The following is a 57,671-nucleotide window of genomic DNA, read 5'->3' on the forward strand; positions in this document are numbered from 1 at the left end:
AGCAATGGAAGAGCTCCCTGACTTGCGTGCAGCGGTTGAAAAAACTCTTTCTGACAATGGCATCACTGAAAGCAGTGAGAAAGTCTGGATTGGGGGCATAACAGCAGAACAGCTTGATACGAAGGAAACGACTGACAGTGATGCACGTCTTGTCATTCCAGTAATTGTTGCTATGATTGCCGTCCTTCTGCTTGCCTACTTACGTTCAATCACTGCTACAATTTATTTAATTGCAACAGTGCTGTTGTCTTATTTCAGCGCATTAGGCTTAGGTTGGGTTATTCTTCACTACGGTTTTGGAGTAGAGGCAATCCAAGGACTTATTCCGCTTTACGCCTTTGTCTTTATTGTGGCACTCGGGGAAGATTATAATATTTTCATGATTTCGAGCATTTGGAAGAAAAGTAAAGAAATGCCTCTTAGCCAGGCGATTAAAGAAGGGGTTGCAGAATCCGGCGGAGTCATTACTTCAGCAGGGGTTATCTTAGCCGCAACCTTTATGGTCTTAACAACATTGCCAATTCAAATATTGGTTCATTTCGGAACAATCACAGCTATTGGCGTGCTTCTCGACACGTTTGTAGTTCGTCCATTTTTAGTTCCTAGCATCACTGCACTATGCAAAAAAGCTGCCTTCTGGCCAGCAACGAAACATTTGCACGAAAGCAATGAGCAAGAGTTAGAAAAGCAGAACAAAAATCAAACAGTCTAAGATTAATAATAGAAGAGACCTAGTAGAAGCAATCTACTAGGTCTCTTTTTATCACTCTTTAAGCATGTCTTACTTTTCTATAAACCAGTACTCCAATACCAACCACAAACAGCAGTCCACCGACTAACAGCATCGTATAATTGTTTGTAGCAGTATTCGGAAGTGCATTTCCAGCTGTATTTCCAGACGTTGCTTTATCGTCTGATGTTTTGTCTGGAGTTACATTTTGGTTTTGATTATTGTCAGAACCTGGTGCTGCTCCATTGTCTGCACTGTCATCAGTCTTGCCATCATCTTTTGCTGGAATGTCATCACCATTATCGCTATTGTCGTCTGTAACTGGAGTCTCTGAACCATTATCATCATCTGAATTATCATCACCATCGTTAACTGGTGTTTCTGGTCCATTGTCATCGTCTTGATTACCGTCGTCTTCATCAACCGGTGTTTCTGGTTCCACTGCTTTTCCTAGTGTATCAATGATACGTCCTTCCAATTGAGGATCTACTTCTCCATTTAAGTTATCAACCATATAATCGCGTAGCTGCTCCCAATCGATTGCACCCATATCTTGAACTCGGCCTTCTTGATAGGCTTTAGCAAATACTTCATAACCATCTCCGCCTTTTGCGGTAAAGTTGTTTGTAGTTACTAAGTACGTTTGGTCTGCCTTAATGTCTTCATACTGTTCATTTACTTTTACTTGCATCGAAACTACGCGAGAACCAGCTTCTTTTGTGCTGTCATACGTAAATTTCATTCCAGATACATGGAGGAATCCGCCGCTTTCCGCTGGCGCTAAACGCACACTATATTCTAAAATTTGTTTAATTTCCTCACCTGTCAGCTGGACAAATGCAGGATCGTTCCCAAATGGCAATACGGCAATAACTTCGCCTGTAGTAATAGGTCCTTCATCAATTGCAGCGCGGATTCCGCCCCCATTTTGCATGGCAATGACAACATTTTCATTTTTTTCTTTCGCTTTTGCAAGCATAGCATCTGTTACAAGATTTCCAAGTTCTGTTTCATTTGCCCGCACACTAACTTCACTGTCTGTTAAACGTGGGTTTAATAAAGGTTTTTTGGCAACTGCCCCTGTTTCTTGATTTGTTAAACTATCAATTTCCGCTTTATATGGCGCCAGTACAGCTGCCGCTTCTGCATCTGCTGCTTTTGATGCAACATCAATTAATTGACCAGCTTGACCGACAACTATCCCATTTTCATCAAAGTCTACCTTTAATTCTCCCAGCAATGTAGAATACTGGTATGCTTGTACAATTACAGTTGGATCCTTTGCAGCACCAGCTTCATCCGCTGTAATAACTACAGGCTCATTCAATTGTGTATGAGAATGTCCACCCACAATAACGTCAATTCCATCAACATATTTAGCTAATTGTAAGTCATTGCCCATTTCTGGATTACTGTCATAACCAATATGTGTTACAGCAATAATTTTATTAATTCCCTTACTTTCAAATGCTGCAACTGCTTCTTTTGCTTTCTCTATATAGTTTTGGAATTTCACATTAACAGGACTGGAAATATTCGCTGTGTCCTCTGTTGTTAATCCAAAGATACCAACTTTTTCTCCATTTACTTCTTTAACCATACCGTTATAAACAATTCCATCTTCAGGAGATTCTGTATAAGAATTATTTGTTTTGCTTGCCATATACGCATCACCAGAGAAATCTACGTTAGCACTTAAAAAAGGAAAATTTGCTTTTGAAACAAATTCAGATAAGGACTTATGGCCATTTTCCCCTGAACCTAAGTCAAATTCATGATTTCCAAAAATCATTGCATCAATATCCATTAAATTTAGTAGTGCTAAATCTGCTTGGCCTTTAAACTGATTGAAATATAATGTTCCTGAAAAAACATCTCCTGCGTTAAATAGTAGTGCATTTGGATCTGCAGCTCGAACCTCTTTAATTGCCGTAACCATATTTGGCATAAGGTCTGCGTGTGCATGTGTATCATTCATATGCATAATCGTTAAGGAATAATTATCATTTGATTCAGCAGCATATGTACTTGTTGGTAGAATTATAGATACCAATAATGCTAATGTTGAAAAAATACTTGCCAGTACAGCCATTTGATTCCTATCTTTCATTCTAAAATTTCCTCCTTTTTTTATCGTTAACACGACATTTATCGCATATTTTGTCAACGATTCTCCTATATTGTAGATATACTGTATTAACCTGTTGTTAAAAGTTTGTAAAACTACGTAAATCTACAATATCCTTTCAAATATTCTCTATAATACGACCTTTTTCCTCCCTTATATTCTATTAATTAAATATGTTAATATAAATGAATGACTAAAATTGTTTTGCCAAAATAGCCAATCGTGATAGCTTAGGAGTGTATAAAAATCATGAACAAGAAAGACGTAGGAAACATACGAAAACAATTCAAGATAAACAATGATAAATTGAAAATCTCTGATATTTTTAATGTCTATATCATGAAAGAATCAAGCGAAATTTTTCATTCCCAAAGCCAGCCATTCGCTATGCTTGATCAAGATCAGCAAGAGCTGTTTTTAAATAATTTTAAAAAAATGCTCGCAGGTCAAATGGATGAAAAGCTCTTTGAACTCAAATTTAAGAGAGATGCTGAGAACAGCAGCCAGCTTATTCTCCATCAAGGACTGCTAAGCAGTGAGGTCGATGATTGGAAAGACCAAATGTTAAAGATTGTAGAAAAAATGCTCGCAATCAGACAATATGAAAAAGATATTGTTGTCACTTTCATTCGCGGAGAGTATATAAAGCCGATGAAACGCCGCAGTGAAGAGTCGGAGGAAAATGAACGGGATACTGTTTTCTCTCATTCGTTTATTTTATGCAGCATCAATAACACACAAGATCCTAAAAAAGAGCTGTTGTTCGATTATGTTGATAGAGAATTTAAATACAATATCGTATTAGATCCAATCATTAATCTTCATGCTCCAATGGGCGGCTTCCTTTTCCCATGCTTTACAGACAATGCAGCGGATGTTAACCATATCCTCTATGCAGCTGGCAAGGTTCATGAACCTGACTATGCATTTATTGAAGAGGTTTTAAACGGAGAAGAAATTATGACAGCACAAGATGATAAAATTGTGTTCGAAGAAATCATAAAAGATGTAACTGGTGACCAATTAAATACCTCCACCCTCTCGAACGTTTATGAAGAGATAAACCGCATGATTACAGAAAATGAAGAAGAAGAACCGCCTAAATTGGACTCTAAAGACGTGGAACAAGTCTTGAAGATGAGCGGAGTAGAAGATATAAGCACAGAAAAAGTCGAATTTGCCTTTAAAAAGATTATCGATGATGACAAATACGAGCTCAAAGCAAGCAATATTTTGCCTAAATTCACCTCTAAATCTATTAAAATCAGTACGAAAATTGCTAATATCGCTATCAGCCCGCCAGATTTACGCTATGTTAAACAAGTAGAATTCAGCGGCAAACGCTATTTAATGATTGAAGTAGAAGAAGATACGGTGATTGAAGGATTTACGATGATTCCAGAGGCTTTTGTAGGGAACCCGAAGGATGAATGATTGAAATAATTTAGGTTCTGAATGTGCAAAGCTGCCGTCAGAACCTAAATTTTAAACTATATTATCTTTTAGTAGTCTCGGCTCCTAAAATCGTTAGGAAAACTATTAGTTTTGAAAAATTCATCTGATAATTTCTAACTAACCATTCAAAAAAAATAAAAAAGACGCTTTTTCCAAAGAAAATACGCCTTTCTGAATGAAAACCAACCTGCCTATAGATTGGTTCCTCTCCTATTCATTTGCATTGGCTTCTGCTGCCACCAAATATTTGTCTAACAGTGTATCTAGGTCCTTATCCACCCTGCCATCTTCTGCAAGCTGGCTTGCTTTTGATAAGGCGTCACTCCAGTTGCCGTTATCAATGGCAGATTTAATATCCATTAATCCAGCCACTCTTTTATGTAGATTCTGTGCTGTTTCATCCTTTGGCTTCTGCTCAAGTGCGAGTTCTAGTGACAGCAGAGCTTTTTTTAAGTCCCCGCTCTCAATTGCTGTTTTTGCTGCCTTCATGTCGTTTTCATATGTTTCCGAGCTGCAGCCAGCCAGAAACAGGGCCATTATGCCAATCACAGCCCATTTTCTCATCCGATACCCCTCCACTGCCTGATGTCCTGTCATCAACCAGCAAGGACTAAAGGCAATCTATTTTCCCATATGGCACTTCACCTTTTTTGAGAGTGAAGCATGCCATAATAACGCTTTATTTCTCCCACTATTAATGTTAACAAATAATACATGGTGGTCAATACTTCGGGTACACTACTATATTCCTATCTATATGGTAAAAATAGCGAATAATGAAAACGTTTGTAATTTTAAGGTAGACTAACTTAAGCCGAAGGATACTCTCCTTCGGCTTTTTCCTTATTAATAAGCTTTTGCCCAATAAACAAGTGCATCTGCTTTTTTGCCGCAGCATACACATGTATCACTGATTTTTTCTTGTTCGAAAGGCATGCATCTCGAAGTTGCTCCAGTTTCTTCCTTGATTAAATCCTCGCACGCTCTGTCACCACACCACATCGCTTTTATAAAGCCGGTTTTTGGTTGGTTTGCTTGGTTCTTAAATGCTTCAAAATCAAGAGCTTGATGGGTGTTAGCTTCGCGATGCTCGCTTGCTTTTGCGAGCAGGTTTTTCTGAATATCTGAAAGCAAGTCTTCCAATGTTTTCTCCAAGCCTTCCATTGGCACCGCCAGCTTTTCGCCTGTATCTCTCCTGACAAGCACGACTTGTTTTTGCTCGATATCCTTTGGGCCAACTTCAAGGCGGACAGGAATTCCTTTCATTTCATACTCGTTGAATTTCCAGCCTGGCTTTTTATCACTTGCATCCAAGCCTGTTCGGAAACTGCCTGCTAGCTTATCTTTTAGCTGATAGGTAAAATCAAGCACACCTTCTTTATGCTGAGCAATCGGAATAATCATCACTTGAGTTGGAGCAATCCTTGGAGGCACAACTAACCCTCTGTCATCACCATGCACCATAATCATTGCTCCGATAATTCTCGTTGTAAATCCCCAGGAGGTTTGCTGTACATAGCTTTGAGCACCGTTTCGGTCCGTAAATTGGATTCCGAATGCCTTGGCAAAATGATCGCCTAAATTATGAGATGTGCCTGATTGCAATGCCTTGCCGTCATGCATCAGACTTTCAATTGTATATGTGTATTTTGCTCCAGCAAATTTTTCCTTTTCTGTTTTCTTCCCTTTAACGACTGGAATGGCTAATATCTCCTCACATATCGCTGCATAAACATGAAGCATTTGTACTGTTTCTTTTTCTGCATCTGCTTCTGTTTCATGACAAGTATGTCCTTCCTGCCAGAGGAATTCTAATGTGCGCAAAAATGGTCTCGTTGTTTTTTCCCATCTAACAACATTTGCCCATTGATTATATAGCTTTGGCAAATCACGATAAGAATGGATAATATCTTTATAATGCTCCCCGAACAGCACTTCAGAGGTTGGACGGACACATAATCTTTCTGCAAGCTCTTCTTCTCCTCCATGCGTCACCCAAGCCACTTCAGGAGCAAAGCCTTCAATATGGTCCTTTTCTTTTTGAAGGAGGCTTTCTGGAATAAAAAGTGGCATATATACATTCTCATGGCCTGTTTCCTTAATGCGCAAATCCAATTCATTTTTAATATTTTCCCATATAGCAAAGCCATATGGCCTGATGATCATTGATCCGCGTACGCTCGAATAATCAACCAGCTCTGCTTTTGTTACTACATCGGTATACCATTTCGCAAAATCATCTTCCATATTAGTAATTTTTTCTACAAAATTGCCCTTCATCTTGTCACTCCCTTTTTTTAAAACACAAAAAGCCCTGCTTTATTAGGGACCGAAAATCGGCGGTACCACCCTAATTTAAAGCAAGGCTTTACACTCAAACATGATAACGGTTTAACACCGCTGCAGCTTATGCAGAACGAAAAAGGCAGGTTCAAAGGCCGTGCTATAGGTCCCTTTCAGCATAAAAGACCCTCTCTTCTAATAGCCGCACCGTTTACTAATCCTTTTTATTGTTTCGTTATTTTTTAACATGATAATCAATAGATTCATTATTGTCAATTTTTTAGAAAAATATTACGAATTTATGAATGATTTTTCTTTCTCATATGCATTTAGTGAAGCTTGAATTCCTTCTCCTGCTGAGATTTTTGCTCCATGTCTGATTAAGGCTGCTTCAAGGCTTGCCAATGCAAACAAGACATTTTCTTTTCGGCAGCTGTAGCCCATCGTTCCGATTCTCCAAATTTTCCCGTGCAGAGGACCGAATGAACTTGCAATTTCTACTCCGAAATCATTAAGCATCATGCTTCTGACTGATTCTGCCTCAATGCCTTCAGGAATCTTGATACATGTTACTGTTGGCAGCTTCGAGCCTGCGTCTCCGAACAGTTCTAAGCCCATTCCTTCAATTCCGGCAATTAATGCTTTCTCATGAAGTTTATGGCGCTTGAATCTTTGCTCTAATCCTTCTTCAAGGACAATTCTCAAGCCTTCATGAAGTGCATACAGCATAGATGTAGCCTCTGTATGGTGGTTAAGCCTTCTTGGTCCCCAGTAATCTTGAAGCTGGGCCAAGTCGAAATAATTAGTGCGAATCGCAGAAAATGCCTTTCTTTCTGCTAATTCTTGTTCTGTCGCAATGCCTCGCTCGACCTTTTTACGTTGATTAAGGATGCGTTCCACCCGCTCATTATACGTAATTGGTGCATTTCCTGACGGGACAGATAAGCATTTCTGGTTTCCTCCGATTATAGCATCAATATACCAGTTATCTGTCTGAACATCTGTGCCGCCAATCGTTGCAACTGCATCAACAATAAACAGGACATCCTCTTCCCTGCATGCCTTGCCTATTTCTGCTAACGGCTGCATGCAGCCGGTAGAAGTTTCGCCATGGACCATCGCAACAATCTTCGGTTTCACCTTCTTCATTTCCGCAATTACTTCTTCTGGATCAAAAACCGTGCCCCAGTCCCGATGAAGCAAATGGATTTCAGCACCATATCTTTCTGCGATTTCTGTCAGCAAATGACCAAACCGGCCGTAAATCGGGATAAGCACTTTATCGCCAGGCTCGATCACACTTGCCAGTACTGCCTCAAGTCCAGATCGGGATGTACCGTCAATTGGAAATGCCCATTCATTATTTGTCTTGAAAAGTTGTTGGAGCATTTTCATCACATTGTTCATAATGTCCGTAAAGGCAGGGTCAAATTGTCCTAGAATAGGATTGGACATTGCCCGAAGCACCCTAGGGTCCACTTCGACTGGACCTGGGGTCATGATGGTTCTTAATGGTGTATTGAGTTCGCCAAACATTATCATCTCTCCCTTTCTATTAGTAAGCCAGCTTATGCAGCAACTCTATTAATACGGTAACGCCATTTTTCAAGTCTTGAAGATTGGTAAACTCATCTGGAGAATGGCTGATTCCATTTGTACTCGGCACAAACAGCAAAGCTGTCGGACAGTAGGGTCCAAATACCTGTGCATCATGACCAGCACCGCTTGTCATTGTTTTGTATGGAAGACCGGTGTCCTGCAGCACTTCTTCTGCTTGCAGCTGTAATTCGCTGTTCATGGCTACCGGCTTTACATCCAGCCATTGGTCTATCTCAATCTGAAGCCCTTTTTCATCACATTTTTCATGAAAGAATGCAAATAGACTCTCACAATATTGCTGGATTGCTTCTTCTTCATGATGACGAACATCCAATGTAAACACTACTTCCTTAGGGATAACATTCGGCACATTCGGAGAGGCCGTAATACTTCCGACCGTTGCTACTAAACTGTCAACAGCACTAGCCCTGTCCATTGCATGAAGAATTAGCTGTGACGCAATATGCAGGCTGTCTTTTCTGTACATCATCGGTGTTGTACCTGCATGATTGCTTTCACCTGTAATCTTTATCGTAAAGCGGCGCTGGCCGACAATATGGGATACTACTCCAATTGATTTTTCTTCTTTTTCCAAAACCGCACCTTGTTCAATATGCAATTCTATGAAGCAGCCAATATCCGTTCGTTTGAGACTATCACTTTCCGGGATAAACGGAATTTTATTAAGGGCTTGAGCCATAGAAATATCCGCCGTATCAAAAAGTGTCAAGCTTTCGTCCTTTTGATACCTGCCAGTGATTGACCCTGATCCCCAAAAAGCCAGCGGAAAACGGCTTCCTTCCTCCTCGCATAAAGATACTACTTCTATCGTTTTCAGCGGTTTTCCATATTTCCCAGCAAGATAATTAACGGCCAAGCAACTTGCAATAATTCCATATCCGCCGTCATATTTGCCGCCATTGACGACCGTATCGATATGAGAGCCAGTCAATATCGATTTTGCTGATTCATCTGTGCCTTCAAGCTTGCCGAATAAGTTTCCGACCCCATCAAATTGTGCAGATAAGCCAATTTGCTCCATCCTGATCTTTAAGGCTCCTTGTGCTTTTGCCCAATTCTCATCATAAAGGAGGCGCGTTACTCCACCATCTTCCGTTTGCCCATATTCAGACAGCCATTGAAGCCAGCTGTCTATTTCTTGTTCGTTCACTTGAATGGATGTTTTCATCATTATGCCTCACTTCCTCCTAGCCTTCCTACCAAGTTTTTAACTTTATCGCCTGCAAGTTAGTTTTTATTAATTAATGATAAAGACGATATTTCCTGAATTCATTAGAGACTATGTTAGAATTATCTAAATTTTTTGTGCAAATTAACTAAGTTGCCGTTATAATAAAAAGAAATAAAACGGCATATCAGAAGGAGGCTAATATGAAACTGATTGATCTTCTTAATAAACCTGCATTTCATGACATTGAAATCCTTGCTGGAAAAAACGGTTTAGGTAGGGAAATTAAAAATGTCACCATGATGGATGCGCCAGACATCATCGACTTCCTGTTTGAAAATGATTTTCTCGTCACGACTGCCTACCACTTGAAGGAGGATTCCGCACTGCTGTTGGGGCTCGTTCAATCTATGCATAAACAAAAATGCGCCGGATTGGGTATAAAAACACACCGCTTCTTAGAAAGTATTCCGGAAGAAGTTATCCAATATGCTGATACCCATCAATTTCCCGTCTTACAAATCCCGCTGGAGAAATCGCTTGGAGAAATTGTCAATACTACACTGCAATATATGCTAAATGAACGAACGTCTGATTTACTGACTGCTTTTGAAACGCATAGGAAATTTACACAGCATATTTTAAAAGGCAAAGGCATAAAAAAATTGCTTGACGATTTATCTAATATGATTGGTCAGAGGGTCATTCTGCTTGATCAGCATTTCCAAATCCATGCTTCTTCCCATTCGAAACACCCAATCAGTGAAATGATCATGAATTTATATGCAGAGGATTTCCGCCTGTTTTTAAACAGCACTTCCTGTACATGCTTTTCTTCCAGATATACAGAAGAAGTATTTGCGGCATTTCCAATCCATACACCTATCGGCAAACCAGCATTTTTGATTGCGCTTGGCAGCCTGCCTATTCACGATAAAAATTTACTTTTGACAATTGAACAGGCTACAAATGTCCTCACCTTTGAACTTATGCGGGAAAACACGGAAAGACAATATGCCAGAAGAGCACGCAATGAGTTCTTTTTAAACATGGTAGAAGGACGAATAACTTCAAAAGAAGAAATCACCAGCAGAGCCAAAGAGTTTTCCTTAACAAACGAGCTCCCCTCTCTGATGATTCTTGGCAAGGTTGATCAAAGCAATGTCCATAAAACATTCGCACAGCACCAGCTTGAAACAGATTATCTGTATGAATTCCTCGAGACAGAAATAATAAAGGCACCTTTTCTCACGCAGCTGTTTGTAAAAGGAGATCATTGTATTCTCATCATGGAAGCCGGCGATTCTAATGTAGAATTCCGTTCACAGGCAATCGACTATTTAAAAGATCTTCAAGGTAATATAGAAAAAATCTTCAAAAAAACGATGTCATTTGGGCTCAGCAACATCAGTCACCAGCTCGTTAATATGCAGAATGCTTATAAAGAGGCATTGAGTGCTTATCATACAGGTTTGCTGTCAGCAAAATCACAGTTTATTCAAGTGCACCGTCCGAAGGATGTTTCGGAAATGCTGCGAATTATCCCAGAGAAGGATTTACAGGAGTTTTGTGATCATATCTTTCAAGGGCTGTCGAATAAGCAGCAGGAAGAAGATGCCCAAATTCTGCTTCATACATTGTCTGTTTATTTGGAAACACATTGTCAAATATCAGAAACAGCGAAAAGGCTATTTGTTCATCGCAATACTGTTATTTACCGGTTGGAGAAATGCGAAGAGCTTTTAGGAAGAAGCCTGAAAGACGCAGATACAACCTTCCATTTACGCTTGGCATTTCGAATTAAATCGATTTTGCAGGTACAGCAGCCAACTGCAGGTGTAAAGTAAACTATATTTTCTAAATATTTTGTACATTATAACCAATGACTTATTTTTACCCACTCTTTAATATGTTAATTAATATAACCTAACATGTTAGATTAATTAACATTAAGTATGAGAGAGTGATAATGATGACAAAAACAAAACTGAACAACGGGAAAATTTTTTCCTTAGGTCTTCAGCATGTGCTGGCGATGTATGCAGGAGCTATCCTCGTGCCATTATTAGTCGGGAGAGCCTTAGAGCTGACAGCAGAACAGCTTGCGTACTTAGTCGCAATTGATTTGCTTACATGCGGTATCGCCACACTATTACAAGCATGGAAAAACAAGTATTTAGGGATTGGACTCCCTGTAGTATTAGGGAGCTCCTTCGTTGCCGTCACGCCGATGATTTCTATCGGCACTAACTATGGCATTACTGCCATATATGGAGCCATTATCGTAACAGGTTTGTTCATCATCATTTGCGCACCGCTCTTCAGCAAAATTGCGAAGCTTTTCCCGCCTGTTGTCATCGGAACAGTCGTGACAATCATCGGGTTATCGCTAATACCATCAGGAATAAAAAACATGGGAGGCGGAGCTGCAAGTCCGGACTTCGGTTCTATCGAGAATCTCGCCTTATCCTTTAGTGTATTGCTTTTCATTCTTATTTTAAGCCGTTTTTCAAAAGGCTTTGTTCAGTCACTATCTGTATTAGCAGGTATTATCGTTGGAACAGCCGCAGCTGCCTTCATGGGAAAAGTCGACTTTTCTCCAGTTGCAGAAGCAAGCTGGTTCCGTTTGCCGAGTGTTTTCTATTTCGGGACACCTACATTTGAAATCGGTCCGATTTTAACGATGCTGGTGGTTGGAATTGTTATTGTCATTGAATCCACAGGCGTTTTCTTCGCCCTCAGCAAAATATGTGAAAAGCCGCTGTCTGACAAAGACTTGACTAGAGGGTATCGGGCAGAAGGTGTTGCCATCACACTCGGAGGGATTTTGAATGCCTTCCCATATAATACCTTTGCTCAAAACGTCGGCCTTGTACAGCTGTCCAAGGTAAAGACCAAAAATGTAGTAGTTGCAGCTGGCGGTATCCTAGTATTTCTTGGTTTGATTCCAAAAATAGCGGCATTTGCAACCGTCATTCCGACACCCGTTCTTGGCGGAGCAACAGTCGTGATGTTCGGAATGGTTGTTTCATCAGGTATCAAAATGCTCAGTACTGTTGACTTCAGCAAACAAGCAAATCTGCTAATAATGGCTTGCTCTGTTTCGATCGGTCTTGGCGCCACTGCTGTTCCTGACTTATTTGCCCAACTTCCTTCCTTCTTGCGCATCATCGTCAGTGACGGCATTATTTCCGGAAGTCTTGTTGCCATCCTTTTAAATCTGCTTTTCAGTATGAAACCGAAAAAAGAAAAAGCTCTCCAAGAAGCAAACCCTGTTCTGGAAGGCCAATCTTCCTAAACAAAAAGGCTGCAGCTCATGCTGCAGCCTTTCATTATTAATTGCCGATGCTTGTCAGCTCAGCAGTTCTGTTTAACACTTGCTGAGGATCAACTGTAATTCTTGCTACCTTTGTGTCCATCGCGGCACTAGCTACCGCTGCAGCTACTGCAGGGGCAACACGCGGATCGAATGGACTTGGGATAACATAATCTGGATTTAATTCGGACTCTTCAATCAAATCAGCAATTGCACCAACTGCAGCTCGCTTCATTTCCTCGTTAATATCTGTCGCACGCACATCTAATGCTCCACGGAAAATTCCCGGGAATGCTAGCACATTATTCACCTGGTTCGGGAAGTCAGATCTTCCAGTTCCGACAACGGCAGCTCCTGCAGACTTCGCCTCAGCTGGAGTAATTTCTGGAACCGGGTTTGCCATCGCGAAAATAATAGCATCCTTATTCATTGTTGAAACCATCTCACTTGTTAATGCACCAGCAACTGATACGCCAATGAATACATCTGCGCCTTTTATCACATCACTTAAAGAACCAGATTCTTTGTTTATATTTGTATAAGCAGCAACAGATTCCTTCACTGCATTCATCCCTTCAGGACGACCTGTGTAAATTGCCCCTTTTGTGTCACACATGATCATATTTGTAACCCCGTATGAGTAAAGCAGCTTTGTAATAGCAATCCCTGCAGCTCCTGCTCCATTTAAAACAATCTTAATATCTTTCCATTCCTTCTTAACAATTTTTAAGGCATTCAGCAGTCCGGCAACTGTGACAATTGCTGTTCCATGCTGGTCATCATGAAATACAGGAATGTCCAATTTCTGCTTAAGACGCTCTTCGATTTCGAAGCATTGTGGTGCTGCAATATCCTCCAGGTTGATTCCGCCAAAGCCGGCAGCCATTAACGAGACTGTCTCCACGACCTTATCTGGATCTGTAGTGTCTAGAGCAATCGGGAATGCATCCACTCCTGCAAAACTTTTAAAAAGAATAGCTTTCCCTTCCATTACAGGCAAAGAAGCAGCTGCTCCGATATTGCCCAAACCAAGAACTGCAGTGCCGTTTGTTACAACACCAACCATGTTTCCTTTCATTGTATAATCATAAACCGTCTCAGGCTGCTCATGGATTACCTTGCAAGGTTCTGCCACACCTGGTGAATATGCTAAACTCAAATCCTGTGCATTCTTCACCTCTACCTTTGCGTTCACTTCCAATTTACCTTGTTTTTCTTGATGCATTCTTAAAGCATCTTCTCGTAATGACATAGAATTCTCTCCCTTTCGCTTATCCATCAGAAGCCTTTCCCAAATAAATACGGAAGCACTTCTGACCATTTTTCCTTTTATAAATTATCCATGTAACGATGATATAACTTACAAAATGAAATGGAAACTTTAATAAAGTAAAAAAAACGGAGATATTGTGAGGATTTTATGAACATTCTTAGACAGCAGGAAAAAACCTCTAACAAAGTTAAAGGTTTTGGTTGGAAGCAGACATTTCTTACTTCGTATAATAGATTATTCCAGCTTGTCCAAAAGGATTGCCTGTTTATCCTCGCCGATTGTAATTACATGCTTGACCATATCGACAAACAGGCCGTTTTCAACAACACCTGTTATGTTATTCAATTCTTTTTCCAGCTGTTCCGGGTCTTTTATTTCACCGAATCGGCAATCAATGATATAGTTGCCGTTATCGGTAACATAAGGACTGTCCCCTTGCATTCTTAATGCGGTTTGACAGCCAAAGCTTTGAATATACCCTTCTGTTTTACTAGCTCCAAACGGAACTATTTCAACAGGAAGCGGAAATTCCCCTAAGCTTTGCACCACTTTTTTGGAATCAGCAACCACTACAAACTGTTTGGAAGCCTTTGCAATTATTTTCTCTCTCAGCAAAGCTCCGCCTCCGCCTTTAATCGCGTGAAAATAATGATTTATTTCGTCCGCTCCATCAATCGCTACATCAATCGTTTTTACCTCATCTAAAGACAGAAGCGGTATACCTTGCTCTTTGGCCAGTTTTTCTGTTTGGACAGAAGTCGCCACACCTGTAATCTTCAGCCCTTTTCGGACCATTTCGCCTATTTTTAAGATTGTATAGTAGACTGTTGAACCTGTACCTAAACCAACTACCATGCCATCTTTAACATAATCAACTGCCGCCTTTTCACCTACTGCTGCTTTTTCATTCATTGCTTTCACCCCGTTAATTGGTAAGAATGCTTGTCTCCATCGTAATACAAAAAAAGAGGAATTTCCATTAACTCCTCTTTTTTCATTAGATTATCAAACAAATATCGAATCTTCTGAAACATCCACAAGGGGTTTATCGTATAATCAATGATAAGACAATTTCTAGAAGGAGGTTCATAATGACAGGACTAGTCGCAGTAATCATGGTATTCGCCATTCCTATTATCGCCATTGTTACAGAACACTCAAAGGATAAACTCAAATTAAAACGAAAGATGATCCAAGATGAAATCACCCTTGAGAAGTTGAGGCATGAGAATTTTTTGCTGGAAACAGATAAAATGAAGCTTGAAGTTAAAAAAATGGAAATCGAAAATAAAAAGCTTTTAAAATAAGGTAGCACCTTGCTGCTATGAATCTTAAATAACTAGCAGCAAGCTGACTGCCATAACAGCCATACCCGTAACTAGACCGTAAATCGACAAGTGGCCTTCGTCATATTTCTTTGCGGCAGGCAATAATTCATCCAAAGATATGAAAACCATGATTCCTGCAACTGCTGCAAATATTAAACCAAACATAAGATCATTCAAAAATGGCATCAAAATCAAGAATGCCACGACAGCGCCGACCGGCTCTGCAAGACCAGATAAAAAGGATAATTTGAATGCCTTTTTTCTGTCTCCTGTTGCAAAATAGATTGGTACGGAAACGGCAATTCCCTCAGGAATATTGTGAATGGCTATTGCGATAGCGATGGCAACTCCAAGTGCTGGATCCTGCAAGGCAGCAGTAAATGTAGCAATACCTTCCGGAAAGTTATGAATTGCGATGGCAAGCGCTGTAAATGTCCCCATTTTCAACAGAGCTGCGTCTGTCGTTTTCTTAGGAGATGACAAATCTTCAACCTTCTTCAATTCATGTGGATTCCCCTGTTCTGGTACAAACTTATCAATTAATGCTATCAGTAAAATCCCTGCAAAAAAACCACCGACAGTGAGCCAATTCCCCTGCTGTTCCCCTAAATAACTGACGAGTGAATCCTTCGCTTTTACAAAAATCTCAATCATCGAAACATAAATCATTACACCTGCAGAAAATCCAAGCATCCATGACAGGAATTTAGTATTCGTTCTGGAAGTAAGTAATGCAAGCAAACTTCCGATACCTGTTGCAAGACCAGCTAATAAGGTTAACCCAAAAGCTAGCAGTAAATTATCCGGCATTGTCATTCCCCTTTATTGAAGTTTTTTAAGCATTCAGCTAATTGGCAATTTAACGTTTGTTTACTCCATTTAAAAAAGTTTCCCTTAGGAAAGATTTTAAATGTATATCAACAATACGTCAATTAATATATATGCATTTTTTAGGCAAATGTTCATATATTGCGCAAAAAGGACAGGTTTCTCTAAAAAAAACGCTTTTCCTAAAAGTAAGCCATGCACCTTTAGAAAATAGTACCAGCTAATTAATTTCCTTATTCTGTGGGAATAACCTATATTTTCGTTTATAATGAGACAAAATACCCAATTAATAGTCGTGAGGAAAAAGGATGAGCAAGTTGAAAGTTACATACAGAATCGGTATCGGAGTTTTTATTATTGTCAGCTATATATTAATCTATTATGGTGTTTTGCTGTTTGGAACAGACAGTCACATAACTGTGCTGAGCAGTAATATTTTATCGGCTGCAGGTGCGCTCATTTCCTCTGCTGTGTTGTTCTTTTCTTATCGAAAAAGCAGCACACCTGAAAAAATTCTTTGGTTTTGGCTTGCCAGCGGCACATTTACGTACTTTATCGCAGAGCTGATTTGGTTGTATCAGGAAAGTATTTTGCGTCAAACGGTTCCATTCCCAGATTACAGCGACATCTTCTACATGCTGCAGATTTTCTTTTATTTAACTGGTTTCCTCCGTTACTTCAGCATGCAAAGAACCTTGCTCCGCAGTGTTCAGCTAATTTTTGAATTAATGATTGTAATGATTGTTGCATTCTGTTTAAGCTACTACTTCCTTCTTGAACCTTTGCTGAAAACAGAAGGTTATACAGGAATTTTTCTGGCTACAGCAATCGGATACCCATTAGGTGATCTTGCCTTATTGATTGGAGCCTTATTAATCCTATTTTCCATTAAAGAGCTGCCACTCAGAACAAATTTAACGGTAATTTTAATAGGAATACTCGTGCAAATTGCCGCAGATACGGGCTATATGTATTTGCTGTTTGTCACTAAATACAATACGGGAAGCTATTTTGACCCTTTATTTATTTTATCTTTGCTGATTATCGCATTAGCGAGCATTGCTGCAAAAAGGACTCCAGCAGCAGCTATGACCAAAAGACGGAGATACGATTTTTTACAAATATTTATTCCATATTCTGCCCTCTTATTTTTTATATGTTTTATTATTATCGTCGATCATCATCATCCTGTTTTGGCAATTGGAGGCCTCTTATCCGTTTTCCTTATCATGGCAAGACAGATTATCATTTTGGCAAATTATAAAAGGCTGCTTAAAACTGCGAGCACAGACAATCAAAAATTCATGTCCTTGTTCAAGTTTCATCCAGATGCTGCAATGACACTTGATTTACAAGGCAATATTATTGAAATAAACAACGCTTTTGTCAGGATGGCTTATGAACCTATAGAATCCTTTTTAGGAGCTTCCTTTTTTCATATATTCAAAGAAAAAAGACAGGTTGTTGAGAAAAGCTTTCATATCGCTCTTCAAGGCCTGCATCAAAGCTTTGAAGTGGATTATCGGGATGATTTTGGCAAAAGATATTTTTATTATATAACCTTCATTCCAATGTATATAAACATGGAAGTTGCCGGCGTATTTGTCATCTCAAAAGATATTACAAACGCTATTGCAAGCAATGAACGAATCCAGTTTTTAGCTTATCATGATTCACTGACCGGATTAGCAAACAGAGCTTATTTTGAAGAGTCGCTGCGAAAAGGGATTAAATCAACAAAATCAGGCTTAATGGCTGTTATTTTCATTGATTTCGACCGTTTTAAAGTGATTAATGACTCGTTAGGGCATGATGCTGGTGATGAATTGCTTGTATCAATCTCAACAAGGCTGAACTCTGTCATCCACCCTGGTGACATACTCGCCAGATTGGGCGGTGATGAATTTACGATTTTGTTAAAAAACCGTAGGACAGAGGACGAAATCATAGAGCTGCTTGAACAAATGATGAAAGCATTAACACCCGCTTACTTCATTAAGGAAAATTATGTTGTTACAACTCCAAGCATGGGCATTTCTTTATCAGAAGGAACTGAAAAAAGCGCTGTCACCATGATGAAACAAGCAGATATTGCGATGTATTACTCAAAAAAAAATGGAAAAAATCAATATAATTTCTATAAGCCCGGTATGGAGGGTGTGTCTGAAAATCACTTAAGACTAGAACAGGATTTGCATCACGCTATTCAAAATGATGAGTTCGTCCTTTATTATCAGCCGCAAGTGGATACTCAGGAAGATCTTATATACGGTGCAGAGGCGTTAATCAGATGGGAGCATCCTAAATTAGGATTGCTGACACCATTTCATTTTATTGATCTTGCAGAAGAAACGAACTTAATCATTCCGATTGGAGAATGGATTATAAAAGAAGCGTGCAGACAAGGCAGAGTTTGGCATGACAGCGGGAATTTAATTCAAGTATCGATTAATATTTCACCGAAACAATTTCAATCAAGTGACCTTGTTGATTTCATTGCTGCTTCAGTAGCTGAATCAGGCTTTGATCCAAACTACTTAATTATCGAAATTACAGAAGCGATCGCCATGAACCAAATTGAAAAAACAGTGGCCACCATGCACAGGCTGAAAGAATTGGGTGTCCGAATTTCAATAGATGATTTCGGCACAGGTCATTCCTCCTTGTCCTATTTAACGGAGCTGCCGATTGATGCCCTGAAAATCCCGAGAGAATTTGTTCAAAATCTTGGGACAGAAACGAATAACGCCATCGTCCATACCATTATCACTTTAGCTAATAACCTGAATCTCAACCTTGTAGCAGAAGGTGTCGAACTGAAGGAACAGCTTCATTTGCTGCAAGAAATGGGTTGCTACAGCATTCAAGGTTTCTTATTCTCCAAGCCTGTTAAAGCACAGGAGGTATTAAGGCTAACTGAAAGTCGACAGCTATACTAAAAAAGGAAAATCCATCGAAAATGATGGATTTTCCTTTTTTTTTTAATGAGCTAATTGCTTTGCAGATACTGCAGGATTAACTGCTTTTTCTTTTTGTGCTGCCAGTCTGATAACCGTGATAGCAAATGTCACAATCAGTATAAGCACAAGGTTCACTGCGAATGATGATACTGAATCTCCTGTATAAATCAACTTCGTGAATCCTTGCACCCCATTAGAAGCAGGCAAGAAGGCACCGAAATGCTGGTAAAACGGTGCAAGCATATTTGCTGGAATAATATTGCCTGCTGTCATTAACTGCAATGGAACCATCGCTACATTAAAGAGCGGTCCTGCATTGCCAAATAAGCTGAAACTCATTTGTGTGAAGCTGATGCATGCTGCTGCTGTTAACACATGGAACAGCCATAACTTCCAGTATGGCGCAGCCACATCTTGAAAGCTGACCGCAAGGCTGACAATGATTGTCGGAACAACGAGCGCTACGATGACCAGCAACAGCTGCCTGCTCCAGAAAATTTGCCATTTTGAGTTATGTTTTTTCATGATTTGAGAAACAAGATTAAATTGGATATTCATCGTCATTACAGCTATATAGGTGATAAAGCCAAAAATCATCGGAAGCATAGATGCTGCGAAATTATGAACCTCGTTTGTTTTCACAATATCTGCTTTAACACCGCTATGAACACCTATATTTGCACTGATTTCGGATGCTGCTTTTTCCATCATAGACACAGCTACTTGAGAGTTTGCCTCATTAACATAGAAAGTCAGTTCCCCATTGCCACTGCCCATTTCCTCTGCGAATTTGGCAGGAATAACGATAAGCATTGCATAATTGCCTTTATCAAGCTGCTCCTTCGCTTTTTCAAATCCCGAATTGGTCACAATATGGAAAGGGCTGCTTTTGGCAATTTGTTCTTCTAACGCTTTGCTTGCCGCTCCATCTTCGTTAACAATGCCAACATTAAGCTCATCCAGTCTTTCTGTTGCATGATTATATCCAGTCATCCAGACGATCATAAAGAACACAGGCACAAAAATAGCAAATACTAAACCAATTTTTGTCTGTGGAATTTTCATCATATTTTTAAAACCTTGTAAAATCTTCATTCCTACTCCCCTTTACTACTGTTCACAAAAAAAGTTGCACATGCATGTATATTCTTAAAAAAATTACGAAAGATTATCATACATTTTATTTAATATGTGGATGAAGCTCTCAACTTCCGATTCCTTAAGACCTTTATATGTCTGGTTTTCAAGCTGCTCGAGCTCTGGCCATATTTGCGCATGCAAATCGAGACCCTTTCTTGTGATATTTAACCGGACCGCTCTCCTGTCAGACGGATCTGCAGAACGACTTACAAGCTCTTTTTTTATAAGCTTATCCAGAATCTTACCAACTGTTGTCTGGTCTCTTTCTGTCAGCTCTGCCAGCCGCTTTTGGGAAACTCCCTCCGTCTTGCTTAATTCGCTCAGCACAGAAAACTGTTCTGGTGTCAGTCCAAAGCTGCTCATCTGACGGGTAGCTGCTCTTTTAAAAGCTAAATAAGTCCTCGAAAGTATCAAGCCTAACTCTTTATTATCCATATACTTATCTGACATATCGGTATCCTTTCCACAAAAAATAGTTGCACTACTTATAATTGCACATGCATGTAATTTTAAATTAGAAGATGCTTACATGTCAATTACTTTTTTATGTAAACACAATTTAAACACTATAAAAGAAACAAAACTGGCTGTTCTTTGGTGAGTATATTCTTCCAAGTCTTTATAGTAATTAATCGGATTTATCAATAACCTTTAGGGCTTTTTAGGGCGAGGCATATTAGGCTCTTGAAAACTATCGGTTATCTAAAAAATAATGGTTTGAGTCCCAGAAATTCAGACTTCAAGCCACACTGTTATCTTTTACAAGCAAAGTGCATCCTTCAATAAAAAACAACGAAGGGAGCAAATATTGCTCCCTTCGTTGTTAGATAACTTTAGGTCTATTATTTTTCAGGAATTTCACAGTTATCATCTGTGCAAGCTGCTCCTGCATTTCCTCCTGAAAGGTCTTGCAGTTTAGGTGCGTTTCCTTCTTCTTCCCAAACTTGCTGAAGAGCACGTTTGAATGTTTCAGTCGGCTGTGCGCCTGAGATAGAATACTTTTGATTAATAACAAAAAACGGAACTCCAGTCACTCCCATTTGCTGTGCTAAAGCTTCATCAATTCTGACATCATTTGCATATTTTGTAGAGTCATTTAAAACAGCTAAAGTTTCTGCTTTTTCTATACCTGCAGATTGAGCAATTTCTACTAATACGTCATGGTCGCTTATCAGCTTTGATTCTGTAAAGTAAGAAGCTAACAGCTTTTCTGTCATTTCCTTTTCTTTGCCGACAGTTGCCGCAAACTTCGCCAGGCGATGAGCGTCAAATGTATTTGTTGGCTTCATATCATCAAAGTTAAATTGCAAACCGACACCAGCAGCCTGGCTGCCAATTCCTTCATTTGCTCGTTTTGCTTCCTCAATGCTCATGCCGTATTTTTTTGCCAGCGCTTCATTGATTCCTGTGCCGGAGTAAGGTTTTGCATTTGGGTCTAATTCAAAGCTTTTGAACTCAACCTCTACTTGATCTTTACCAGGAAACTGAGCAATAGCTTCCTCTAAACGGCGCTTGCCTATATAACAAAATGGACATACAAAATCTGACCATACCTCTATTTTCATTGTTTTGACCTCTTTTCATCGAGTACTTTGGAATTCCTTCCTAGTCTTTCTGTTCTATTATAAAATAATCACTTTAAATAAAAAATTAATACGCTCAAAAGAAGTCAAAACTCAATTAAACAGAAGAAGAGCACCATCACGGTGCTCTATCCTTTATTTCGCGTTCGTAAGATTACTTGCCTTCAAAACTTCCTTCTGCATTTTCCCTTTTGCAGTTACATAGTTATTCTTAAACCAAGCAATTGCAGCTGCTATAACTGTAAATGCGTTAGTCAGGTAGTTTGTCCAATCCTCACTTGTCCCAGGAATTTCGTATAAACCAAAGGAAACTAGGACTTGGTTGACCAATGCGATTGCCAACACTAATGTACGAATGAGTGTACCTCTGTCCATTACCATTCACTCCTTGTTATTAATTTTGCCATTCACCTTATAATATGTTAGCTTGTACTATTCTGGTACCGGCATTTGTATTAGGAGAAATGAGGCTTTTCCGCAAAAAAAAGATCCCTGCTATTTACAGGAATCTTTTTTACCTATGTTTATTGTAAAACACAAAATGTTCCCGGAATATTTTTAAACCTATACCTAGTCCAATAATGTTACTCATCTAGTCAATATATTCCGTTAATTGCTTCCCATATTACATATTTTCACAAATAAAATCCTATAAAAAAGAGCATCATTAGCTCATTTTTTTATAGGGTTTATTTTATTTTTAATCGTTCTCTTTTTAACCTGTTTTCTTCATCTTGGAGTGCACTTAAAAGATGAAATTGATCATGCATAAAAGGATTAGTTGCAAATCTTCTCGCTGAAACTTTAACACGGTTATAAGCTAAATTTAAATCAATCTCATCAATTGAATCTTTTCCAGATTTTAATGCAAAAGCTGTCGCTTCTACCAATATCTTTTTAATTAGCCCCCTTTAATTAGGGAATACTAGCAATATTATTTTTATTTGTCCAAAAAACATTTCATTTTTTGGTGGTTTCTAACATAACTTTGCAACAAAAAAACTCGTTTAACCAAACGAGTATTAAATATATTTAAGCAGTTTTTTAGAAATGATATTTAAGAAAAATTAAGATATTAATAATTTAAAAAACTCACTCAAGTTCATCCTTTTATTTTAAATTTCTCTTTGATCATCTGAAGGTACTCGGTTACCCATTCCCTATCTTTTGGACGTTTTTGCAGATACTCCTCACAATCTTCTAATAAGTAACGATAAAATGTCTCATAATCTAATGTAATTTCTATATCTTTTTCTACAGCAGGATAATCGAGGTAATATCTCACTCCCTCTGTCCCGAAATAATCTTCTTCCCAATCTTCATAAATACTAGCAAATACATACCAAGCGTATTCATCTCCATAACCCCACTCTATGGAATAGTGATGTAAAATATTTAAGAACCTACCGTCTCCCATAAGAAAATAATAATACTTAATTAGTTTCTTTTCTTCCATTTCTGTTAGTTCCGACATTTTAACTCTCTCCTTTTCTATTCTCCGTTAGAGTGTCCCCTATGGTTAAGTACTTCTTACATACCTGCAATCGGATAAAAACTCGAAGGATATTCCCTCCGAGTTTATTCTTGTATGTTGTATTTTTCTTTTATCTTTTCAAGGTAGTCATTTACCTCTTTTGAATCATTAGGGTGTCTTCGCATATACAGTTCACAATCTTCTAATAAAAATTGGTAAAACGTTTGGTAATCTAATATTACTTCAGCATCTTCGTCTACAACTGGATTGTCGATGTAATAAGCGATACCTTCTTCTCCGAAATAATCTTCTTCCCACTCTTCATAATAGTTCGCAAAAACAAATCGTGCATATTCATCTCCATATCCTTGACCTTCAGAGTATGCTCTTAGTGTCCTCAGGAATTTAGCATCACCCATATGTATATAAAAAAGGTTAACTAGCTTTCTATATTCTTGAGTATTCATTAGTACACCTTCAACCTTATTTATTGGTGAATAGGACAAGACGTAAAGGGATCTTCTGAATATTTATGAAAAACGTGTATAAATACTCGGAGGAACCCCCTACGAGTCTAGTCTTCGATATTAAATTTTCCTTTAATTTTTTGGAGATATTCCTGTACTTTCTCTCTGTCCTCAGGGCGTTTCTGAAGATAATCTTCGCAGTCATCTTTTAGATACTGATAAAAAGTTTGGTAATCTAGTATTATTTCCGTGTCTTCATCTACAGCTGGAGCATCGATATAGTAGGCTATACCTTCTTCACCGAAATAATCTTCTTCCCAATCTTCGTAATAACTCGCAAAAACATATTGTGCGTATTCGTCTCCGTATCCCCATCCCTTAGAATACTGTTCTAATATGGTCAAAAATCGGCCAATCCCCATATGTGCATAAAAAAATCTGATGAGTTTCCTTTGTTCCTCTTTTGTTAATTCAGTCATAATCAATAACACCTCATTCTTTATTCAATAGATGGGAAAAAGTTCTTAATATTGCCTGTCTCTTTGTCTATGTAACCAACAAACTTGATAGCAAACTAGCTCCCATTCTTTTTTAAAGAATGTCTTTTCTTCCAGACACTTTGGACAATATTTTTTTCTACCTTGCTGTGTAAGCCCCTTTTTTTAAAATAATTTAATATTATCGAAACATCAGTTTGAGTAATACTACCTAAAATTTCTCGATGATATGTTAAATTAAGTAAAATCTCTTCACTGACCCCAGTTAGCCTTGAAAGTATACCAAAACTTAAGTCATTAATCTCTTATTTACATTTCCGATATTTTTATTTTTATTTAAACCAGCATATCCATACAGATAAGATGTTCCATCATAGAGGTTCTTTTCACTCAATCGTGACAGAAAGCTATCAAAACTTTCTCCATTATATGGGTTACAAAAAACTATTAGTTCTTGTGGTTCTTTGTTCATATAATAATCAACCCTTAAAAAAATATAACCGCTTATATAAATTACTAAGCGGTTATACCTCAATATTCTCTATTATTTACTTATTTTATTCCGGTTATTTTTCACGCAATTCCGTTGAAATTTTGGGTTTAACACTTTATACTGCTTGATTGCCTTTCGCCTTTTCATCCTGAATCATCAGAATGCCAAGCTTATGATAATCTCCTTCGTACAATGCCCTCTGAGTAAAACGAACCTCATGGTTTGTATCGAGAACTTCCATTTTGCAATGAGCTGAGTTTTTTTGCAGTGCAGTGTAAAGCTGAATTTCGTCCTGCACTGGAATGCTGTTTACTTTTGTGATAATTTCACCGATTTTAAGACCCATCTTATCTGCTGGAGAGTCAGGAACAACACCTAAAATCATGATGCCATTATTTTTTTTCGTGAAATAAAAGCCTTTATTTTTTTCCTTCGCTTTTTGACCTGCCGTAATCCATTCACGGCCGATAATAGCCACAATAACACTACCTATAGCCGCAAGAGGGAAATAATAAGCAGCTGCCGCACTTATTGCAATAAACAGGCCGAGCCAGAACACCCTTTTGCCGACTGCTCGCACTGCAACTGTAGGATGTACTGCTTGTACAGCTTGTCTGAATCCTAGCAAAAACGGCACAAGGATGATGGAGTATGTTTGATCACCAACAGTAAAGACCGGCCATCCTTCAATAGGAATAGACAGCACTCCTTCCGGGAGAAACAGAAACAATGGCACAAGCCAAGCTCTTTCTGACAAATGGATGCCGATTGCTTGTCCCCTGCTGCTTTTTGTCAGGCGAGGTGATGTTCCTTTGCTGCCATTCTTCTGAATCAGCAAGCCCTCTGCTGCAAGCAGCAAGCCTAACACCGCAACAGCAGTTGGAAAGATATATGTATCTCCGCCAATTACGCTCTCAGAAAAGAGGAAGAAATCCCATCCCATATACAGAGAAGCGATGCTTGCCAATATTCCAAGACCAACAGTATACACGGAAGAAAGCAAACGTGTCTTCCAAATTAAGCTTAGAAGCAGAGTGAAGATGCCTGTATAGATAACCATTTCCATCGGCACTACGAGAACTAATCCAATCGATATTATCGATAGGCACAATCCTATAATGACGCCAACAGGCAGAAGCTGTTTCAGCTCAAAATAAGCATTCAATGCCCTGATGGTGAAATCCTTTCGCTCCTTCGTCACCCTTGAGACACCTAAATAGGCTGCTAACAAAAAGGAAAGATAAAACAAAGGATGAAGAAATAGTTTTCCAAACCCCTTTAATAATTCAATTAGCCAATCTTGCCACATGAAGAGTCCCACCTTTTTTTAAAACTAGTTGAAATTACTATATGCACAAGAACGTGATATTCCTCATAATATAAATCTATTATATTCTACTAGCAAACTAATAGAAAGCCCAGGAGAGATAATTTCATATAAGAATAATCAAAACCAATAAATAAAGCCTGCCAGAAACGGCAGGCTTCTATTGTTATTTCGCAGCTTCTATAGCTGCTTTCATTTTCGCCTTCACATTCTCTACTGTGAAGCCGTATTCTTGGAAAAGCTTATCAGCTGGAGCAGATGCACCGAAATGATCGATTGTAATATGCTCTCCTTTAGCACCGATATACTCTCTCCATCCTAATGAAGCACCTGCTTCGATTGCTACACGAGCTTGAATGCTGTCTGGAAGCACGCTGTCTTTATAGCTTTGAGACTGCTTTTCGAACAAGTCCCAGCTTGGCATGCTGACAACACCTACAGAAATTCCGTCTGCTTCAAGTTCTGCTTGTGCTTGAATGGCTAGAGACACTTCAGATCCGCTCGCAAGCAGCAAACCTTGCGTCTCCCCTTTTGCGGCAGAAACGGTATAAGCTCCTTTACTTACGCCATTAAATGCCTCAGCCTTAGTTAAATCCAATGTAGGCAAGTTTTGGCGAGTCAGCACTAATGCAGTTGGAGTATCCTTGCTTTCCAAGGCAATTTGCCATGCGGCTGCTGTTTCCTTAGCATCAGCAGGACGAATGACAGACAGACCTGGCATTGCACGCAAGGAAGCAAGCTGCTCAACCGGCTCATGCGTTGGTCCGTCTTCACCGACAGCAATACTGTCATGTGTGAAAACATATGTGACAGGAAGCTTCATTAATGCTGCAAGACGGATAGCAGGACGCAGATAGTCAGAGAAAACAAAGAATGTCGCTCCAAACACCTTCACACCGCCATGCAATGCCATACCATTAATAGCTGCACCCATCGCAAATTCACGTACGCCAAACCAAATATTTTTAGCTGCATAGCCATCCAGACCAAAGTTCTTTTCATGACCGATCAGCGTTTTATTAGAGCCTGCCAAGTCAGCTGAACCGCCGATGAATGCTGGAATTGCTTTTGCCGCTGCTTGAATGCTCTTTCCAGAAGAATCTCTTGTTGCCATTGCGCTTCCAGCTTCGAAATCAGGCAAGCTTTCTTGAAGATTCGCTGGCACTTCCCCTTTAATTGCTGTTTCCAGCTGAGTTGCAAGCTCCGGATATTCCGCTTTATAAGCTTCATACATTTTATTCCACTCATTTTCCTTTGTCTGACCTTCAGCAGCTAAACCTGCATAGTGCTCAGCAACCTCAGTAGGCACATGGAATGCTTCTTCATATTCCCAGCTGTAAGCTTGCTTTGCAAGCAATGTTTCGTCAGCTCCAAGCGGTGCACCGTGGGAAGCTGATTTACCGCCTTTATTCGGCGAACCGTAGCCAATAACTGTCTTAACTTCAATCAATGTCGGCACATCTGATTTCTTCGCTTGTGCAATAGCTGCTTGAATTGCCGCGATATCATTGCCATCCTCAACACGAAGAACCTCCCAGCCATATGCTTCAAAACGCTTTTGCACACTTTCTGAGAAGGAAAGATGAAGATCACCGTCAAGAGAAATATCATTGGAATCATATAGAACAACCAATCTTCCAAGCTTTAGATGTGCTGCAAGGGATGCTGCTTCTGCTGAAACCCCCTCCATTAAATCACCGTCGCCGCAGATGCTGTATGTATAATGATCAACAACTTGATAGTCGCCTTTATTGTATGTCTCAGCAAGATGTCTTTCTGCCATTGCCATACCTACTGCCATCGCAATCCCTTGTCCAAGCGGACCTGTTGTTGCTTCCACTCCAGGAGTGTGGCCGAATTCTGGATGTCCAGGTGTTTTGCTTCCCCATTGACGGAAGTTCTTCAAGTCGTCGATGCTCACTCCGTAGTTGAACAGGTGAAGCAGGCTGTATAACAGCATAGAGCCATGTCCTGCAGATAAGACGAAGCGGTCACGGTTAAACCATTCAGGATTGGCAGGGTTATGATTCATTTCCTTTGCCCAAAGCGCATACGCCATCGGTGCTGCACCCATCGGCATTCCTGGGTGGCCAGAGTTGGATTTCTCGATGGCATCAATGGAAAGTGTTCTAATAGTATTGACCGCCATTTGTTCAATATTTGTCTTCGTCAATTCGCTCATCTATACCAGTCCTTTATCAGGTTTTTATTATTTCTTTATAAATGCAATTTCGTCCGTTTGTACAGCCAATTGGCCTGTTTCTTGCTTTTGCTCTAACCAAGAAAGAATCCCGCCTGTCAGTCTGTTAGCTAAAATTCGGTCAGCTGCTGTCGGGTTTGTCCCCATACAAAGTGCCTCATCGATTTCCGTATATTTAAAATCTACTTTCAGATGGTCAACAACTTGTTCTATTGCTGAAGCATGTGCAGCAGCACTATATACAAGGACAGAAGAAGTGTTCCATTCTGTAAAGCTTGCTTCGATGCGTTCCTTTAGTGCGTCCATTTCATCTGCTTCAAATTCAGGAGCAAAGAAATGCCCGTCTCCTGCACTCGAAATGTCCTCCAGCATTTTAATGGAGGGGCTTCCATCTATAGAAAAACCGAATAACCGCGGATTGTCATATTTCAAGGAGTTAATTGTATCCTTCACTCTAAGAATATTATCGACGATGCTGTTCACCGCTGTATCATAACCAAGCGTGGTTTCAGAACCTTCTATATCATTAAAAATTGACACCGGAACAAATAAAGAGCGTACGGAAGAATGGTCAGCCAAATAGCTTGTCCATTTTTCTTTCGCCTCTGCATTTCCAATGACAACAGCAGTATCTACTGCAGAAAAAATTTCTTCCCATTTATCATCTTCAGGATATGCAGACATCATAAGCATTGAATCGCTCAAGTAAGGAGAGTCGCTGTTTATGTTAAGCTCCTTATATCTTGCTGTTCCCGTTCCCTTTTCTATCTCCATTCCAACCAATTCGTGCTTAGGAGTTAAATGAAGCTGCAACTTATACACTATTTGTTTGACCCCTGCAGGCAAACTCCCAAAGACAATTACTCCAACTTTCAAAGCATTTTACCCCCTAATTAATTGCATGCGTTTTTAATTTCATATAATGGTATTATATAGGATTATGAGAGCAATGGAAAAAAACTTGTCTTTTTAGGGGATTTTTTCTGGCAGATTTTTCAGAGTTATCCCTTAAATTATAGCCCTGCCTCCAGTTCACCGATAGCATTGACCCTTTGGGCATGCCTGCCTCCTAAAAACTCAGCATTCAGCCATGTTTCTACTATCGTCAACGCTAATCCTTCACCGGTTACACGCTCGCCAAGACAGAGAACATTGCTGTCATTATGCTCTCTTGTCGCTTTTGCTGTGAATACATCTCCTACTGCAGCAGCACGAATACCTTTGATTTTATTAGCGGCAATGCTCATCCCAATTCCTGTACCGCAACAGAGAATTCCTAAATCAACTTCTTTACAATTAATAGCATCTCCTACTGTTTTCGCATAACCAGGAAAATCAACACTATCTGTGCTCGTGCAGCCAAAATCGAGAACTGTCATACCACTACCCTCCAAGTAGGCCTTAACAGCCTCCTTTAAATGAAAGCCGCCATGGTCGCTTGCGATCGCCAGCTTCATTCACCTATCCCCTTTCCAACTGATTATCTTTTTCTATGGTAAACTTGATGACACGTACATTCTACCATATATTCGTACGTACATGTATAGGTAAATTGATGAATTAACTTAAAAGTTATCCTTACAACCTTGTTGGTACGTACATGATAAGAATAGATGGTGATATTAAATTTAAAGCCTTTTACCACTAGCTAATCAATAAAGGCCTGCTCCCATAGTGGAAGCAGACCTTTTTCGTATTAAAAATCAAAATTATCTGGATCTGGACCTACACGCAGATTTTCGTTCAATTCAGTGATTTTCTCCATTTCTTTATCAGTCAATATGAAGTCAAACACATCAGCATTTTCAATAATTCGATGCTCTTTAATAGATTTAGGGATTGTGATAATCCCATTTTGCAAGTCCCAACGGATGATAACTTGTGCTACAGATTTATTGTACTTTGCCCCAATGCTTTTTAACAGCTCATGATCCAGGAGCTGACCTTGCATTAATGGCGACCATGCTTCCACTTGGATACCGTGACTTTGGCAGAAGGCTCTTACTTCTGTTTGTGTAAGTTTTGGATGCAACTCGACTTGATTGATCATCGGCATTATTTCTGCGTCCTTCATTAAATCTTCAAGATGGTGAACCTGAAAGTTGCTGACACCGATTGCCTTAACTTTTTTATTCTTATAAAGAGTTTCTAGCGCTCTCCATGCTTCCTTGTACTTTCCAGCCTTTGGCCAATGAATTAAATATAAATCCAAGTAATCAAGACCTAACTTCTCTAAGCTAGCCTCAAATGCGGCCAATGTTTTTTCATAACCAAGGTCATCATTCCAGACTTTCGATGTAATGAAGAGATCTTCCCGGCTAATTCCAGCAAGCTCGATTCCCTCCTTGATTCCTTGGCCGACACCTGCTTCATTTTGGTAAATAGCTGCCGTATCAATGCTGCGGTACCCGTTTTTAATCGCGGCACGAACAGATTCTACAACGGTTGCTCCATCCTCAACTTGAAATACTCCTAATCCGAGCCATGGCATTTTTACTCCATTTGCTAATGCGACTGTATCTTGTAAATGTTTCATATTATTTACCCCATTCCTTTTTATTTGCTTTTTTCTCTAACACTAAGCTCCAGCCAGTCAGCAGTACTGCGGCTGCTACCATTATTCCGCCGACCCAAGCTGTATGAATTAAACCTAATGAGTTAGTAACAACTCCACCTAAATAAGAACCAATCGCGATACCTGCATTGAAGGCAGCGATATTAACAGCAGAGGCGACATCAACTGCTCCAGGCACATACCGCTCTGCAAGCATCACAACATAAACTTGCAGTCCAGGCACATTCATAAACGCCAACAGACCCATTAATATAATCATCGCAAGGCCTGCACCTTTATACGGCAAGGCAAAGATAAGCAAAAATAGGATGATAGCTTGTGCTATAAACATGTAAAACAGAGCTGTGAGCGGCTTTTTATTAGAAAGCCTGCCTCCAATCATATTCCCTGCTGCGATGGCCATTCCATATAAAAGCAGGATGCCTGCAACTGTGCTTTCCTTGAAACCAGTGATTTCATGAAGAAGCGGTGAAAGATACGTAAAGACAACAAATGTCCCCCCATAGCCTAATGCTGTGATAATGAACAAAAGCAGCAATCTGCTCTTAGTCACTAACGAAAGCTGATCTTTAAACGTAGAAGGCTTGGCCTTAGAAAGATTCTTCGGGACAAGAATGCTATTGGCAATAAATGCGATAATACCAACAAGCACTATTGCAACAAATGCTAATCGCCAGCCGAATTGCTGGCCGATAAATGTTCCAATTGGCACACCAGTTATGGTTGCTACTGTAAGTCCTGTGAACATAATTGAAATAGCACTTGCTCTTTTATCCTTGCTGACAAGGTCTGCTGCAATCGTTGAGCCGATTGACATGAAGATACCATGTGATAATGCAGAGATTATTCTTGCTATTAACAAGACAGTAAGGCTGCTCGCTGCTGCAGCAATGCTGTTACCAATAATAAATACGATCATAATCCATAATAATAATGTTTTTCTGGAAACTCTTGAGGTGATGGACGTCAAAACTGGCGCACCGATTGTAACACCAAGAGCGTAAATGGATACTGTCAATCCTGCTGCAGTAATGCTGACATTCAAGTCTGCTGAAATTAAAGGCAGAAGACCGACACTAATAAATTCTGTTGTACCAATTGCGAAAGCACTGACTGCCAATGCAAGCAAGGCATACACGCTTCCATTCTTACGATTACTCATATGTCCTCCTTCTTGATGCTTGATATATAATGATCCACTAGTGGAATGAATTTTTATCAGCTTGCTTTTCGGCCGGCAAATGTTATTATGAATCATATAGATATCTTTGAAAAGTACGTACTTTTTTGTGATATAGGCACCGCAAAGTACTATAGGTACTTTTTAGTGCCTATAATATCATCTGGAGGTTACAGCATGGAAAAGAAGAAATACAATATTTCTGTTGAGGCAACCCTTGAGGTAATCGGCGGCAAGTGGAAATGTGTAATCCTATGCCATCTTACACATGGCAAAAAACGGACAAGCGAACTAAAGCGATTAATGCCTAATATTACCCAAAAAATGTTAACACAACAGCTTCGTGAATTAGAAGAGGACGGCATTATTAACCGAATCATTTATCAGCAAATTCCACCTAAGGTAGAATACGAGCTGAGTGAATATGGTCAAAGTCTGCAAAGTATTCTTGATGCACTATGTAATTGGGGAGAAAGGCATATTACGAAGGTCTATGGCGATAAAACACTCGTGCTGGAGGACAGCATTTTAAATAAGTAAACAACACGAAAAAGCACACCTTCTTTAAGGTGTGCTTTCTCTAATTCACGATATATCGCAAAGCTGTTTGCAGCTGCATATCGTTTTCATCTTTTTGCATTTCCGTTCTGACTGCCTGCTGCATCTTTTCGGCTGTATTTGCGTCAATCGTTCCTGTTTCTGTCAAATTATTGCTTCCTTGAAAGGCCTTCACAGCAATTTCTGTCTGGCTGCTGAAATAACCATCCTGCCTGTCTGTCCGATAGCCAAGACTTGTTAAAATCTCCTGCGCATACTTGACTTGCTCGGTGTTCATTTCCCGCTTCAACGTCTTTTCTATTTGAAGTGGATGAGTTTTATATAAAGCCGATTTCTCCACTTCCAAGTTTGGTTCTATCCCTTTTTTATGAATCCAATTCCCATCAGGTGTGAGCCATTTGAATAAAGTTAATTTAATTTTGCTTCCATCCTCCATTGGCACAGCTTGCTGAACTGTCCCCTTACCGAACGTCTTTTCACCAATAAGTGTGTAGTTTTCCGCTTCTTTCATAGCACCAGCCATTATTTCTGATGCTGAGGCACTTCCATTATCTACAAGCAGAACAACTGGATAATCCTTCTTTTGTTTTAAGTCAGAGTAGAATTGTTCGGTCTCTCCATCTCGATGCTCAATTTGCACATAAGGCTTGTCTGAAGTCACAAACTCTCCTAGTATCTCATTCACACTTGTAAGCAGTCCCCCTGGGTTGCCTCTGACATCTAATATCAAGCCGGCAATTCCTTGCTGCTCTTGCTCCTGTAATGCCTTATGAAATTCAGAAGCTGTCTCCTGTGAAAAGGAGGTAATTTCAATATAACCGATATTTTCTCCACCCTCTCTTTTAACAGAGGAATGAACCGTAATTTGCGGAACCTCATCACGGACAACGGCTATTTGCAGCGGCTTTTCCAGCCCTTGTCTGACAATCTCCAATTCTACCTTCGTGCCTTTTTCTCCCCTAATCTTTTGCGTCACATCATACAGATCAAAGCCTTGTACACTTTCTCCGTCCACCTTAACAATTTCATCATTTGCTTTAATACCAGCCTTTTCTGCAGGAGAATCCTTTATTGGCGACACAATAATAACCTTATCGTCTTCTGCGCTTATTTCAGCACCAATGCCTTCAAAAGAGGAATCAAGAGCTTGTTCAAACTGTTTTGCGCTGTCCTTGTCCATATAAACAGAATACGGATCATCAAGGGTAGAAAGCATGCCCTTAATTGCACCCTCCTCTAATTCAGCCTTATCTACTTTTTCCACATAATTGTTTAAGATCAGGTTATACGCTTTGTCAACCTTCGATAAGGCTGTCGCATTGCTGCTTGCTGCTGAATCAGACTTCGTTTTATTCTCTTCCCATATATTCATTCCAATATAAGTGCCGCCGGCTCCAACTATGAGGGAGCTTGTCATGCATATCACCAGCAATTTTCGATTCATCTAAGATCGTCCTCTCTTCCTTCTTCATGAGAATAGCCTTACTGAATCTATATGCCGAGAGCAGACAAGTTATGATGACAGCTTTTGCTGTACGCTATTTAAAGTGCACCTATTTTCCCTAGTTGAATAACCTATACAGACGAAAGGGAGGAATGCCTAAAATGTTTTATCATATAAAAGAACTAGCATACCAAGCAAAGCCAGAAAAACCAGATCCACTTTTCGCTAGAAGAATTCAAGAACTAATCGGCGGCCAATTTGGAGAAATGTCTGTTATGAATCAATATTTATTTCAAGCATGGGGTACAAGAGGACATGCAAAATACAGAGATTTACTGTTAGATACAGGTACGGAGGAAATAGGTCATATTGAGCTATTGTCCACAATGGTTGCCCGTCTCTTAGATGATGCACCTGTAACCGAACTGGAGTCTGCAGCTGCTACTAATCCTGCGTTAGCGGCAATTATCGGCGGGATGGACCCACAGCACGCTATCGTATCCGGCTTATCAGCAACTCCAAAAGACAGCAACGGAGTGCCTTGGAACAGCGGCTATATCATTGCGAGCGGCAATCTGCTTGCAGATATGCGTTCTAACCTGCATGCTGAATCACAAGGAAGATTGCAGGCAGTAAGAATTTTTGAACAAACAGATGACAGAGGTATTAAAGATATGCTTTCCTACCTTATCGCAAGGGACACTATGCATCAAAATCAATGGCTTGCTGCTATTTATGAACTAGAACAGCAAGAAGGGGTTGTTGTTCCAAGCACGTTCCCGAAGGAATTGGAAAAAAGAGAGGTTTCTTATTTATTCTTGAACCATTCGATGGGAGACGAAAGCAGCAAAGGAAGATGGGCATCTGGTCCAAGTATGGATGGTATGGGCACATTCCAATACGTAAAGGACGTACCTCCATTCGGTCCTGCTCCAAAATTAAAGCCTGCACCGCCGGCAGAGCATGGTACACCTCCAAATGTAATGTAGCATAAAAAGAGCCACTGTCTAAAAGACAGTGGCTGACTATTTTCATGGAAGATTTTTTATAGATAAGACTCTCATTGCATTCAGCACAGCAATTAAGGTAACTCCAACATCTGAAAACACCGCTTCCCACATTGTAGCAACTCCAAAGGCCCCAAGCAAAAGGAATAGCGCTTTAACTCCTAACGCAAACACAATATTTTGCCAAACAATCTTGCGCGTTTTTTTAGCAATGGAAATGGCAGAGGCAATTTTTGAAGGTTCATCTGTCATAATGACTATATCAGCTGCTTCAATGGCTGCATCTGAACCTAAGCCGCCCATCGCCATGCCTACATCTGCCCGCGCTAATACAGGTGTATCGTTAATCCCGTCTCCTACAAATAAGATCTTCTCTTTTGGAGATTTTCTTTTATCCAGTTTTTCTATCTCTTCTACCTTATCCTGTGGAAGGAGCTCTGCATGCACAACGTCTATATTCAGAGACTTAGCAACACTTGCGCCCACCGCAGCAGCATCCCCTGTAAGCATGACCGTTTTTTTAATGCCAGCTTGCTTCAATGCTGCAATAGCCTGCTTGGCATCCTCCTTCAATTGGTCGGATATGACAAGTGAGCCAATAAACTCCTTATTTGCTGCTACATAGACAATTGTTCCAATCTCTTCTCTTAACTCGAAATCAATTCCTTCCTTCACCATCAGCTTGTAGTTACCAGCTAATACTTTTAAACCATTAACAGCTGCAATGATTCCGTAGCCTGGGATTTCCTCATAATCATTTACATCTGCTTCTGAAACTGCGCCCCCATAAGCCTTTCTGATTGATTCGGCAATCGGATGGTTAGAATGAATCTCTGCACTTGCCGCATTCCGCAGAACATCTTGGTCTGAATAACCGTTAGCAGGATGCACAGACACTACTTCAAATACTCCCTTCGTAAGGGTACCTGTCTTATCAAACACCGCATACTTAACATCATTCAAGGCCTCCAAATAGTTGCTGCCTTTTACAAGAATTCCCGCTTTAGATGCAGCACCTATTCCGCCGAAAAAGCCAAGAGGAATAGAAACAACGAGCGCACATGGACAAGAGATAACTAAGAAAATCAAGGCACGATACAGCCAATCAGAAAATACAGCACCCTCCAAAAATAGAGGAGGCACTACAGCTAATAATGCTGCAATGATTACCACAACCGGTGTATAGTAACGAGCAAATTTCGTGATGAAGTTTTCTGTCGGCGCTTTTCTGCTGCTGGCATTTTGAACAAGTTCCAAAATTTTCGCAACAGTAGACTGACTATATTCCTTCGTTACCTTGACAGTGAGCACTCCATTTTTATTGATGAAGCCGCTGAGTATATCATGTCCCGGCTCTACATCTCTTGGCATGGACTCCCCTGTCAATGCCGAAGTATCAACGCTTGATTTACCCTCAACGACAATACCGTCAAGCGGTATCTTCTCTCCAGGCTTGATAACGATAATATCACCGATTGTCACCTCTTCTGGAGACACCTTTTCAAGGGTCTCCCCTTTCATCACATTGGCATAATCTGGTCTGATATTCATTAAGCTGCTAATCGACTTACGTGAACGGTTTACAGCAGCTCCCTGGAACAGCTCGCCGACTTGATAAAACAGCATGACAGCAACGCCCTCTGGATATTCTTGAATTGCAAATGCTCCTATCGTGGCAATGGCCATTAAGAAATGCTCATCAAATACTTGGCCGCGGACGATATTTGTACAAGCCCGCCATACAATGTCTCCGCCAATAATAAGATAGGCAACAACAAAGGCAGACAGCTTTATAACACCATCCAGCGGAAGAAAATAAGCAAAAAGAGCGATTATCGTCCCGATTACAAGCCGTGTTATCATTCTTTGCATGCTCTTGCTTCCATGGTCATGTGAATGTCCATGGCTGTGACTATGACTGTGACCATGCTGAAGATGAGCATGATCATGCTTGTTTGTTTGCCGATTTTCCCCCGCTGTTTTTTCTTTTAATTTTACATGCGGTTCCAACCGTTTTATTGCCTTTTCCGCTTTTGCGATTATCGGGCCTTCTTCGTCACTGAACTGTAAGGACAATGTCTGTGTCGCAAAATTGACTTGGCATTCATTCACACCCTCTATCGTGGCAACACCCCGCTCAATTTTCATGGCACAATTCGCACAGTCTAGCCCTTCTAATATAAAGTCTTTCCTTTGCAGCTGTTTTCCTTCCTCCATGGTTTTCCCCTCTTTCATTAATTGTCTTAAATGAAATTCTTTCCTGTCAGAAAAGGATTGATTTATTTAATATCACTTAATTATCGAGAAAATCATTATATGAACAATTACTCATATATTCATATTATATGTAAGCAGGCTCGAAAGTGTCAATGTTATTTCCAATATGGGTATAGAACAGCAGCAGCCAAACGAGTCTGGCTGCTGCTGTTCTATATCCATATTAATGATGTCTTGCATGGTCAATCATCTGCTTTAAAACACTCATAACATGCTCATCATCGCAAGAGTATATCATAGTTGTTCCTTCCCTGCGATATTTAACAAGGCGAAGGTTTTTCAAAAACCGCAGCTGATGAGAAACTGTCGACTGAAGCATCTGCAGTCTTTCTGCTATTTCATTAACAGAATGCTGCTTTTCTGACAATAGATGGAGAATCTTAATTCTTGTCGGATCTGATAAAGCTTTAAATGTTTGGGAAACAATAAATAATGTCTCCTCATCAAGGATTGCACCAGCACCGCTTATTGGGTTCAACTCTTCATTATCTTTATTATCATTGCCGCTCATTTTCATTGCTCCTCTTTAAAAAACTCATATCTTTATTATAGCATAGTAATATCTGGATACATCCTTACGACCGCTTATGGAAAAACAAAAAAGCTTGTCCATATTGTGGACAAGCTTTTTTAATCTATTAGATTGGAACAATACCAATCGGGTTGATTGCGTTGGATTTAGCTGCATTCCATTCGCCTTTATGCAATTCAAAATGCAAATGCTGTCCTTGGGAATCACCAGTATTACCCATTGTACCGATACGCTGGCCTTTTGAGACAACCTGACCTGCACTAACTTTTCTGCTTCCTGATTTCATATGAGCATAAACAGTTGTGTACTGTTGGCCATTAATAGAGTGTGCAACAAATATCGCTTCACCATAACTGCTTGATGTGTAAGAACGAATAACAACACCGTCTGCTGCTGCAACAATTGCAACATTATCACCTGTTGCTGCTAAGTCAATTCCCGCATGGAAAGTTCCCCAGCGTTGACCTAAGCCAGAAGTAAGCACTCCATTAGCTGGTTTTGTCCAGTTTCCTGAAGATACACCAGGTGTTGATGCTGCAGAAGATGAACTTGAACTGCTTGAGCTTGAGCTTGATTTTGAACTAGAACTAGAACTAGAACTTGAGCTAGATTTAGAACTTGAGCTGCTCGACTGTGCTGCCTTTGCTTTAGCAGCTGCTGCTTCTGCTGCTGCCGCCGCTTCTGCAGCTTCTTGTTTCTTTCTTTCTTCCTCTGCTTTTCTTGCAGCTTCCGCTTGACGCTGTTTTTCCAGCTCAATTGCTTTTTCCATTGCTACCTTTTGGTCTGCCAAGATTGCTTCTTCTTCTTCAAGTGAAAGCATTTCTGCATGGACATGACCCTCTTCCTCTTCAAGCTGTGCCATCACTTTATCTTTTTCTTTCTTTTTGGAATCCAAATCTGCCTTCATGTCTTCCAACTCACTTAGCATTGTTTCCAGTGAGCTTAGTTTTTCTTTTAACTCAGCCTTTGAATCTTCCAGAAGCTTTTTATCTGCTTCCTGCTCCTTTAAGATAGCGCGGTCTGCTTCCACAATTGTTGCCACAGCACCGACACGGTCAATTAAATCACTGATGCTTTGAGCGCCCATAAGCACATCCATGTAGCTGACTGCACCGCCAGTTTCCTGCATAGCTCTTGCTCTGTCTTTCAGCACTTCATTTCTTTCATCAATTCTTTTTTGTGTTGCTTTAATTTGTTTCTCCAGCTTTGCCACATCATCTTTTGTTGTTTCAATCTGTTCTTTTTTCTCAATAATGTTAACTTGTGTAGTAGAAATCGCTGTGTTTAATCTCTCCAGCTCTTCTTCAACCGATGCCTGTTCATCATGTATGCTGTCTAGTTCTTCGTTTTTGTTGTTCTTTTCACTTTCTACATCTTGCTGCTTGCTTTCGATCTCCTCTTTTTGCTTGTTAAGATCGCTTACGCTTGCTGCATTTGCCGTAGAAAAAGGTCCTTGAGCAACAATACCACCAATGCCTAAAGTAGTAACGACTGTCCATTTAACTATTGTATTTTTCAAGCTCTCATGCCTTCCCCTCTAAAAAAATAGATACGTAGGTTTAACTACTTGTAAACTAGTATTTTAGTACTATACCATTGAAAATAACGCCAATTTAATAGCCTGGCCTTTTATCCAGGCTATTAAGTAGCAGTATATTGTGTTTCACAGGAAGAAGGGACTACTTCTTCCTGTTTTCACCTTACACCTTCAAGAATTTGCGAATACTCATGACACTTCCCCATATACCGATCAATGCACCCATTAGCAATAGCAATGCTCCCACTTGATAAACAAATGGCGTATAATCAAGTATTTGGATGTAGTTGCCTGCCAATCTCGGATTCAAGTATTCATATGCATAATAATAAATGACCGATACAATGCCGATTGGAATAATCGAACCAATGACGCCAAGCCACATACCTTCCAAGAAGAACGGCCAGCGGATGAACCAGTTAGTTGCACCGACAAGTCTCATAATTTCTATCTCTTTACGTCTGGCAACAATGGTGATTTTAATTGTGTTGGAGATTAGGAACATTGCTGTAAACAGAAGCCCCGCAATTAGGACAATCCCGACGTTCCTGCTGACATTAATGACCTTGAACAGCCTGTCGACCGTACCTTGTCCGTATTTTACAGTTGCCGCATTTTCAAACTTCTCAATTTGCTGTGCGACTTTTTTTGTGTCATTTGGATTTTTTGTTTTAACAACAAACACATCACTTAATGGGTTATCCTGCTGAAACAGCTCATAAGCATCCCCATCGTCACCGAAGCTTTCAATCAAGTTGTCTAATTCCTGCTGTTTCGTAGAGAATGTTACGCTGTCGACATCTGATATGCCCTTAATCTTATCCTCTAAGGCAGCCTGATCATCTTTTGAAGCTGTCTGATCAATATGAACACGAATTTCCACGTTCTCTTCTATTGTTGTGGCAACCTCGTTCAAATTCATCATAATGACGAAAAACACACCAACCAAAATTAGCGTTATCGCCACAGAACTTATCGAAGCGAATGTCATCCATCCGTTTCTCCATAAACTTTTAAAACTTTCTCTAGCATGTCTTTTTACTGTTCTAGCCTTCATATCCGTAATCACCTCTCTGCTCGTCACGAACAATTCTTCCACCTTCGATGGCGATTACACGATGTCTAATCGTATTAACAATTTCCTTATTGTGGGTAGCCATCACAACGGTAGTTCCCCGATTGTTGATTTCCTCAAAAATATTCATGATTTCCCAAGAGGTTTCAGGGTCAAGATTCCCAGTTGGCTCATCGGCAATGACAAGCTTTGGGGAGTTTACAATCGAGCGGGCAATGGATACACGCTGCTGCTCTCCGCCTGATAGTTCAGTAGGCAGCATTCTTGCTTTATGCTTCAACCCTACTAGTCCTAAAGTGTCCATCACACGTTTTTTAATTGATTTAGGGTTTTCTTCAATTACTTCCAATGCAAATGCCACATTTTCAAATACAGTCAATGTCGGCAAAAGCTTAAAGTCCTGAAAGACGACTCCCATATTTCTTCGCAGCAAAGGAACCTTGCTGTTTTTCAATTTTGCTAAGTTTACACCGTTTATCAAGATTGTTCCTTGTGTCGGTTTTTCCTCGCGATGCATCATTTTAATGAATGTTGATTTTCCGGCACCACTCGGTCCAACTACATATACAAACTCACCTTGAGCTATTTTTACATCTATCCCATTGGCTGCAATAACGCCATTGGCATATTTCTTTATTACATTTTTCATTTCAATCATCTATTATCACACCTGAATTTTATTTGTAAGAACATGAGAAAAGTGCAATGCGTCTAAGGCAAACATGGTAGACGAATCACATCTGCGAATTGCTATTTATATTTATGCTATACATCCAGAACTTTTCTGACTTCCGTTAACCACCAAAATTCGACATTTACAAACCGACGGAAAGAGACAGCTTTTTTAAAAATAAAAGCTTTCCTTCTAATTACTTACATTATTATAACATTATAGGACAGTAATTTAACGGATAAAATTATTACATTTTCTTTTCAAACATCGCAAAAAGTACTATTATTATCTTGTCTTACCTTTATTTACTATTATAATAGTACTACAATTCGACCATATTCCCCTTTTTTTTTTATTTTTTTCATTAAATTAGGCTTATATACCTAAAAATAATTACGTTTTATGGAATTATTTTCATAATAATTTCCATTCATTACCCTTCGACATTATTTATAAAACGGTTACATTTTTAGCTTCTGTTACAAATCTTACAGAAGCTCAACATAATTAATAAAAAAACCGCCCTTTTCAAAAAATGGGCGGTTGCTTCTTATGCTTTTTTCGCGCTGAATCCTCTTCCATGCACCTCAGATGCATCCATGACAATAACGAATGCAGAAGGATCGATTGTTTGAACAAGAAGCTTCAACTTAGTGAATTGAGCTTGATCAACGACACACATTAAGATAGGACGCTCAAAATCAGTGTATCCTCCGTGAGCAGTAAGCTTTGTGACGCCTCTGTCGATTTTTGTCAGAATTCCTTCTCTTACTTCCTCTTGCTTGTCTGTTATAATCAACGCCATTTTGCTGCTTCCGAATCCAACTTGAACAATATCAATCGTTTTGCTTGTAACAAACAGAGCAAGCAATGCATATAAACCTTGTTCAATACTAAATACAGCCGCAGCCGTGATGACAATTACTCCATCGATTAAGGCAACACTTTTCCCTAATGACATACCGGTATATTTAGTGATAATTTGCGCAGCAAGGTCTGTCCCGCCTGTTGATGCTTTACCTTTAAAAACAATTCCAATTCCAAGGCCGATTCCGATACCGCCATATAATGCAGCAAGCAGTGGCTGGGTTGTCCAAGGCTCCATGTCTTTTGACAAAAAAACGACAAATGGTAAAAACAAAGTGCCTACAAGTGTTTTTATCCCAAAGTTTTTTCCAAGCAAAATCACTCCTGCAATAAACAAAGGGATATTAAATGCCCATTGTACAAAAGCCGGCTCCCAATGAAACAAGCTGGCAGTAATGGTGCTTATGCCGCTGACACCGCCTGAAGCTATATTATTAGGCAATAAAAACAAGTTAAATGATAATGCTACAATAGCAGACCCGATTAATACATAAATATATTCCCGCAAAATGCGACACCTCTTCGAATGATAAATTCTTTTTTATGGTAAATTTCAGCGAGCATTAGCAGTATGTAAATTCTATGAAAAATGCTCTCTATAGGTTTTCCCAAGCAGAGAGTATATCATTCAAACACAGGGGTGTAAATGGTGACTAATTAGCGTGGTAAAGGGATAAAAAGGTTACTTGTAAAGGCTGCGAGAAGTAAAAAAAGCTATCCTTGTTTTGCTAGGATAGCTTTTTAAAACTAGTAACCTTATAAAATAAAAATCCAAAATACAATGGCCAGTCCAAAACGATAAAAAGCAAAAGGCACCAATTTAATTTTATTAATTAAGCGCAGGAAGAATTTAATAGCAATCAGCGCGACCATAAATGCTGTCACAAAGCCTGCTGCAAATACGGGAATGTCCTGTACTCCTAAACTGTTCCAGCTTTCAAGCAAATCCTTTGCTGATGCGGCAAACATAATAGGAACTGCCATAATAAATGTAAATTCTGAGGCTGTTTTATGATTCATTCCAGCAAGCAATCCGCCTGAAAGGGTTGCTCCAGAACGGGAAAAACCCGGCACTAATGCAAAGCATTGAAAAAAACCAACAGTCAATGCTTGTCTGTATGTAACTTGATCGAGTGTTTTCGCCGTTGCAGTTGGCTTGAACTTTTCAGCTGCCAGCATCAGCAACCCTCCAATAATTAAGGTAATAACCACTGTCGCTGGACGAAAAAGTACATCTTTAATGAAATCATAAAGCAGCACACCACCAACACCGAAGGGAATAATGCCGACTGCTATGTGAAAAAAGCTGAGCGTTCCTATACTTTCAGAGTCCTGAAACCTCTTCAATCCTAATATGCTTAAAATCCTTTTCCAAAATACAAAAATCACGGCAAGAATGCTGCCAAGCTGAATAATAATTTCAAAGGTTTTAGCACTGCTGCCTGTAAAGTCCAACAAATGACCTGCTAAAATTAAATGACCTGTTGACGAAACAGGAGCGAACTCCGTCAATCCTTCTACTATACCCATGATAATAGCCGTTAATATCTCCATAAACACCTCCAGAAATATATATATTTTTGCGATCAACTATTTATACTAAAAAAGTGAATGGATGCTTATCCATTCACTTCATAAAGATATATCTTCCAATAGCCTGTTTTTGTTTCAAATGATTTCTCAAACGTTAAATTATTATCTTTTGCATTTTCAATTGGCAGTGCTGATAAGATATATTGACCGCCCATTTTTTGCAGCTGATTTGTATTTAAGCTTAAATTCTTAATACTTTTTTTAGAATGCTTAGAAAACTGATATTTTTTACCGAGCTCGTCAACAAATATGTAACAGCGTCCGCCCCAGTAATCATAATATTCCCTTAGCGCCTTATTCTTGTTAAGCTCAGGCTCAATGATTTTCCTGAATTCTTCTTTATAGCTTAATGGATAAATATTGCTATATGAATCAAGGGTATAAAAGCCATTGTACTGGGCAACATTAGGGTGCATCCCTATACTTACAACTCTGAAAGAGTCCAATGGCTTGTTTATGTATTCCTTTATTTCTTTAAACTCATCTTCCGCAAAATATTGTGCATAGCTTGGCTGATTTTTATATTTGATTTCTTCATTGTTAGGTATTAATACAAACAGCTGTGCAGCAATTAATGCATACACTACATATTTTAAGCGCCCACCTTTGTCCCAAATCATTTTCAGTGACAAAGCAAAAAGCACATAAATAATCATTGGCCGCAAGTAATGGAATCGCCCGAAGTTAAAGCTTGTCAAAAGGCTGACACGCTCCTTCAGCGGCTGCCATCCTTCAAAAAACCAAAATGCATACCAAGTAGATAGGACGAGGTTTAGTATATGCAAGAAAAGGAATAACCGGTTGTCTTTCGCCTGCTTTTTCATAAGCACCCATATTAAACAAAGAATAGTGAGCGGCATAATAATGAATTGGGAGATGGTCCTGTCTTGATTATGGCTAATCACATAGTTCTTTACAAGAAGACGCAATGTCTGGAATATATCAAGCTTGGACTGATAAAAGACATCTCTGTTTGTTAACTCACTAGAAGCAGGTGCTATCATAGAGATAACTAATCGATAATCAATAACTAAATAGATTGCTAGCATATATACGATGGATAATAAGAAAACGAAATTCCATTTCTTCGTTTTAAAGAGATCGTACAACCATAGTAAACCGACAAATGTTAGAAAGTAAAAAAAGCCGATTACAAAGGTGGAGAAAACCGGCAGAAGTGTCAGCACTAAATAGTTCTTCCAATTGCGCTCGCCCTTCCTAATATTAAGGAAGCTCCATAATGCTAACGGCATTCCGAGTATGCTCAGCATACCTGATGGCCAGTAAGGCGTTAGTGCGAAAGTCAACGCTGCACCGATTGTAATTAAGTATGGATTTGAATTTTTAAATACATGTTTTTTCAGGAGAAGATACATTCCTAAAAAGGCAAAAAAACGGGTAATCGCCTGACTCAATCCATATGCGACTACAGGCGGCAATATGTTGAAAAGAAATACCATCCCATAGTATTCGGAATAGTACGTATCCCGAGAAAACTCACCGTTCATTATCTGCTCCATTGGTGTATTAACAGGAGCAAACATATTGCCGCTGTTTTTCAGGACTTCATACCAGCCGAGATTAGAATCAAGATTATCATGCATACGCATATGCGCCTGTCCGTTCAGGATAAAATAGGGTAATACCCATAAAAAAACAATTAATAATGCCACTGCTAGGAAGATTTTTTCCTGCTTACTTTTTTCTGTTACGTTAATCATTTAACACTCCCAGGAACTTGTTGATATTTAGGTGAAAACACAAGATACTTCTGCCCAAAATAATTTAAAATCGTGTACATTCCGCTTCCAAAAAGGACCGCTATCACTTCTACATATTCCACAAGCAGCGGTGATTTACCAACGGTTTCCTCCACTAGCACCAATCCTAGCTTATAGGAAATGAAATAGGATGCCAGTATAACAATAGCAAACCGAATACTGCTTCCTACGAATCTAGCATTACTTTGAAAGGTAAGATTTTTATTAAGCATATAGCTTACAGCTGCACCTACTAAGTTGCCGATAAAGGTTGAGCTCCAATAGCTGAAATGGAACAGCAGCAGACAGGCATACATAATCGATAGCCCAACTGCTGTGTTAATCAGCCCAACGAGCAAAAACCGTATGAAAGAAGAGCGCAGCATTACACATGCACCTTCGATTTAACAGCATTAGCTTGTTTGTTTCTGCACAAATTATCCTCGATGATATAACGTGGACGCTGTTTAACTTCCTCGTAAATTTTTCCGATATACTCCCCTATGAGACCAATGCTCATCAATAAAAGGCCACCAATCAGCCATAGAGAAATCATTAAGGACGCCCATCCAGATTCTGTTTCACCGATAATTTTTTGCACAAGCACATAGCCTCCTGCCATTATGCTGATAATAGACGATAAAAAACCTATTAAAGTGATAAAGCGAATCGGTTTAACACTGAAGGATGTGATACCGTCTAAAGCAAATGCAAGCATTTTTGCAATTGGGTATTTTGATTCTCCAGCCTCTCGGGCTTTGCGCTCATAGTATACCTTCGCCGTCTTAAAACCAAGCAAGGGAACTACCCCTCTTAAAAACAGATTAGATTCCTTAAACTTAAGCATCTCTGTCAGCGCCCTTTTGCTTAACAGACGATAATCGGCATGGTTATATACTAGCGATAATCCCATTTTCTCCATCAGGCGGTAAAAGCCTTGTGCTGTACTTCGTTTGAAAAAGGTATCTGTTTCCCTTTTGCTTCTCACACCATACACAATTTCACAGCCGCTCAAGTACTTCAGCACAAATTCTCTAATCACACTAGTATCATCCTGCAGATCTGCGTCAATGCTAATAACGCAATCAGAAAATTGAACAGCTTCCTCAAGCCCTGCAAGCAATGCCCGCTGGTGACCGAAGTTTCGCGACAGTTTTAACCCGCTTACAAGCTTATCAAAATGTGTCGCACTCTCGATTTTTTCCCATGTGGAATCCTTGCTCCCATCATCGATGAAGAGCAATTGGCTCTTGGAACTTACAAGACCTTCGGAAATTAGGGAAGTAAGTACCTTTTTTAGTTGAAAATATGTATGCTCGAATACTTCCTCTTCGTTATAACAAGGAACAGCAATCGTTAATACAGCCTCTTTCATTTCATAACCTCTTTTCTTAAAATAACCAATTACTATAAGAATCTCTAAATAATTCCATTAATATACCTATAAACGAAATTTACAGCAAAAAGTTTCACTTTTCCCTTAAAAAGTAAATTAATTAAGAATTTGGAATATTTTCACGGCAACTTCATGCCCTCCTTACCAACATATTGACTTAAAAAAATTATACGTTACAATTCCTTGCCCAAATGCATACTTGGCAAAACTTTACCAAAATTAAATAATCACTTCATAATTAATTACCTATTGCGAGTATTCTTAAACACAAAAAACGCCATCACTTGTTGTGATGGCGTAAATGTTATTCTGCAATGCTTAGCTTTGAACGCAAGTATGCATTTATGAAGAGGTCGATGTCTCCGTCCATAACGGATTGTGTGTTACCTACTTCTGTGTTTGTACGGTGATCTTTGACAAGAGAGTATGGATGGAATACGTAGGAACGAATTTGGCTGCCCCAACCGATATCCTTTTGCTCGCCGCGAATTTCTGCAAGCTTCTCTTCCTGTTCTTCGATCTTTTTCTGGTATAGCTTTGCTTTTAGCATTTTCATAGCAGTCTCCCTGTTTTTAATCTGAGAGCGCTCTGTTTGACAAGACACGACTACTCCTGTCGGGATATGTGTAATACGAACAGCGGAGTCTGTTGTATTAATATGCTGTCCACCAGCACCACTTGCTCGGTACGTATCAACCTTCAAATCCTCTGTACGGATTTCAATTTCAATCTCATCATTGAATTCTGGCATAACTTCACAAGATACGAAGCTCGTATGGCGGCGTCCAGATGAGTCAAATGGCGAGATGCGGACAAGTCTGTGTACACCTTTTTCTGCTTTTAAATAACCGAAAGCATTATGACCTTTAATCGCTAACGTTACACTTTTAATCCCAGCTTCATCACCTGGCAGATAATCCAAAGTTTCCACTTTGAAGCCTCTTTTCTCTGCCCAGCGTGTGTACATGCGCAAAAGCATACTGCCCCAGTCTTGTGATTCTGTTCCGCCTGCACCTGGGTGCAGCTCTAAAATAGCATTGTTTTTATCATAAGGCTCACTTAACAGCAAATTCAGCTCAAACTGGCTTAAGCTACTCACTAAATCAACCAGTTCTTCTTCCAATTCACTGCGCAATTCAGCGTCATCTTCTTCTTTAACCAATTCATAAGTAAGTTCCAGGTTTTCAAATGTTTCTGTCAGCTGATAAAATTCATTAACCTGGTCTTTTAAACCATTGCTTTCAGAGATAACTGTCTGTGCCGCCTGCTGGTCATTCCAGAAGTCAGGATGCAGCATTTCATCTTCCAAATGAGCAATTCGTGCCTCTTTGTTATCTAAGTCAAAGAGACCCCCTAAAGTTTTCTAGTGTTACATTTATCTTCTCTAATTCGTTGCGAATATCTGCTAATTCCATTTATCTGTCACCCTTTTTAAAAATTATAGTTCAAAACAGCATACACTTGCTGCTTCCTTCTAGTATTATATGGCTTTTCAAGAAAAATTGCATGCTTTCCTTTCCGAAAGGTGTTTTGCTTAAACTTGACTCTGTATTCAAGCATTTCCAATCTTCATGAAGATATACAATTCCTTTGACTAAGAAAGACCTGCCTCAAAGCAACAGGAGAGGCAGGTCCTTTCATTTATTATAAATTAGCTCCGTGGCAATTTTTATACTTTTTGCCGCTGCCGCAGAAACAAGGAGCGTTTCGGCCAACATCAAGCTTTTTCATAACCGGCTTTTTCTTTGGCTTCTTTTCGCCCTCTTCTTTCGGATTAACTGCTTGTCCCTTCATTACTTCTTCCCTTTGAAGGTTTTCACGGATTTCCGCTTTCATGATGTACTTAGCAACATCCTCTTCAATGGATAAGACCATTTGTTCAAACATCGCAAATCCTTCTGATTGGTACTCGCGAAGCGGATCGATTTGTCCATATGCACGAAGATGGATACCTTGACGCAGCTGATCCATTTGGTCGATATGGTCAATCCATTTGCTGTCAACAGCACGGAGCACGATAACTTTTTCGAATTCTCGCATTTGTTCTGCTGTAAGCTTCTCTTCTTTCTCATCATAGTGGCGCAATACCTTTTCCATGATTGTTTCAACGATTTCATCGCCATCTTTGCCGCGAATATCATTTAGCTCCAATTCACCTTCTTGAAGCAGATTTCCGTTGGCATAATCAAGGACTGCCTGCAGATCCCAGTTTTCCTGATCTTCACTGTCCGGTGTATGTGCCGCCACATGGCGTTCTAAGGATGATTTAATCATCGCTTCTACAATGGTACGAAGATTTTCACTTGTCAGCACTTCATTACGCTGTGCATAGATAATTTCCCTTTGCTGGCGTAATACATCATCATATTGAAGAAGCTGTTTCCGTGAGTCGAAGTTGTTTCCTTCCACTCGTTTTTGAGCTGATTCAACAGCCCTTGAAACCATTTTACTTTGGATAGGCTGGGAATCATCCATGCCTAGTTTTGACATCATTGCCTTCATTCCGTCAGATCCGAAACGTCGCATCAATTCATCTTCCATAGAAAGGTAGAATTGAGTAACACCAGGATCCCCTTGACGTCCGGAACGTCCACGCAGCTGGTTGTCAATCCGTCGGCTTTCATGGCGTTCTGTACCGATTACAGCCAAACCGCCGACATCCTTGATTCCTTCTCCTAATTTAATATCCGTACCGCGTCCTGCCATGTTAGTTGCGATTGTAACAGCGCCCTTTTCACCGGCAGTAGCGATGATTTCCGCTTCTCTTTCATGGTTCTTCGCATTCAAGACGTTATGAGGAATGCCTTTTTTAGAAAGATACTTCGAGATGATTTCAGATGTCTCAATCGCAACTGTACCAACTAGAACAGGCTGTCCATTTTTATGTCTTTCTGCAATATCCTCCACAACAGCTCTGAACTTGCCGTCCATTGTTGCATATATCAAATCAGCGCGGTCATCACGGATGATATCTCTGTTTGTAGGGATGACAACAACACTCATATTATAAATATTGCGGAATTCCTCTTCCTCAGTTTTTGCAGTACCAGTCATCCCGGCAAGCTTTTCATACATGCGGAAGTAGTTTTGGAATGTGATTGTCGCAAGTGTCATGCTTTCATTCTGGATTTCAAGATTTTCCTTAGCTTCAATTGCCTGGTGAAGTCCGTCACTGTATCGGCGGCCCTTCATAAGACGGCCTGTGAATTGGTCAACGATGACAATTTCGCCGTCCTGCACAACATAATCAACATCCTTATGCATGCTCGCATGTGCTTTAAGGGCTTGTGTGATATGGTGGTTAATTGCTACATTGCTGACATCAAACAGGTTTTCAATTTGGAAAACTCGCTCTGCCTTGCTCATCCCTTCTTCTGTAAGCTGAACACCCTTCGTTTTTTCATCGTAAGTATAGTCTTTCTCTACCTTTAGACTGCTCACAAAAACATTTGCCCGCACATACAGCTGTGTCGACTTCTGAGCAGATCCGGAGATAATCAACGGTGTTCTCGCTTCATCTATCAGAATGGAGTCAACTTCATCGATAACAGCATAGTATAAAGGTTTTTGAACCTTTTGCTCATTGTAAAGGACCATGTTATCGCGAAGATAATCAAAGCCGAATTCATTATTTGTTCCATACGTAATATCAGCATTATATGCTGCCTGCTTTTCATCTCTTGATAAACCGTTTAAGTTCAAGCCGACAGTTAAGCCAAGAAACTCATACAGCTGTCCCATCTCAGCAGCATCACGTGACGCCAAGTATTCATTGACTGTTACAACATGAACGCCTTTGCCGGAAAGTGCATTCAAGTAAACAGGCATTGTCGCAGTTAAAGTTTTACCTTCCCCTGTCTTCATCTCAGAGATGTTTCCGTCATGAAGGGAAGCTCCCCCCATTAACTGTACAGGATACGGGTATAATCCAAGCACACGTTTTGCAGCTTCCCTCACAACTGCAAAAGCCTCAACAAGCATATCATCGAGCGTTTCACCTTTTTGGTAGCGCGCTTTAAACTCTTCTGTTTTTGCTTTTAGCTGCTCATCGCTTAATGCTGCCGTTTCACTCGCCAAAAGCTCTACCTTTTCTGCAATCTTTGTAAGTTTCTTTATATCGCGCTTATTCTGATCAAAAACCTTATTTAAAATACCAAGCATTAAAAAACGCTCCTTTATTATTGTAATGAGAGATTCTATTTAAAAACTATCATTTGGTTATTATATCAATAGCATAAAAGCTAGTTTATTTAAGCAACTATAGCATATTCATTGTTCATTAAAATCTCATGAAAATGAAGTGACTGTTTTGTAAACACCCTATAAAAAGGATACCATTAAATATATGTAGCTGCACTAGTATTTTCCTATATATATTACCATTTCCGCAATAGAGTGACAACTTTCGTCTGAAGGAAAGATGGAATAGACTAGAAGGGGTTATAAATATGACTTTGTCCTAAAAGCAAAATTCATTATATTAAAAAAATCAACATTTTTTATAGTACTTCATAACCTTTCTCGATTCATTTAAGTAGCGCATGAACCGGTATGGCTTGCTGATCACCCTTATTGGGAGTCTAGCGATAAATCGGCTCAAATCCTGTTTATATTCTTCAGTAATTCTACTCGGCTTTGTTGCGATATGCTCAAACAGTTCCTTGTAGAATTCCCTCATGATATTAACCTTCATGCCTGCTTCATATAAACAGGAATGACATTTGACACTCGTTATTTCTTCATTTATATAAACAACATCATGAAGACTTTCATTATTGCAGTGTGTACAAAACAAGTTTGCTTCCATTACAGACCTTTTCATTGCCGCTCACACCCCTTGAAAATGAAATTGACACCTAGTAAGAAGATATTCTGGACCCACACTTATTATCTAATATTTATCTATAATACTTTCGCTCATTATATCAAACACTCCTCTTGATTGCAGGAGTATTCAAGTAATTGCCATAATATTATCGCAAAATACTGCGATTTTAAAAAAGCTTTGTATTTAAACAGAAAAAACCTGCAGTTATATCCTGCAGGTTTCCTTCTTGCTGCTATACGTTTATTTTGCTTCAATAAGCCCATACTTGCCGTCTTTTCTTTTATAAACGATATTTGTTGAGTTAGTTTCCGCATCAGTGTAAACAAAGAAGCTGTGCCCCAGAAGATCCATTTGTAAAATGGCTTCCTCACTGTCCATCGGTTTTAAATTAAAACGCTTCTGGCGGACAATTTCCATCTCGTCCTCTTCTTCCTGAAGTGCTGCTGCACTAGGCTCATCTGCACCGAATAAAGTGTTCAGATTGCCTTTTTCACGCTGCTTGCGGTTCACTTTCGTTTTATGTTTTCTGATTTGACGTTCCAATTTATCAACAATCAAATCAATTGCTGCATACATGTCCAAGTGATCTTCTTCTGCTCTAAGCACCAGCTGGGACATCGGTATTGTTACTTCCACCTTTGCAGTCTTATCATTGTAGGTTTTTAAATTCACATTGACATTTGCATCTGGCGTCTCGGAAAAATATCTTTCCAATTTAGAGATTTTCTTTTCTACATATTCTCTTATTGCTGGAGTTACCTCAATGTTTTCTCCTCTAATGTTGAAATTCATAAGTTACTCCTCCTTTTGTATTCCAGTGCAAGTCTTATTGTTCCCCTCGCAGCTTTAAAACTATGCGAGTAATGAACTTTTTGACTATACATTATATTTCTCGTTTACCCTTCCACATTCCTGCAAAAACTTTTAGAAAATTCGACAAATTTGTGAACAAATAAAAAACTGGCTGTTTTTTAAAAAAGTTTACGGCAAATTTTTCATCTGCTTTTTTAGACAAATTTTTCAAGAGAATCTTTATCAATATAGCAACTGCCATTTTTCTAAATATCCCTTTTTTTATTCACACTTTTTCATTTCAAGCAGACGCAAGCATGGCGGACATGTTCTTCTCCATAAATAAACATAGTCTTTACTAGCTTTTCGTATCCTGCTTTTGGACTAAATTCTATTTTAGAACAATCTTTTACAATTTTTTTGATATAACTTGGTTTTAAAAAAAAATAGCTGGGGTAATTAAAAACTACATGAAACAAGCCAATAACTTCTCAAAAAAAAGAACTGTACCTCTTCAAAATATAAATAAATATTCGAATTTTGTCGGTAGTTGACAGAAAACATCTAATTATTTTAATTGTTAAAGTAATTAAAATCTAATAGAATTACGTCTATATGAATGGCCAAGGAGGAAAACAACATTGAACAACTCGAAAGTATTAACTGAACTTCCAGAGGAACAGCATAACAGCATTGAAGCTGAAGAAGAGCATGAGTACTACTACAAATTATGGGAAGATGACCGCTTATAATACTTCATCTAAACATCAATCTGAAAACGAATACAGGAGGGTTATCATGAAAAAACAATGTATCGCCATGCTTTTAGCCGGTGGAAGAGGAACGAGATTAAAGAAACTGACAGATCATCTAGCGAAACCAGCAGTACCGTTCGGTGGAAAATACCGAATCATCGACTTCACTTTAAGCAATTGCCGGAATTCTGGCATTGATACAGTTGGCGTGCTGACACAATACCAGCCTCATGTATTGCAAAATTATATTGGAGATGGAAAAGAATGGGATCTTAACAGAAGAGACGGCGGTCTTTCCATCCTGCCTCCGTACCAATGCGATACGGAAGAACGCTGGTATGAAGGAACTGCACATGCCATTTATCAGAACACTCCCTTCATTGAACAGTATGACCCAGAGCATGTTTTGATTATTTCTGGCGACCATATCTATAAAATGGATTATGATCTAATGCTGAAACAGCATATCGAGACAAATGCTGATGCAACGATTTCTGTTACAGAAGTACCGTGGGAAGAAGCAAGCCGTTTCGGTATTATGAATACAGAATCTTCAGGCAATCGCATCAGTGAATTCGAAGAAAAGCCAGAAGATCCAAAGTCAAACCTAGCTTCTATGGGTGTATACATCTTCAAATGGAAAACCCTCAAAGCTTACTTGGAAAAAGAAGAAAACAATCAAGACAGCTGCAAGGATTTTGGAAAAGACATTATCCCCGCAATGCTGCATGACAATTTAAAACTCCACGCATACCAATTCAAAGGCTACTGGAAAGATGTCGGCACAATCGACAGCTACTGGGAAGCCAATATGGATCTGCTTGAAAAAGAATCCAATATCTTCTTAAAAGATAAGGAATGGAATGTCTACACTGTAGAACAATCCCATCCGCCAGTATATCTTGATGACTCTTCAGCTGTGAAGCATTCATTAATCAGCGAAGCATGTGAAATCTACGGAACAGTAGAAAACTCTGTCATCTTCCATGGAGTAACGATTGGGAAAGGCGCTGTCATTAAAGACTCTGTACTTCTGCCAGGAGCAGTTGTTGGGGAAAATGCAGTTGTTGAACGCGCAGTCGTTTCATCCAATGTAGAAATCGATGCCTATTCTGTCATTAAATCGAGCAAGCCTTACGATCCCATCGCCTTGATCGGTGAAAATGTCGTTAATGATAAGAAGCATCATGAGCTTTCGAGAGTGATCTAAATAAAATAAAAACCATTCACTTTAAAAAGTGAATGGTTTTTGTGATGTTATTTTCTTTTATCATAATAAATGCCATCTGTTTGCAGAGACTGATACGGATTGACATACTTCTGATTAGAAGCTTTTTTATGCTTTAATTCTTTAATATCTTGCTGAATGTTTTTCTTTTCCGCTTCAAGGAGCCCTAACAGCTCCTTATCCTGCTGAAGAAGGGCTTGACCCAGCTTCTTCTCCACTTCTGTTTCAGGTGTTTTTAAAAGCGTAAGCGTCGCCTGCCTTTTATTAAGAAGGTTATTGATTTTATCAGTATCCTTTTCTGGTTCACCCTTTAAGTGGTCAATCAGCTCTGCAGTAACTGCATAGCATTGCTTGATTGCTTCCATTAAACTTGCCCGCCAGAAGCATATTGTTTTTGACGGTTAATCTGGATAGCCTCTTTCCATGTATCTCGGAATTCTGTCAACAGAAATTCTACATCCTCCAGAATTTTGATGTCACTCACAATATTAGCTTTAATCAGCTGACGGTTCATGAAATCATATAAAGACATAAAGTTTTTAGAAATTGGAATTTCCATATTCAATGTCACCATCAGTTCTTGGATAATGTTCTGCGCCTTTTGAATATTTAAGTTTCTCGTCGCAATATCATTATTTTGGATGGCATTTTTGGCTAAACCGATGAATTTCAGGCAGCCATTATAAAGCATAAGCGTTAACTCGCCTGGTGAAGCTGTATTAACTGAATTCTGTTTGTATGATTGATACGGATTAGTAGTTGCCATTTATATTACTCCTTTTTATTGGCTGAACATGCTTGTCAAATAACCAGACTGGCTGTTCGCTTTATTGATAGCTGTCTCCATTGCCGTAAATCTTGCCCAGTATCTATTTTCAATTGTCGTTAATCTATCTTCAAAATCTGAAATTCTTGAACTGTATTGATTCAACAGTTTTCCTAATGTAAATGTGTTATTAACACTTGAAGAAGAACCAGCCTTCGTCTTGATATCGTCCATTGCTACTTTCAAGTTGGCTCTGACCTTCTGTGCAAACCCTTGATCAGCTGTACCAGTAGCACTGCTGTTTTGGAATAGCTTATAAACACTATTAGGATCGGCCGTAATTGCTTCCTTTAGCTTGTCTTCATCGATTACAAGCTTACCGCCTTCTAAATAGTTGTTAGTCGTTGTGATGCCAATATCAGAAAGTCTTGAGAAAGCACCGCCTGTGTTTACGATAGAACCAAGACTAGAACGCATTCTATTCAACACATTAGAAAGAATCTGATCATTCTTTAATGTCCCGCTCTTCGCCTTCTCTTCCCACTTCTTAATCTCATCCTCTGTCATCTCTTCCTTTTGAGCATCAGTCAAAGGAGTATAATCTCTGTACTTCGTCTCACCGATTTTATCGCTGATTTTTTCGATTATTTCGTTGTATTTGTCAACGAAGCCTTTAACGGAGTCGTAAATAGAATCAACATCAGCTGTTGATGAGAATGTTATCGGCTTGCCGGCTTCTGTTACTTGTTTGAGTGTTAGTTCTACACCGTTGATTCGGAAGGTGTTGGATGATCTTTCTGTTGTGATTCCGTTGTATGTGAATTTAGCGTTTGAACCTGCTGTTCCATTTGTCCCAGTATTGTCAGATGCTACATTCAATTTTGTTAGTAGAGAGCCAGCGGTTCCATCCTGATCTCCACTTAGTATGATTTCACGGCCATCTGCCACTGCTCCTGTATTTTTCGCAGTAAATGAGATTTGTTTAGAAGTAGGATCAAAAAATGCTGTTACACCTGACTGCTGATTGATTTTAGCAACTAAGCTGTCCATCGTGTCTGTATCTGTAATTTCAATATCCTTGCTTGACATAACCCCGTTAGCATCAATCGCAGAAATAGTCAGTTTTGTGTCAGTAATCCCAGCACTGCGCAATGTTGCAGTTGAATCAGTAATAGCTGTAGCACCGTTACTTCTTATTGAAGCAGCCGTAGCCAACTTCTCTATTTCAATTGATCCCGAAAAATCAGTCGTAGATGTTACGTTCTTAACAGACAATGCATCTGAATTAGATGAATTGATTGTTTTCTTAATAAATGTTGATTGCTTTTGCAATCCATCAGATAACAATGTATCCAATGACAGCAACAAGGTGTTCATTTCGCGATAGTCGTCTCGCTGCCACTCTGTATATGTTTTCTTTTGATTTAATTTGTCTAAAGGTACTCTTTCCGCAGTCATTAGCTGTTCTACTAAGGAGTCTATATCCATGCCGCTTGCGAGTCCGCCTATTCTTAAAACCAAATTCCTCACCTCGTACTTTTTTTATATTTAAACTAATAAAGCTAATGCTTTTTTTAAATATAATCATTGATTACTATTATTATCGGCGAGTCTTTTTCAGCCTTTAACATTTTATTGAGATATCTTACTTTTTACCTATATTGAATCTGCTAGGAGAAAGAATTAGTTAAGAGGATATGCCTATGCTTTTTTAGGGATGACAGCAGCCTTGCCTATTAAAACAAAGAGCTGCTGTCATTAGTATGAATCAAATTTTCTCGTCTACCATTAAGCCCAAATACTCTTTCATCGCAGCATATATATCGAGCATTTTTTCTGAGGGTATTTCTCTGATTACCTCTTTTGTGTCATCATTAATGACTTGTACATAGTACTCTTCCAACTTATCGTGAAGCTGGAATTTAAGAGATGTGTGTGCAGGCTGAATAAATTCATTCATGCTGTTAATCAAGCTTTCCAGATCTTTTCTCTCTTTTTCCTTGCTTGCAGGATCAACAGGCTTATCCCCCTCTATGAGCGGATTAGCAGCTGGTTCGCTCACCTTTGTCACACTATTCTCATTACTCTTGGGTTGCTGAGCTGTATAGACGCTATTTGAAGTATACTTTTCTATCATTGGCATTTCCCCCTAAAAAATATATACTACTTCTGTTATATCGGCTGCTTTTTTCCGCTTTTAATACAATGAAAAAGGCAGTTCGGATTTATTGCCGAACAGCCTTACCTGAATTAATTAAATTGCTGCAAGTCTTATCTTGGCAGGTTCATAGCCAAGTCTTGCAGACTCCATATAATATCTTTTCGCCTTCACGATGCTGCCGATTGCCTCATGATAAACACCTAAGTTATACAGTGCCAAAAAGCTGCCTGTTCCGCTTAAATATTCTGTATGCTTCTTCTTGCTGATATTCAGACATGCTGTAAAGCTGGCCTCTATTTTTGGAAGTAAGTGAATAGCTTCATTTAAATTGTTTAAACAATAATCCAAATAGAAAAGTCCCTTATAAAAGTGAAAATCAGTGACATTGTTTAAGCTT

52 protein-coding genes (2 of these 52 only partly in view) are annotated in these 57,671 nt (G+C 39.4%); 9 read left to right on the plus strand and 43 right to left on the minus strand.

Features of this window, described 5'->3' with window-relative positions:
- Positions 1–712 carry the final stretch of an MMPL family transporter gene (locus MKX82_RS16870; RefSeq protein WP_396953778.1) on the plus strand. The gene continues 1,544 nt to the left of window position 1, outside the view, so only the last 712 of its 2,256 coding nucleotides appear in the window; its start codon lies off the left edge, out of view; it ends in the stop codon at positions 710–712.
- A 58-nt stretch (positions 713–770) separates the two neighbouring features.
- On the opposite strand, the gene MKX82_RS16875 is transcribed toward MKX82_RS16870, so the two are convergent.
- Entirely contained in the window at positions 771–2,840 is a 2,070-nt protein-coding gene (locus tag MKX82_RS16875; protein WP_341078624.1) for a 5'-nucleotidase C-terminal domain-containing protein, read from the minus strand.
- 267 nt (positions 2,841–3,107) lie between these two features.
- Between MKX82_RS16875 and MKX82_RS16880 the strand changes: the two genes are divergently transcribed.
- Complete coding sequence (locus MKX82_RS16880) at positions 3,108–4,292, plus strand: DUF4317 domain-containing protein (RefSeq protein WP_233318536.1); 1,185 nt, start codon at positions 3,108–3,110, stop codon at positions 4,290–4,292.
- A gap of 231 nt (positions 4,293–4,523) precedes the next feature.
- Here the strand turns inward: MKX82_RS16880 and MKX82_RS16885 are convergent, their stop codons facing one another.
- The 4 genes from MKX82_RS16885 to allC all read right to left on the minus strand — a co-directional run bounded on the left by MKX82_RS16885 (position 4,524) and on the right by allC (position 9,387).
- Entirely contained in the window at positions 4,524–4,877 is a 354-nt protein-coding gene (locus MKX82_RS16885; protein WP_233318534.1) for a hypothetical protein, read from the minus strand.
- 282 nt (positions 4,878–5,159) lie between these two features.
- Complete coding sequence (proS, locus tag MKX82_RS16890; RefSeq protein WP_341078640.1) at positions 5,160–6,593, minus strand: proline--tRNA ligase; 1,434 nt, start codon at positions 6,591–6,593, stop codon at positions 5,160–5,162.
- A gap of 294 nt (positions 6,594–6,887) precedes the next feature.
- Complete coding sequence (locus MKX82_RS16895; protein WP_282581402.1) at positions 6,888–8,138, minus strand: pyridoxal-phosphate-dependent aminotransferase family protein; 1,251 nt, start codon at positions 8,136–8,138, stop codon at positions 6,888–6,890.
- 13 nt (positions 8,139–8,151) lie between these two features.
- A complete protein-coding gene (gene allC, locus MKX82_RS16900) occupies positions 8,152–9,387 on the minus strand; it encodes an allantoate deiminase (RefSeq protein WP_311315879.1) in 1,236 nt (411 codons plus the stop codon).
- A 200-nt stretch (positions 9,388–9,587) separates the two neighbouring features.
- Between allC and MKX82_RS16905 the strand changes: the two genes are divergently transcribed.
- Together MKX82_RS16905 and MKX82_RS16910 are read left to right on the plus strand one after the other, a co-directional pair.
- Positions 9,588–11,231 carry a PucR family transcriptional regulator gene (locus MKX82_RS16905; RefSeq protein WP_341078642.1) on the plus strand — a complete coding sequence of 548 codons (1,644 nt, stop codon included), beginning with the start codon at positions 9,588–9,590 and terminating at the stop codon, positions 11,229–11,231.
- A 125-nt stretch (positions 11,232–11,356) separates the two neighbouring features.
- A complete protein-coding gene (locus tag MKX82_RS16910) occupies positions 11,357–12,682 on the plus strand; it encodes a nucleobase:cation symporter-2 family protein (protein WP_396953781.1) in 1,326 nt (441 codons plus the stop codon).
- A gap of 37 nt (positions 12,683–12,719) precedes the next feature.
- Here the strand turns inward: MKX82_RS16910 and MKX82_RS16915 are convergent, their stop codons facing one another.
- Together MKX82_RS16915 and rpiA are read right to left on the minus strand one after the other, a co-directional pair.
- Complete coding sequence (locus MKX82_RS16915) at positions 12,720–13,952, minus strand: NAD(P)-dependent malic enzyme (RefSeq protein WP_341078647.1); 1,233 nt, start codon at positions 13,950–13,952, stop codon at positions 12,720–12,722.
- 255 nt (positions 13,953–14,207) lie between these two features.
- A complete protein-coding gene (rpiA, locus tag MKX82_RS16920; RefSeq protein WP_237941910.1) occupies positions 14,208–14,885 on the minus strand; it encodes a ribose-5-phosphate isomerase RpiA in 678 nt (225 codons plus the stop codon).
- Between the two features lie 179 nt (positions 14,886–15,064).
- Between rpiA and MKX82_RS16925 the strand changes: the two genes are divergently transcribed.
- Positions 15,065–15,280, plus strand: coding sequence for a hypothetical protein (locus tag MKX82_RS16925; protein ID WP_341078652.1), 216 nt, complete (start codon positions 15,065–15,067; stop codon positions 15,278–15,280).
- A 24-nt stretch (positions 15,281–15,304) separates the two neighbouring features.
- Here MKX82_RS16925 and zupT read toward each other — a convergent pair whose 3' ends face one another.
- Complete coding sequence (gene zupT, locus MKX82_RS16930) at positions 15,305–16,111, minus strand: zinc transporter ZupT (RefSeq protein WP_285109776.1); 807 nt, start codon at positions 16,109–16,111, stop codon at positions 15,305–15,307.
- 326 nt (positions 16,112–16,437) lie between these two features.
- Here zupT and MKX82_RS16935 point away from each other — a divergent pair, with 326 nt between their 5' ends.
- Positions 16,438–19,068, plus strand: a complete 2,631-nt coding sequence (locus MKX82_RS16935) for an EAL domain-containing protein (protein ID WP_341078654.1) — start codon at positions 16,438–16,440, stop codon at positions 19,066–19,068.
- Between the two features lie 42 nt (positions 19,069–19,110).
- Here the strand turns inward: MKX82_RS16935 and MKX82_RS16940 are convergent, their stop codons facing one another.
- The 15 genes from MKX82_RS16940 to MKX82_RS17010 form a co-directional block, all read right to left on the minus strand.
- The gene (locus MKX82_RS16940) at positions 19,111–20,184 is read right to left on the minus strand and encodes a YhgE/Pip domain-containing protein (protein WP_285109774.1); all 1,074 of its coding nucleotides are present in this window, start codon (positions 20,182–20,184) and stop codon (positions 19,111–19,113) included.
- Between the two features lie 63 nt (positions 20,185–20,247).
- Complete coding sequence (locus MKX82_RS16945) at positions 20,248–20,679, minus strand: MarR family winged helix-turn-helix transcriptional regulator (protein WP_237941913.1); 432 nt, start codon at positions 20,677–20,679, stop codon at positions 20,248–20,250.
- Between the two features lie 392 nt (positions 20,680–21,071).
- Positions 21,072–21,794 (minus strand): DsbA family oxidoreductase, encoded by a 723-nt coding sequence (locus MKX82_RS16950; RefSeq protein ID WP_233318509.1) that lies wholly within the window; start codon positions 21,792–21,794, stop codon positions 21,072–21,074.
- 153 nt (positions 21,795–21,947) lie between these two features.
- Complete coding sequence (locus MKX82_RS16955) at positions 21,948–22,187, minus strand: phage holin (RefSeq protein WP_233318507.1); 240 nt, start codon at positions 22,185–22,187, stop codon at positions 21,948–21,950.
- 314 nt (positions 22,188–22,501) lie between these two features.
- On the minus strand, positions 22,502–22,702 hold the full coding sequence (locus MKX82_RS16960) for a hypothetical protein (protein WP_341078663.1): 201 nt from the start codon (positions 22,700–22,702) through the stop codon (positions 22,502–22,504).
- 212 nt (positions 22,703–22,914) lie between these two features.
- On the minus strand, positions 22,915–23,286 hold the full coding sequence (gene cdiI, locus MKX82_RS16965; protein WP_251644754.1) for a ribonuclease toxin immunity protein CdiI: 372 nt from the start codon (positions 23,284–23,286) through the stop codon (positions 22,915–22,917).
- 104 nt (positions 23,287–23,390) lie between these two features.
- Positions 23,391–23,753 carry a ribonuclease toxin immunity protein CdiI gene (cdiI, locus tag MKX82_RS16970; protein WP_251644755.1) on the minus strand — a complete coding sequence of 121 codons (363 nt, stop codon included), beginning with the start codon at positions 23,751–23,753 and terminating at the stop codon, positions 23,391–23,393.
- A gap of 107 nt (positions 23,754–23,860) precedes the next feature.
- A complete protein-coding gene (cdiI, locus tag MKX82_RS16975; RefSeq protein WP_341078665.1) occupies positions 23,861–24,232 on the minus strand; it encodes a ribonuclease toxin immunity protein CdiI in 372 nt (123 codons plus the stop codon).
- Positions 24,233–24,539: 307 nt separating this feature from the next.
- Positions 24,540–24,722, minus strand: coding sequence for a hypothetical protein (locus MKX82_RS16980; RefSeq protein WP_341078666.1), 183 nt, complete (start codon positions 24,720–24,722; stop codon positions 24,540–24,542).
- Positions 24,723–24,858: 136 nt separating this feature from the next.
- Positions 24,859–26,052 carry a PDZ domain-containing protein gene (locus tag MKX82_RS16985; protein WP_341078669.1) on the minus strand — a complete coding sequence of 398 codons (1,194 nt, stop codon included), beginning with the start codon at positions 26,050–26,052 and terminating at the stop codon, positions 24,859–24,861.
- 184 nt (positions 26,053–26,236) lie between these two features.
- Positions 26,237–28,252, minus strand: a complete 2,016-nt coding sequence (tkt, locus tag MKX82_RS16990) for a transketolase (RefSeq protein ID WP_233318503.1) — start codon at positions 28,250–28,252, stop codon at positions 26,237–26,239.
- 27 nt (positions 28,253–28,279) lie between these two features.
- Positions 28,280–29,146, minus strand: coding sequence for a 6-phosphofructokinase (locus MKX82_RS16995; protein ID WP_341078674.1), 867 nt, complete (start codon positions 29,144–29,146; stop codon positions 28,280–28,282).
- 137 nt (positions 29,147–29,283) lie between these two features.
- Positions 29,284–29,727: a ribose 5-phosphate isomerase B gene (gene rpiB / locus MKX82_RS17000; RefSeq protein ID WP_233318499.1), complete on the minus strand. Its 444-nt coding sequence runs from the start codon at positions 29,725–29,727 to the stop codon at positions 29,284–29,286.
- A 239-nt stretch (positions 29,728–29,966) separates the two neighbouring features.
- Positions 29,967–30,806, minus strand: coding sequence for an aldo/keto reductase (locus MKX82_RS17005; RefSeq protein ID WP_341078677.1), 840 nt, complete (start codon positions 30,804–30,806; stop codon positions 29,967–29,969).
- Between the two features lies 1 nt (position 30,807).
- Positions 30,808–32,007, minus strand: a complete 1,200-nt coding sequence (locus MKX82_RS17010; RefSeq protein ID WP_341078679.1) for an MFS transporter — start codon at positions 32,005–32,007, stop codon at positions 30,808–30,810.
- A 195-nt stretch (positions 32,008–32,202) separates the two neighbouring features.
- Between MKX82_RS17010 and MKX82_RS17015 the strand changes: the two genes are divergently transcribed.
- Positions 32,203–32,565: a winged helix-turn-helix transcriptional regulator gene (locus tag MKX82_RS17015; protein ID WP_233318481.1), complete on the plus strand. Its 363-nt coding sequence runs from the start codon at positions 32,203–32,205 to the stop codon at positions 32,563–32,565.
- Between the two features lie 40 nt (positions 32,566–32,605).
- On the opposite strand, the gene MKX82_RS17020 is transcribed toward MKX82_RS17015, so the two are convergent.
- Positions 32,606–34,027, minus strand: coding sequence for a S41 family peptidase (locus MKX82_RS17020; RefSeq protein ID WP_341078680.1), 1,422 nt, complete (start codon positions 34,025–34,027; stop codon positions 32,606–32,608).
- Positions 34,028–34,188: 161 nt separating this feature from the next.
- On the opposite strand from MKX82_RS17020, the gene MKX82_RS17025 reads away from it, so the two are divergent.
- Complete coding sequence (locus tag MKX82_RS17025; RefSeq protein ID WP_233318477.1) at positions 34,189–35,016, plus strand: manganese catalase family protein; 828 nt, start codon at positions 34,189–34,191, stop codon at positions 35,014–35,016.
- 42 nt (positions 35,017–35,058) lie between these two features.
- Here MKX82_RS17025 and MKX82_RS17030 read toward each other — a convergent pair whose 3' ends face one another.
- The 14 genes from MKX82_RS17030 to hpf form a co-directional block, all read right to left on the minus strand.
- On the minus strand, positions 35,059–37,251 hold the full coding sequence (locus MKX82_RS17030; protein WP_341078683.1) for a heavy metal translocating P-type ATPase: 2,193 nt from the start codon (positions 37,249–37,251) through the stop codon (positions 35,059–35,061).
- Positions 37,252–37,474: 223 nt separating this feature from the next.
- Positions 37,475–37,822: an ArsR/SmtB family transcription factor gene (locus MKX82_RS17035; protein ID WP_396953779.1), complete on the minus strand. Its 348-nt coding sequence runs from the start codon at positions 37,820–37,822 to the stop codon at positions 37,475–37,477.
- A 127-nt stretch (positions 37,823–37,949) separates the two neighbouring features.
- Positions 37,950–39,362, minus strand: a complete 1,413-nt coding sequence (locus MKX82_RS17040; RefSeq protein ID WP_341078686.1) for a murein hydrolase activator EnvC family protein — start codon at positions 39,360–39,362, stop codon at positions 37,950–37,952.
- Positions 39,363–39,543: 181 nt separating this feature from the next.
- Positions 39,544–40,437 (minus strand): permease-like cell division protein FtsX, encoded by an 894-nt coding sequence (gene ftsX, locus MKX82_RS17045; RefSeq protein WP_233318546.1) that lies wholly within the window; start codon positions 40,435–40,437, stop codon positions 39,544–39,546.
- The gene (gene ftsE, locus MKX82_RS17050; protein ID WP_233318469.1) at positions 40,427–41,113 is read right to left on the minus strand and encodes a cell division ATP-binding protein FtsE; all 687 of its coding nucleotides are present in this window, start codon (positions 41,111–41,113) and stop codon (positions 40,427–40,429) included. Before ftsE ends, ftsX begins: the two co-directional genes overlap by 11 nt.
- A 565-nt stretch (positions 41,114–41,678) precedes the next feature.
- Positions 41,679–42,503, minus strand: a complete 825-nt coding sequence (locus MKX82_RS17055) for a YitT family protein (protein WP_245399891.1) — start codon at positions 42,501–42,503, stop codon at positions 41,679–41,681.
- Between the two features lie 248 nt (positions 42,504–42,751).
- Positions 42,752–43,549 (minus strand): undecaprenyl-diphosphate phosphatase, encoded by a 798-nt coding sequence (gene bacA, locus MKX82_RS17060; protein WP_341078688.1) that lies wholly within the window; start codon positions 43,547–43,549, stop codon positions 42,752–42,754.
- A gap of 65 nt (positions 43,550–43,614) precedes the next feature.
- Positions 43,615–45,309 (minus strand): DUF6044 family protein, encoded by a 1,695-nt coding sequence (locus tag MKX82_RS17065; RefSeq protein WP_233318465.1) that lies wholly within the window; start codon positions 45,307–45,309, stop codon positions 43,615–43,617.
- Positions 45,306–45,734 (minus strand): GtrA family protein, encoded by a 429-nt coding sequence (locus MKX82_RS17070; RefSeq protein ID WP_233318455.1) that lies wholly within the window; start codon positions 45,732–45,734, stop codon positions 45,306–45,308. The genes MKX82_RS17065 and MKX82_RS17070 overlap by 4 nt, the downstream gene beginning before the upstream one ends.
- A complete protein-coding gene (locus tag MKX82_RS17075) occupies positions 45,734–46,723 on the minus strand; it encodes a glycosyltransferase family 2 protein (RefSeq protein WP_251644764.1) in 990 nt (329 codons plus the stop codon). Before MKX82_RS17075 ends, MKX82_RS17070 begins: the two co-directional genes overlap by 1 nt.
- Before the next feature lie 325 nt (positions 46,724–47,048).
- Positions 47,049–48,159, minus strand: a protein-coding gene (gene prfB / locus MKX82_RS17080; RefSeq protein WP_341078693.1) for a peptide chain release factor 2 whose coding sequence is annotated in 2 segments (ribosomal slippage) — positions 47,049–48,086 and positions 48,088–48,159 — 1,110 coding nt in all. Because the reading frame shifts where the segments join, the coding sequence is not laid out codon by codon here.
- A 229-nt stretch (positions 48,160–48,388) separates the two neighbouring features.
- Positions 48,389–50,905, minus strand: coding sequence for a preprotein translocase subunit SecA (gene secA / locus MKX82_RS17085; RefSeq protein ID WP_341078696.1), 2,517 nt, complete (start codon positions 50,903–50,905; stop codon positions 48,389–48,391).
- A gap of 328 nt (positions 50,906–51,233) precedes the next feature.
- Positions 51,234–51,566 carry a bh protein gene (locus tag MKX82_RS17090; protein ID WP_233318440.1) on the minus strand — a complete coding sequence of 111 codons (333 nt, stop codon included), beginning with the start codon at positions 51,564–51,566 and terminating at the stop codon, positions 51,234–51,236.
- 246 nt (positions 51,567–51,812) lie between these two features.
- The gene (gene hpf, locus MKX82_RS17095) at positions 51,813–52,364 is read right to left on the minus strand and encodes a ribosome hibernation-promoting factor, HPF/YfiA family (RefSeq protein WP_233318439.1); all 552 of its coding nucleotides are present in this window, start codon (positions 52,362–52,364) and stop codon (positions 51,813–51,815) included.
- Positions 52,365–53,162: 798 nt separating this feature from the next.
- Here hpf and MKX82_RS17100 point away from each other — a divergent pair.
- A complete protein-coding gene (locus tag MKX82_RS17100) occupies positions 53,163–54,329 on the plus strand; it encodes a glucose-1-phosphate adenylyltransferase (RefSeq protein WP_233318437.1) in 1,167 nt (388 codons plus the stop codon).
- Between the two features lie 47 nt (positions 54,330–54,376).
- On the opposite strand, the gene MKX82_RS17105 is transcribed toward MKX82_RS17100, so the two are convergent.
- From MKX82_RS17105 to MKX82_RS17125, 5 genes are all read right to left on the minus strand, one after another.
- Positions 54,377–54,712, minus strand: a complete 336-nt coding sequence (locus MKX82_RS17105; protein WP_233318435.1) for a flagellar protein FliT — start codon at positions 54,710–54,712, stop codon at positions 54,377–54,379.
- Positions 54,712–55,113, minus strand: coding sequence for a flagellar export chaperone FliS (fliS, locus tag MKX82_RS17110; protein ID WP_233318433.1), 402 nt, complete (start codon positions 55,111–55,113; stop codon positions 54,712–54,714). Before fliS ends, MKX82_RS17105 begins: the two co-directional genes overlap by 1 nt.
- 15 nt (positions 55,114–55,128) lie before the next feature.
- On the minus strand, positions 55,129–56,634 hold the full coding sequence (locus MKX82_RS17115; protein ID WP_341078701.1) for a flagellar hook-associated protein 2: 1,506 nt from the start codon (positions 56,632–56,634) through the stop codon (positions 55,129–55,131).
- Between the two features lie 247 nt (positions 56,635–56,881).
- Positions 56,882–57,250 carry a flagellar protein FlaG gene (gene flaG / locus MKX82_RS17120; RefSeq protein ID WP_341078703.1) on the minus strand — a complete coding sequence of 123 codons (369 nt, stop codon included), beginning with the start codon at positions 57,248–57,250 and terminating at the stop codon, positions 56,882–56,884.
- A 117-nt stretch (positions 57,251–57,367) separates the two neighbouring features.
- A protein-coding gene (locus MKX82_RS17125; RefSeq protein WP_341078705.1) for a glycosyltransferase family 2 protein crosses the window boundary here: on the minus strand, positions 57,368–57,671 show its 3' portion. The gene runs 752 nt beyond the window's last position; only the last 304 of its 1,056 coding nucleotides appear in the window; its start codon lies beyond the right edge, outside the window — the gene reads right to left on this strand; the stop codon is at positions 57,368–57,370.

It is taken from the genome of Niallia sp. FSL R7-0271 (genome assembly GCF_038005785.1).
GTDB lineage: Bacteria > Bacillota > Bacilli > Bacillales > Cytobacillaceae > Niallia.

Bases quoted from the DNA above. Each gene is read 5' to 3' on its own strand.
- MKX82_RS16875 (WP_341078624.1), bottom strand. From the start codon at position 2,840: ATGAAAGATAGGAATCAAATGGCTGTACTGGCAAGTATTTTTTCAACA.
- MKX82_RS16880 (WP_233318536.1), top strand. From the start codon at position 3,108: ATGAACAAGAAAGACGTAGGAAACATACGAAAACAATTCAAGATAAAC.
- MKX82_RS16885 (WP_233318534.1), bottom strand. From the start codon at position 4,877: ATGAGAAAATGGGCTGTGATTGGCATAATGGCCCTGTTTCTGGCTGGC.
- proS (WP_341078640.1), bottom strand. From the start codon at position 6,593: ATGAAGGGCAATTTTGTAGAAAAAATTACTAATATGGAAGATGATTTT.
- MKX82_RS16895 (WP_282581402.1), bottom strand. From the start codon at position 8,138: ATGATAATGTTTGGCGAACTCAATACACCATTAAGAACCATCATGACC.
- allC (WP_311315879.1), bottom strand. From the start codon at position 9,387: ATGATGAAAACATCCATTCAAGTGAACGAACAAGAAATAGACAGCTGG.
- MKX82_RS16905 (WP_341078642.1), top strand. From the start codon at position 9,588: ATGAAACTGATTGATCTTCTTAATAAACCTGCATTTCATGACATTGAA.
- MKX82_RS16910 (WP_396953781.1), top strand. From the start codon at position 11,357: ATGACAAAAACAAAACTGAACAACGGGAAAATTTTTTCCTTAGGTCTT.
- MKX82_RS16915 (WP_341078647.1), bottom strand. From the start codon at position 13,952: ATGTCATTACGAGAAGATGCTTTAAGAATGCATCAAGAAAAACAAGGT.
- rpiA (WP_237941910.1), bottom strand. From the start codon at position 14,885: ATGAATGAAAAAGCAGCAGTAGGTGAAAAGGCGGCAGTTGATTATGTT.
- MKX82_RS16925 (WP_341078652.1), top strand. From the start codon at position 15,065: ATGACAGGACTAGTCGCAGTAATCATGGTATTCGCCATTCCTATTATC.
- zupT (WP_285109776.1), bottom strand. From the start codon at position 16,111: ATGCCGGATAATTTACTGCTAGCTTTTGGGTTAACCTTATTAGCTGGT.
- MKX82_RS16935 (WP_341078654.1), top strand. From the start codon at position 16,438: ATGAGCAAGTTGAAAGTTACATACAGAATCGGTATCGGAGTTTTTATT.
- MKX82_RS16940 (WP_285109774.1), bottom strand. From the start codon at position 20,184: ATGAAGATTTTACAAGGTTTTAAAAATATGATGAAAATTCCACAGACA.
- MKX82_RS16945 (WP_237941913.1), bottom strand. From the start codon at position 20,679: ATGTCAGATAAGTATATGGATAATAAAGAGTTAGGCTTGATACTTTCG.
- MKX82_RS16950 (WP_233318509.1), bottom strand. From the start codon at position 21,794: ATGAAAATAGAGGTATGGTCAGATTTTGTATGTCCATTTTGTTATATA.
- MKX82_RS16955 (WP_233318507.1), bottom strand. From the start codon at position 22,187: ATGGACAGAGGTACACTCATTCGTACATTAGTGTTGGCAATCGCATTG.
- cdiI (WP_251644754.1), bottom strand. From the start codon at position 23,286: ATGTCGGAACTAACAGAAATGGAAGAAAAGAAACTAATTAAGTATTAT.
- cdiI (WP_251644755.1), bottom strand. From the start codon at position 23,753: ATGAATACTCAAGAATATAGAAAGCTAGTTAACCTTTTTTATATACAT.
- cdiI (WP_341078665.1), bottom strand. From the start codon at position 24,232: ATGACTGAATTAACAAAAGAGGAACAAAGGAAACTCATCAGATTTTTT.
- MKX82_RS16980 (WP_341078666.1), bottom strand. From the start codon at position 24,722: ATGAACAAAGAACCACAAGAACTAATAGTTTTTTGTAACCCATATAAT.
- MKX82_RS16985 (WP_341078669.1), bottom strand. From the start codon at position 26,052: ATGTGGCAAGATTGGCTAATTGAATTATTAAAGGGGTTTGGAAAACTA.
- tkt (WP_233318503.1), bottom strand. From the start codon at position 28,252: ATGAGCGAATTGACGAAGACAAATATTGAACAAATGGCGGTCAATACT.
- rpiB (WP_233318499.1), bottom strand. From the start codon at position 29,727: ATGAAGCTGGCGATCGCAAGCGACCATGGCGGCTTTCATTTAAAGGAG.
- MKX82_RS17005 (WP_341078677.1), bottom strand. From the start codon at position 30,806: ATGAAACATTTACAAGATACAGTCGCATTAGCAAATGGAGTAAAAATG.
- MKX82_RS17010 (WP_341078679.1), bottom strand. From the start codon at position 32,007: ATGAGTAATCGTAAGAATGGAAGCGTGTATGCCTTGCTTGCATTGGCA.
- MKX82_RS17015 (WP_233318481.1), top strand. From the start codon at position 32,203: ATGGAAAAGAAGAAATACAATATTTCTGTTGAGGCAACCCTTGAGGTA.
- MKX82_RS17020 (WP_341078680.1), bottom strand. From the start codon at position 34,027: ATGAATCGAAAATTGCTGGTGATATGCATGACAAGCTCCCTCATAGTT.
- MKX82_RS17025 (WP_233318477.1), top strand. From the start codon at position 34,189: ATGTTTTATCATATAAAAGAACTAGCATACCAAGCAAAGCCAGAAAAA.
- MKX82_RS17030 (WP_341078683.1), bottom strand. From the start codon at position 37,251: ATGGAGGAAGGAAAACAGCTGCAAAGGAAAGACTTTATATTAGAAGGG.
- MKX82_RS17035 (WP_396953779.1), bottom strand. From the start codon at position 37,822: ATGAGCGGCAATGATAATAAAGATAATGAAGAGTTGAACCCAATAAGC.
- ftsX (WP_233318546.1), bottom strand. From the start codon at position 40,437: ATGAAGGCTAGAACAGTAAAAAGACATGCTAGAGAAAGTTTTAAAAGT.
- ftsE (WP_233318469.1), bottom strand. From the start codon at position 41,113: ATGATTGAAATGAAAAATGTAATAAAGAAATATGCCAATGGCGTTATT.
- bacA (WP_341078688.1), bottom strand. From the start codon at position 43,549: ATGGAGATATTAACGGCTATTATCATGGGTATAGTAGAAGGATTGACG.
- MKX82_RS17065 (WP_233318465.1), bottom strand. From the start codon at position 45,309: ATGATTAACGTAACAGAAAAAAGTAAGCAGGAAAAAATCTTCCTAGCA.
- MKX82_RS17070 (WP_233318455.1), bottom strand. From the start codon at position 45,734: ATGCTGCGCTCTTCTTTCATACGGTTTTTGCTCGTTGGGCTGATTAAC.
- MKX82_RS17075 (WP_251644764.1), bottom strand. From the start codon at position 46,723: ATGAAAGAGGCTGTATTAACGATTGCTGTTCCTTGTTATAACGAAGAG.
- secA (WP_341078696.1), bottom strand. From the start codon at position 50,905: ATGCTTGGTATTTTAAATAAGGTTTTTGATCAGAATAAGCGCGATATA.
- MKX82_RS17090 (WP_233318440.1), bottom strand. From the start codon at position 51,566: ATGAAAAGGTCTGTAATGGAAGCAAACTTGTTTTGTACACACTGCAAT.
- hpf (WP_233318439.1), bottom strand. From the start codon at position 52,364: ATGAATTTCAACATTAGAGGAGAAAACATTGAGGTAACTCCAGCAATA.
- MKX82_RS17100 (WP_233318437.1), top strand. From the start codon at position 53,163: ATGAAAAAACAATGTATCGCCATGCTTTTAGCCGGTGGAAGAGGAACG.
- MKX82_RS17105 (WP_233318435.1), bottom strand. From the start codon at position 54,712: ATGGAAGCAATCAAGCAATGCTATGCAGTTACTGCAGAGCTGATTGAC.
- fliS (WP_233318433.1), bottom strand. From the start codon at position 55,113: ATGGCAACTACTAATCCGTATCAATCATACAAACAGAATTCAGTTAAT.
- flaG (WP_341078703.1), bottom strand. From the start codon at position 57,250: ATGATAGAAAAGTATACTTCAAATAGCGTCTATACAGCTCAGCAACCC.